This is a genomic window from Kineosphaera limosa NBRC 100340 (genome assembly GCF_000298215.1).
In the GTDB taxonomy this organism is placed as follows: Bacteria; Actinomycetota; Actinomycetes; order Actinomycetales; family Dermatophilaceae; genus Kineosphaera; species Kineosphaera limosa.
In genome coordinates this window covers 1-51,032 of sequence record NZ_BAHD01000053.1, presented here as the reverse complement: position 1 = coordinate 51,032, position 51,032 = coordinate 1, and the positions used below count along the sequence as shown (strand labels likewise).

Below are 51,032 nucleotides of genomic sequence, written 5' to 3'. Positions count from 1 at the left end.
AGGAGCCCTGATCGTCTTAACAGCGACGACCTGCTCTCACCTGCGGACCCGGAGGCCTCGACGATCGAGGGCTATGCGGTACCTCCTCCGGATTTCACCGAGGTCCAGGGCGTGATGCGGTCGGCACGACGCGAGCAGGTTGCTCGGCGCCGCCCGGCAGATCCGCAGCCTGCGTGATGCGAGCGGGCGGCCGCCGCTTCGTCTGGACGCCCGCCGCCGATCTGCCGACCCGACTCCAGTGACCCGACCGGGACACATAGGGAACTGGCACCTGATGGGATGGAACCGTCCCATCACCACACCTGGAGGTCGTCATGGAGCCGTTCGTCACCAAGTCCGAAGCCGCGCAGATCGTCAAGGTCGCGCGCACTCGCGCGGGCCTCACGTGGGCAGCGCTCGCCGAGGCGATCGACCGCCCCGCGCCGTGGACCGTCTCCGCGCTGCTGGGTCAGCATCCGGTGCCGAAGGCGGAGGCGGAGAAGGTCGGTGACCTGCTCGGTCTCGATGCCGAGGTGGTCGAGGCGCTGCAAGCCCAGCCGACCCGGGCCGGGATCGGCGACGACTTGGACGACCCGACGATCTACCGCTTCCACGAGGCGCTGGCGGTCTACGGGCCGGCGATCAAGGAACTGATCCACGAGGAGTTCGGCGACGGCATCATGAGCGCCATCAACTTCAAGCTCGACGTGCAGCGCCGCCCCGATCCCGACGGCGACCGGGTCGTCGTCACCTTCGACGGCAAGTTCCTCGACTACCGCTGGTAGGGGCCGCCATCCGCCGCCGTTCGCTGACGGACAACTTCTGCAGCTGGTCGGCGATCTGTGGTGGTCTGGGGTTCACCATCCACCGAACAGGAGCCACTCATGGGCATGCAGACGAGTTAACTCGGCGCCTTCACCATCACGCCGCCGCTGTGCCAGGAGGAGGTGATCTGGCTGCGCGCCCACGTGCAGACCGACCCTTCCCTGCACCCCGACGACCCCTATCCGGCGGCGATGAATCCGGTCGGCGAAAGGGCGCACGCCGCTGCGACAGGAGCGTCGAGGCGCGCCCCGCGCGTCGAGGGCGTGCGCCGGCCAGAATGGGTCGACTGGGCTCCGAGTGTCGACGGCACGCACCTGTGTTGGCAGGAGGCGGACAAGTCCAACAACCCGATCCCGCAGATCACTTACCTCATCGAGCACTTCCTCAAGCCCGGCGCCCACGCCTCCAGCGACGATCACGAGGACTTCGAGGCGTTCACGTTCGATCACGTCGTCAACGGCACGATGGCGGCCGAACGCAGCGACGGGCGCCTCTACCTCATCAAGATGGAAAACAACGACGTGCGTGAGGTGCTGCTCGTCCCCGGGGCGCACCCCGGCGAATTCTAAGCCGTCGCGCGGGTACGTCGCCGCGGTCGAGCCGAGCTTGGCCGTGCGACGCTGGAGCCATGGCTGATCACGCGCCGCCACCGGTCGACCTTGCGCCGCTGCGGGCTACGCCGGGAGCGCTGCCCGCCGATGGGGCGACGAGTGTCGCCGGGGTCGAGGTACCGGCCGGCCGGGCCCTTGTGGTTCCTGGGCCGTCGGGGCGATCCATCTGGGCGGCGCCCGAACACCTCACGGACCCGTGGCCGGTGGTCGGGCAACTGCAGCGGGCGTTCCCCGAGACCGGGTTGTGGCCGCTGCTCACTTTCGGAGCCGCCTGGGGTGACTGTGGCTATCCCTGGTCTCCCCACGCCCTTTTCGGAATGCCCGATGACGAAGTGGTACCCGATGACGGTGGCTCGATTCTGTACCGACGGTGGCGCGCGAACTACGGCGATTCGGAGTACCTCGACGAGTACGAACTGCCGATGCTGCCGTGGCCTGGCCTGGTGACGCCCACCCAACCCGGGACGGAACGAGTGGTCGATCCCGTCGGCGGTTCTCGTGCCTGGTCCGAGGACGGGCAGCTCATGCTGGTCCCGGCGGCGCGCCCGGCCGACGCCTTCCGAATCGTCGGTACCGATGGTTACAACGACTACCCACCACCGGCCGAGACGGTCGCGATCCTCCGGTCCTGGGAGGACCGCTATGGCGCGCTGCCGCTGCGCTTCTGCGGCGACCGGCTCGTCCTCGGCATCCGGCGCCCCCCGCGGACGGTTGAGGAGGCGCGGGCCGCGGTGATCGAGATGCAGTCCTTCTCGATGGACGCCTTCAACACCGATGACTGGCCCGAGGCGTTCGAGGCGATGCGCGGCAACCCCTACTGGGAATTCTGGTGGGACTGACGTCGCACCAGGTGAGACAGTGGGCGGCATGATGCCAAGCAGTCCGGCCGCGACGTCGGTCGGCGATCGAATCACTGCGACGGAGAACGAGATTCTGCGGGTCGAGGTGGGTTCGACTGCGCACGGCATCAGCGTCGGCAACGACGACCTCGACCTCATGGCGGTCTACGTCGAAACCCCGGAGCAGCTCTTGGGGATCGCCGAGCACGCCGAACACTATGTGTCACGCACCCAACCGGAGGGGGCGCGGTCGGGTCCGGGCGACGTCGACTATGTGGCGTACAGCCTGCGTAAGTTCCTGCGGCTGGCGACGGTCGGCAACCCAACGGTGCTCGTGCTCCTGTACGGCTCGACGGTGCACGCGACGAGCCCACTGGGTGAGGAGCTGCGCGCGCTCGCGCCGGCGATCGTGTCGCGTCGGGCGGGATATCGCTTCCTGGGTTACCTCGACGGCCAGCTGGAGCGCATGCGCGGCGGAGGCCGGCAGTCTCGGGTCCCGTCGCGCCCCGAGCTCGTCGAGCAGCACGGGTACGACACGAAATACGCAGCGCACGCCCTACGCCTCGGCCTGCAAGGCATCGAGCTCATCGACACCGGACACCTCACCCTCCCGTTGCCGGAGGCGGAGCGCGACCTTTGCCGCGCCATGCGCTCCGGCACCTACTCGCGCGAGGAGGCGGACCGACTCGTCACGAGCGTCCGCGCCGACCTCGCCGAAGCCGTCGACGACCCGACTCGCGGCCCTCTCCGGGACGGGCCCGACCTCGACACGGTCAACGCCTTCGCCATCCGCGCCCACCAGGAGCACTGGGCGAAGGGTTAGCCAACGCCCTCACGTCGTGCTGCGGACGACGAGTTCGGGGTGCAGGATGACGTGGATGTCACGCATTTGTGTGCCTTCGATGATGTCGATGGTCAGGTCGGCGGCGGTGGCGCCGAGTTGGTGCGACGGCTGCCGGATGGTCGTCAGGGGTAGCGCGATCTGGGCGGACATGGCGACGTCGTCGTAGCCGATGACCCGGATGTCGTCGGGGATGCGGACGCCGGCAGCGAGCAGGCCGTGCACGAGCCCGAAGGCGATCGAGTCGTTGGAGGCGAAGATCGCGTCGGGTCGTCGCTTCGGGGGTAGGGCGATGACCTCGGCGGCCGCGGCGGTGCCGGCGGCGACATCCATGGACTGGGTCTCGATGAGGGTCGGCGGACCGCCGACGCCGGCCTGCTCCAGGTACTGCGCGAAGCCCGCGTATCGGTCGGCGCTGTGGCCGACGCGGCGGGGGTTGCCGACGACGGCGAACCGGGTGCCGCCCCGCTCGATGAGATGCGCGGCGGCCAGGCGGCCTCCCTCCACGTGATCGACCACGACAGAAGGCAATTGCGGTGAGGTCGGGTGCTCGCGCGGAGGATCGAGAAGCAACGGGGTGATGCCGCGCGGGATGAGCGCCTCCAGCCGCTCGATGCGCGGCTGTTGCGGAACGATGATGAGCCCCGACACGCGCCAGGCCTCGAGGAAGCCGATGTGCCGCTCCTCCCGCTCCGGGTCGCGCCGCGAATTGAGGAAGTGCACGAACCACCCGCGTGCGTCAGCCGCGTCTTCGACCCCGGTGGACACCTCGGCGAAGTACGGCATCCAGGCGTCGAGTAAGACGAGCCCAATCGACGTGCTCGACGTGCCGCGCAGCTGACGTGCGGGCTCGTGGCGCACGTACTGCAGGGCCTCGATCGCCTCGGCGATCCGCTCGCGGTTCTCGGCCGAGACCAGTTCGGGGTGGTTGAAGTAGTTCGAGACATGCGATCGGGAGACGCCCGCGCGCTTCGCGACATCGCCTGAGCTCACCACGATTTGACTCCTCTTCCTGGCCGTCGTGAACATCGTACTTGACTCGTTGCAAGTCGTCCCGCTAGCGTTCACGCAGCATTTGCAACGAGTCAAGTAGCGAACCTCGCGGAGGATCGAACGTCACCGCAGACGAAGAGAGGGAAGAGTCATGATCGGTTGCCACGGACTTGTGTGGAGCGGCAGCTTCGGCCGGGAGGGGATGGCGCTGGCCGTCGAGCGCACGCAGGAGGCCGGGTTCGACATCCTCGAGATCCCGCTGCTCGACCCGTTCGGTTTCGATGTCGCCGCGGCCAAGGAGGCGCTGCGCGGCAGCAACCTGCAGCTCACGGCCTCCATGGGGCTCCCCGAGGGCGCCGACATCAGCACGGCGGACCCCGACCAGGTGCGGGCCGGTGAGGCGGTGCTCCTGCGGGCGCTGGAGGTGTTGCACGAGCTGGAGTCCCAACATTTCTGTGGGGTTCTGCACGCGATGCTCAAGAAGTACCCGGGTCCGGCGTCGGCGGAGGGTCGTCGCACGAGCCAGGAGGTGCTGCGTCGGGTGGCGGCGCGGGCGCGCGAGCTGGGCATCACGCTCTCGCTGGAGGTCGTCAACCGGTACGAGGCCAACCTGTTCAACACCGGTCTCGGCGCGCTGGACTACATCAAGGACATCGGTGACGACAGCATCAAGGTGCATCTCGACACCTACCACATGAATATCGAGGAGTCCGACATGATGCTGCCCGTGCTGGCGGCCGGCGACAAGCTGGGATACGTGCACATCGGCGAAAGTCACCGCGGATACCTAGGGACGGGATCGGTCGACTTCGACATGTTCTTCCGGGCTTTGCGCCAGGTGGGCTTCACCGGACCGATCGTTTTCGAGTCGTTCTCCACCGCGGTCGTCGACGAGAACCTCAGCCGCTCTCTGGCCATTTGGCGAAACCTTTGGGATGACGGTCTCGACCTGGGTAACCACGCGAGGGAGTTCATCACGAACAAGCTGCGCGCCAACGAGACGCTGCGCTTTCACTGAATTTCTGCGCACACGTATTCACTGAGGAATTTGAGGGACTGTTATGGTAGTGCGGTCTCGCCCCCGGTCGCGTAATCCCTGCCGTCAGCAATATCGACAGTGCTCCTCTTAGCCCTTATTGCCCACGGCGTCGGCCAACATGTTGGCGGGACTTCTTGTATCGATCGACTGCTTTGCGTGTGCTCTGCCACGTCCCGTCGGGGCTTCGGACCGCATCCAGCCTGCCTCGTGCGGCGGCCTGGCGCAGGGCGACTAGGGTGACGTCACGGTCGATGAGTGCGGGAAGGGGCAAGAGTCGGGCGGGCCCCGCGAGATTCGGAAGGATGAAGCGGTTGAGGTTGTCGATCATCGCGCGGGAGAGGATTTCGGCAAGTGGTCCGTGCTCGCCGCGATCGGCGCTTTGCATGGCCGCAAGGTAGGTCGTGCGCTGGGACTTGAGGATGATGACAGGGGGGTAGCCGAGTCGTACCAGTACCAGGTTGAGCGCCAGCCGGCCGGTCCGACCGTTACCGTCGAGAAACGGATGAATCTGCTCGAACCTTACGTGGGTCTCCGCTAATGCCTCAGGAAGTGGGCAGTCGAGACGTGACGTAGCGATCTGGGCGGCGAGTGCGTTCACGTCCGCCACCCACGTTGTGAGGTCAGCGTCCACCTGTGTCCACGGCGGTGGGGTCATGCCTCCCGAGAAGGCGGCGATGTCGTGGCGGCGGAAGTTGCCCGGCTCCTCTTCACGGGTGGCGTGAGGGTGGGGAGACACACTCCATACAGGTGCCAGAGCAAGGTGGTGGATGTTGCGCACCTCTTGCGTGGTGAGCAGCTCTCCATGTCCCATGTCGGCGCTGCCGTGCGCCTGTCCGTACACCCAGGTGGCGGCCTCGCCGTAGCCCTTCACCTCCATGTACTCGGCCAGCGGTTTGGATCCGACCGCGCGCCCCTGGTCCAGCAGCGCCTCTACCTCGCGTAATACCAGGGTGTTGCCTTCGAGGGCCGTCGAGTGATGGGCTTCGAGGTGCCAGATGTCGGACCAGATGTACTCCGACTCCTTCGGCGTGGGTAGTCCACCGAGCCTGGTGTTGAGCTCGTGCAGTTGCGACTCGAGTCGCGCGTACACGCTTGCGCGACTAGGGCGACCCCGCGGCATGAGACCTCCAACTTGATGAGGCGTGGCAAGACTCAAATGATCTCATCAAGTTGAGTCGTCAGCGCAACTTGATGAGGCGAGGGTTGACTCAATTGATCTCATCAAGTTGGCCTCGCCTCGGTGTCCTGACCAGGGGAGGTGCACGTCCAGGCTGCGCAGGCGGCTACCTCCACCACGTTCTTGGCGATGCGGCGCAGTTCCTGCTCGACCGCGATCGCCTGAGCGTCGCGGCCTCGACGAGATCGGGGTGGGACTGATGGCGATCAGCGCTCCGCTAGAACCTTGATTTGCCTCTGCTAGAACTGCGATTCATCACTGTTGGAACTGTGATCAAGTGCGGTGACCAGCTAGGATGCTCTAGGTGACCGTCTACGAGCGACATCTGGAGCCGCGTGTGCTGGAGGCTCTCGGCGACACGCCCGTGGTCACCCTTCAGGGCTCCCGGCAGACGGGCAAGAGCACTTTGGCGGCGAAGGTCGGCGAACAGCTGGGTGCTCGCATCTACACCATGGACGATGCTGCGACGAGGGGGGCTGCGCAGGCTGACCCCACGGGCTTCATCCAAGCCCTGGGCGGCGGGCCGGTCGTCCTCGACGAGGTGCAGCGGACCCCCGAAGTGATCCTGCCGATCAAGGCGAGTATCGATCGGGATCGCCGCCCTGGCCGCTTCCTGCTGACCGGATCGGCGGACCTCCTGCGGATGCCCGGCGCGCAAGATTCGCTGGCAGGCCGCGCGGAGACGCTGACGTTGAACCCGCTGTCCCAGGGCGAGCTGACGGGCCGACACGACGACCTGGTCAGTGCCCTGTGGGCACGCCTGACGTCGCTGACCGACCTCACGGACTTCACCACTGCCGTGACGCGGGCAGATCTCGTCCATCGAGCCTGCGCAGGCGGCCTGCCCGAGGCGACTGCCCGGACCGACCGGCGCCGCAGCTCCTGGTTTGAGGACTACGCCGAGCGACTCGTTCGACGCGATGCGCAGGACCTTGGCCAGACGCCCCCGGCTCGTCTGCGGGCCGCGCTCGACCTGGTGGCGGCGAACCAAGCCGGCGAGCTGGTCATGGCGCACATCGCCCGCCATGTCGGGATTGCCGAGACGACGGCACGCAGCTACGTCGACCGGCTGCGGTCGCTCTTCCTGATCCAGAGCATCGCGGCGTGGTCGCGCAGCCCGACGAGTCGGCAGATCAAGAAGCCCAAGGCGCTCGTCACCGACAGTGGGTTGGCGGCGCACCTGGCGGATCTGACGGAGGAGGAGCTGCTCAGCCCGCTGGGGGTGAACCAGTTCGGCCCGCTCCTGGAGGGCTTCGTCGCCGCCGAGCTCCTCCGACAGCAGACCTGGAGCGCATCCAGATTCCGCCTCTCCCACTATCGGGAGTCGGGCGGGCAGGAGGTCGACCTGCTCATCACCGGCCCCGGTGGCGCCGTCGTCGGCATCGAGGTCAAGGCGACCGTTACGGTGACCGCGCATCACTTCGCCGGTCTGCGCCGCTGTGCGGAGCGGATCGGCGACGACTTCAAGGCCGGCATCGTGATGTACGCCGGCGATCAAGCCTGGAGCTTCGGTGCCGGACTGCTGGCCCTGCCAGTGTCGGCCCTCTGGGAGCTCCAGGCCTGACGACGTGCGAGACGCCGCTCCCGGGCGCGAAGGCAAACCTGGCAGACGACCTCCTTGGCCTCGTGACCGTAGTCGGCCACCGGTTCAGGGTGCGCGGATTCGGCTGAGGGTGTCCGATGGCGGTGGTGCCGTTCGTAGCAGAGGTGAGCGTCGGCATCGGGCCGACCGAGGAGAGGAGAGGGCCGTGACCGAGTACCTCATTGCGTTCAACGACGAGTGGGTGGCGCCGCACACGCCGGAGCAGATCCAGGAGAAGGCCGTGGCCTCGATGGCCGTGGTCGAGGAGATGAAGGCCGCCGGTGTCTTCGTCTTCGGCAACGGTGGGATCGACGCCTCCACCGTGCTGTGCAGCGTGCAGGCGCGCGACGGCGAGCCGGTCTTCACCGACGGGCCCTACGTCGAGAGCAAGGAGCACCTCGGCGGGTTCTGTGTCGTGGACGTCGCCGACGACGAGGCGGCGCGCTACTGGGCCGGTCGGTTGGCGGTGGCCCTGGACTGGCCGCAGGAGGTGCACCGGTTTCCCGGGCGCCCCGACGTGGCTGCTGCCGCGAACAGGAGGTGATCGCGATGCCCAGGTATCTGCTGTCGGTCTACGGCCCGGCCGAGCGCGGTGAGTTCAGCGACTACCCCTCGAAGGAGGCGATGCTGACGGCCTTCGCCGACACCGGCGCGTTCAACGAGCGACTGGAGCGCGACGGCCACTTCGTCTTCGCCGACGGTCTGGAGGCGGCGACGACGGCCACGACCGTCGACGGGCAAGGCGACACCCCGGTGTTCACCGACGGCCCCTATCTGGAGGCCAAGGAGTACCTCGGCGGCTTCTGGGTCATCGAGGCGGCCGACCTCGACGAGGCGTTGCGGCTGGCCGCCGACGGGTCCAAGGCCTGCCGGGGGCGGGTCGAGGTGCGCCCGTTCCAGACCGAAGACTCCTTGCGGGACTTGCTCGACCCGTGACCGGCCGCGATGCCGGGCGAGGCGTCGACTCGACGGTCGAGGAGGCGATCACCCGCGCGCACCACGAGGAGTGGGCGCGGGTGGTCGCCGCGCTGGCCCGCCGGTTCGGCGACGTCGATCTGGCCGAGGACGCGGCGAGCGAAGCGTTCGCTGCGGCCCTCGAGCGCTGGCCCACCGACGGGGTGCCGGCGAACCCGGGCGGATGGCTGGCCACCACCGCCCGACGCAAGGCCATCGACCGGCTCCGGCGCGAATCCCACCGCGACCGCAAACACGAGGCGGCGCACCTGTTGATCGACGACACCCCGGCCGAGCCGAGCGGACCCATCGAGGACGACCGCCTGCGACTCGTGTTCACGTGCTGCCACCCCGCGCTCTCCCCGGAGGCGCGGGTGGCGCTGACGCTGCGCCTGCTCGGCGGGCTGACCGTCGCCGACATCGCGCGCGCCTTCCTGGTGCAGGAGGGCGCGATGGCGCGGCGACTCACCCGCGCGAAGACGAAGATCAAGGCGGCGCACATCCCCTACCGGGTTCCGTCTGCCTGTGACATCGCCGAGCGGCTCGCGGGGGTGCTCGCGGTCGTCTATCTCATCTTCAACGAGGGTTACTTGCCCGGAGGCGGCGGCGACCCGCTGCGTCCGGAGCTCACCGGGGAGGCGATCCGGCTGGGTCGGCTGCTGCGCGACCTGCTTCCGGAGGAGGGGGAGGTCGCCGGCCTGCTGGCGCTCATGCTGCTCACCGATGCGCGCCGGGCGGCGCGGGTGTCGGCGGGCGGGGAGCTGGTGACGCTGCCGGAGCAGGACCGCGGGGCCTGGGACCGAACGCTCGTGGCAGAGGGCACGCGCTGGTGCGTTCCTGCATCGCGGCCGTGGCGGACGGCGGGGCGCCGCCGGGTCGCTACCAGCTGCTCGCGGCGATCAACGCGGTGCACACCGACGCCGCGTCGGTGCGGGACACGGACTGGGGCCAGATCGTGGCCCTGTACGACCGGCTCCGGCGGCTCGATCCGTCTCCGATCGTGCGGCTGAACTGGGCGGTCGCGCTCGCGGAGGTCGAGGGGCCGGGCCGTGCGTTGACCGAACTCGACCTGTTGGCCGAGGCTCTTGCCGACTACCACGCGTTCCACGCGGCGCACGCCGACCTGCTGCGCCGCGTGGGCCGGACCGCCGAGGCCACGGCCGCCTACGACCGGGCGATCTCGCTCTCCGGAAACCCCGCGGAGCGGGCCCTGCTGAGTGGGCGCCGTGATCGACTCCTCGGCTGAGACGGGCGACGCTGTGGCCCGGATCCTGGCTGTTCGAGTTCCATGGAGGTATGGCCCGGACCGCCTCACTCTCCGGGGTCGAGGGCGGCCTCTTGCATCGCGTCGCGCAGGGCCTCCAGTGCTGGCAGCGACCTGCGCAGCGTCTCCCGCTGGTCTTCGTCGAGACGGCCGAGGGCGGTCGCGACGCGGTCGGCGCGGCCCTCCCAGCGTGCGGCCCGATCACGGGCTGCATCCGCGGTGAGGGTCAGCCGGGCTGCGCGCCGGTCGGATTCGTCGGGTGAGCGCTGCAGATAGCCCTGGCCCACGAGGTGGCTGACGACCCCGCTGACCGTGTTCGGCTTGAGGTGCAGTGCGCGGGCGATCTGGGAGGTGCCGATCCCCGGGGTCGCGGCGACGCAGCCCAGCACTTCCTTCTGCATCATCGTGAGGGGTGCGGGCTCGGCTGGCCCCTCGCCGGCCGGCCGTCGGGTGCGTTGGGCGCGCCGGAGCTCGACGATGACTCGGGAGAGTCGTTCGGCGTCCTGCTCGCTCATGGGCACCCCCGCATTGTCCCCTCCTCCTCTCGTCGACTCGACTCGACTAGGCCCCGGAGCCCCCGCCCTCCTGGTCGTTCGCCGCCCGGTTGCCACTAAGGTTAGGCTCACCTAATATCTCGGGGACCGAGGTTGTTTGAGGCGAGACGGAGGCGTGTTGTGACCCTCAGGGGAGCGTTGGCGGCGGTTGCCGCGATGGGGATGGCGTTGGTTGTCAGCGGGTGTAGCGCTGGGCCGCCCGAGGCGGGCGGCGTGGCGACCAGTGTCGCGAGCCGCGCGCCCATCAGCGCCCCCACGGCTGCGCCGGGGACGCCGAAGGTCCCGGTCACGGTCACCAGCGACGACAGTGCGCAGGTGGAGGTCGCCAGCCTTGAGCGGGTCCTGGTGCTCGACGACGCGACGATCGAGATCGCGCACGCGTTGGGCGTGGGCGACAAGATCGCCATTGCGCCGCAGGAGTCGCTCGTCCCGGAGCTGGCCGACCAGGCCGGCACGCGCATCGCGACCGCCGGGCAGGGCGCCCTGACGGTCGAGGGCATCGTGGCGTTCGAGCCGACGCTCGTCGTGGCGAGCAACATGCGTCGACACGCGGACCTGGTCACAGGCCTGCGCAAGGTCAGCGTGCCCGCGGTGCTCATCGACACGAGTCAGCCGGCGCCGGACAAGATCCGCAAGACCGCCGCCGTGTTCGGTGTCGCCGCCACCGGCGACCAGCTGGCGACCGAGGTTCAGGCGCAGATTCAGCAGGCCGCCGAGAAGGTGAACGACGTCCCGGAGGCGCAGCGGCCGCGGGTCATGATGCTCTCCTCCTCCGGCGCCGGCGACTCGGGTCAGACGACGGCGGCGGGCAAGTCCACGCCGGTGCACGAGATCATCACGATGGCCGGCGGCATCAACGCCGGCGCCGAAGCGGGGCTCGATCGGTTCCAGTCGATCACGGCCGAAGGGCTGATCGCGGCCCGACCCGAGGTGATCGTCGTGGCGCAGAGCGAGCTGGACGACCTTGGCGGCCACGACGGCATCTGGGCGAAGATCCCCGGCTTGTCGGGGACTCCCGCCGCGGAGAAGAAGTCGCTCATCGTGATGGAAGACGTCCAGGTCCGCATGTCAGGGGTCTCGACGGGCGTGTCCGCGCTCACCCTGCAGAGCGCCCTGTACCCGGGTCGATGACCGCCACGTCGCGCCCGTCGTCACCCCCGACGAGGTCACCAGCGGCGTCACCGCAGTCGATGTCTCCGCAGTCGTCTCCGCAGTCGTCGTCACGGGCGGCGGAGAAGTCGGGGACGGTCAATCGTCCGCGAGGCGCGCTGGTGCTCGGGGTGGTGGCGCTCTTGCTGCTGCTGTTGATGGTCGTGGGTGTGGGCGTGGGACCGCTCAGCCTGTCGCCGAGTCAGGTGTTGCGCTCGCTGGGTGTCGGGTTGGGGCTGAGCGACTCCGCCGCGGGCGTCTCGCCGGCTCAGGCTGCCGTGGTGTGGGAGACGCGTCTGCCCAGGGTGCTGCTCGCGGCGATGGTCGGGGCGTGCCTGGCCATCGCCGGGGCCGCCCTGCAGGGACTGTTCGGCAACTCGCTGGCCGATGCCGGGGTCATCGGCGTGACGAGCGGCGCCTCGCTCGGGGCGATCTGCGCGATCGTGCTGGGGCTGCACTTCTTCGGCGAGTGGACGGTGCCGGCGGCGGCCTTCCTCGCGGGCATGGCCACGACGTCGCTCATCTATGTGCTGGCGAAGCCGGGCCGCAAGGGCGGGACCGTGCAGATCCTGCTCGTCGGGATCGCCGTGACCGCGATGACGGGCTCGATCAACGGCTTCTTCACCTACATCTCCTCGACGACGGAGCTGGAGGCGATCACGTTCTGGTCGATGGGCTCGCTCAACCGTGCGAGCTGGGAGTCGCTGGCCGCCGGGGTGCCGTTCTTCGCGACGGGCGCGATCCTGCTCCTTTTGCTCGCCAAGCCGCTCGACGTGCTGGCGTTGGGTGAGCGCCAGGCGCAACATGTGGGGCTCAACGTCGCCCGCACGCGGATCCTGCTCGTTGTCGCGACCTCGCTCGTCGTCGGCGCGGCGGTCGCGCTCGCGGGCTCGATCGGCTTCGTCGGGCTCGTCGTGCCGCACATCGTTCGGCTCGCCGTCGGGCCGTTGCACCGCTGGCTGCTGCCGATCAGCGCGCTCGGCGGGGCGCTGATGATCGTGGCCGCCGACATCGGGGCCCGAACCCTCAACCCGCCGTCGGAGATCCCGATCGGCCTGTTCACCGGAGCGGTGGGCGGTCCGTTCTTCCTGTGGCTGCTGTCGCGCAAGCGGACGGAGATGCGCTCATGATCCGCGCCCACGACGTCAGCCTGAGTTTCAGCGGCAACCGGGTGCTGGACCGCGTCGACATCGAGCTCGACCAGGGCGTACTCACCGCCCTCATCGGGCCTAACGGCGCCGGGAAGTCGACCCTGTTCAGCGTGCTCGCCGGGGACCAGCGCCCCGATACCGGCACGGTGCTGCTCGGCGAGCGCCCGGTGGGGTCGTTCTCCGCGAAGGAGTTGGCGCGGCTGCGGGCCGTCCTGCCGCAGGACCACACGGTCCGGTTCTCCTACTCGGTGGAGGAGATCGTGTCGCTGGCGCGGCTTTCGTATGCGCCCGACCCGATCCTCGATGAGCAGATCGTCACGAGGTCGATCGAGGACGTGGAGATGGCGCACATGCGTCGCCGTGACGTCCAGACGCTCTCCGGAGGGGAGTCGGGCCGGGCCGCGTTCGCGCGCGTGCTGGCCCAGACGACGCCGATCATTCTGCTCGACGAGCCGACGAGCGCCCTCGATCTGCGGCACCAGGAGGCGGTGCTGCGGCGTGCCCGGCGGCTGGCGCGCAAGGGTGCGTGCGTCATCGTCGTGCTGCACGACCTCAACCTGGCGGCGGCCTACGCGGACCGGATCGTGCTCATGGATCAGGGGCGGATCGTCGCCGACGGGGCGCCGCGCGAGGTGCTCACCGTCGTGCACATCGAGGCCGTCTACGGGCAGCCCGTGCTCGTCACCGATCATCCGACGCGCGCCTGCCCGCTCATCGTGGCCACGGACGACGTCGGTGCGACGGAGGACGTCGGTGTCTCGGGCGACTGCGTCGTCGCGGACGACATCGGTGCGACGGACGACGTCGGCGCCGCCGTCTGAGCGCCCGCCACCGAGTCGCACCGCCGGGCGGGCCACGACCTGCGGTTACGGTGGACGAGTCAGCGGCGCCCTGCCCCGCAGTGCCCCGCGGGGCTGAGCAAGGAGTGGACATGACCGGCACGATCGCGGTGCTCAACGGCCCGAATCTCAACCTGCTCGGGGTGCGCAAGCCGGAGGTGTACGGCCGGGACACCCTCGCCGACGTGGAGGCGCTGTGTGCCCGCGAGGCGGAGCGTTTCGGGCTGGACGTCGACTGCCGGCAATCGAACCACGAGGGCGTGATCATCGACGCGGTGCACGAGCTGCGCTCCAGCGCAGTGGGTTTCGTGGTCAACGCCGGCGCGTGGACGCACTACTCGATCGGCCTGCGGGATGCCCTGGAGACGATCGAGGGGCCGCTCATCGAGGTGCACATCTCGAATGTGCACGCCCGCGAGGAGTTTCGGCACCACTCGTACCTCTCCCCGCTGGCTTCGGGGATCATCGTCGGCTGCGGCATCCAGGGGTACGCCTTCGCCGTTGCCCGGATCGCCACGCTGACGGCCCCGGCACGCTGATCGCTTAGCCTCGCGCTTCGGCTGCGGGCGAATATTCGGCGATCAGTTGGTCGGAGGCCTTTTCGCTGACCATGTAGACGGCGCTGGCGATGAAGTAGCCGGGGATGTCGGGAAACACGCTGGCGTCGACGACGCGCAGGCCCTCGACGCCGCGAACCCGCAGGTCGCCGTCGAGCACGGCGAGGGGGTCGTTGGCGGCGCCGATCTTGGCGGTGCCGCACACGTGATGGCCCCAGGCTTCGCGCTGGACCCAGTCGCGCAGTTGGTCGCGGGTGGCGACGTCCGGGCCGGGTACGAGTTCGCGGTTCACTGTCAGGCCCTTGATGTTGCCGATGAGGGTGCGGGCCATTTCGACGCCGTCGACGACGCCGTCGAGGTCGCTTTCCCACCCGGGTGAGCCTTCGTCGAAGTAGCGGAGCCGGATGTCGGGCACGTCGCGCGGGTCGGTCGAGCGCAGTCGCACCGATCCGGCCCTGTTCTTGGTCCATCCTTTGAGCACGAGCATGCTGAGTCGGTTGTGGTGCGGCTTGGCGTCGTAGGAGTAGTTCGGGTAGTAGCCCTGGAATTGCGCGGCGAGGGAAAAGAGGATGACGTCGGTGTCTTCGGTGTCGGCGGCGCTGGTGCGGGCAACCATGGCGGCCAGTGACCCGTTCGTCGAATAGGGGCCGCCTTTGTCTTCGCGCCATTCCGTCATCAAGTCGTCGTCCGGTTCGCCCGGGGCCGGGAGGTCGAGGGTGGAGCCCTCGAAAATGGGGAAGTTCTCGTCGAGCTCCATCACGACGGATACCTCGTAGCGGTCGTGCAGGTTGGCGCCGACGCCGGGAGCATCGACGAGAACGTCGATTCCCAGTCGGTCGAGCTCCTCGCGGGGGCCGATGCCGGAGAGTTGGAGGAGTTGCGGGGTGTTGAACGCGCCGGCCGCGACGATCACCTCGTGGCGGGCTCGCACTGTTGAGCGTGTTGGCGAGGGGGCGTCTGAACGTTGCGACTTCGGGGCGGCTCGGTAGAGCCCCGGACCCTCGAGGTATTCGATGCCGACGGCTCGGGTGCCGTCGAAGAGGATTCGACTGGCGAGGGCGTTCTCGATGATCGTGAGGCGTTCGGGCGCCTGCTGCTGGGCGCTGAGCAGCCGTTCTCGGCTGCCGTTGCGCGACCCGCCGCCGGCGGCGACCGGGATGAACGACATCCCCTGATAGTCGGAGGGCGTATCGGCGGCGTTGATGTCGCGAGGCAACGAAACGTCCTCGGGAATCCAGAAGAGTTGCCGGGAGGTGTCCTCGGTGGCGTTGATGACATCGAGGAAAGCGGGCTCGCGTCCCGCTAAGGCGGGGTTGGCGCGGGTGGTGCGCAACCAGCCGCTCCGGCCGTGGTGGGCCTTGGCATCGCGCTGCTCGAGGGAGTCGCCGGGCAGCGGTTGGGCATCGACGCCCTCCCAGTTCTCGATGCGTTCGAAGATCGTGCGCATGTTTGCACTGGACCAGCTCGTATCGCCGGTCACGTCGGCTAAAGCGTCCCAATCGCGGGCCTGAGCGCCGATGTGAACCATGGCGCTGATGGCCGTGCTGCCGCCCAGCGTGCTGCCCCGCGGATAGTAGATGCCGCCCTGGTCGGCGACCCACTTGGAATCCCGCGCGCCGCGCTGCGGATCGTCGTAGTGGGAGACGTAGAAATTCCACGCCATGTTGTCGTCCTCGCTGGCGTAGGCCTGCATGACGGGGATGTCGTAGTAGCCGCATTCGTGGTTCGATCCGGCCTCGAGCACGGCGACGGAGAATCCGGCGAGCGCCAGATTCGCGGCAAGCGGTCCGCCGCCGGCCCCCGACCCGACGATGACGAAGTCGTAACTCTGCTCGTCCTGGCTGGATGTCTCGGTCACGACTGCTCACCTGCGAATCGTCGACGGGCTGCGGAAGCCAGGAGTCTAGCGAGCCGTTTGCGCAGCCAGCGCGATCATGCTCCGGTGATCGCCGTTCACCGATCTGTTGAGGGGATGAGGGCATGATTCGCCGACTGCTCGCCAACGTGGCTGTCACGGACGTGGATCGCGCCGAGCGCTGGTACACCGGACTCTTCGGTGGCGGGCCCGACGCCCGCCCCATGCCCGGCCTCCTCGAATGGCACCTTGCGGAGGGCTTCGGTGTGCAGGTGTGGCTGGACCCGGCGCGCGCTGGTCATGCGTGCGTCGTCCTCGAGGTGAGCGACCTGGACACTGCGGCCGACGACGCCACCCGAGCCGGCATCGACCACGACGGCCCCGAACCCGGCGGCGGAGCCCGGATCCTGCAACTCGCCGACCCCGACGGTAACCGCGTCGTCTTGGCGGGGGCCTAGTCAGGTCAGAGTCGCATCGCTACAAGCACCCAGAGCGACGTTCCGCCGCGCCAGGTGGTGAGGGAACGGTTGCGCGCCGGTCACCCTGTTCGGCCTCAAGCGCGGTGGTCCCCGGCGGCGTAGATCGCGCACCGCCCGGGCGTGGGCGTTCTCCAGGGACCGCTGTGGCCGAGCGGGTCACGGTTCCGGGCCTGCTGGCCCCTAGTCTCGCCAGACCTGCTGTCGGCGCCAATCCACAGGAAACCCCATGTCGTGCTCCGGTGTGCGACCAGTAGTTTCGCGGAGGTCCTCCATGAGTTGCACCAACGCGTGGCCGACCGTCGTGCCCGGAGAGAACTGTCGAGTCAGGTACACGAGCCATACCAGGAACGGGTAGACCTTGTTGCGTTCGCCTCCGCGGGCGACATGGCGCAGAGGCTCGCTCACCCCAGCGGGCTGATAGTTCCGGAGTCCGTACACAAGCTGCCGATTCCAGAGTCGCCCGTGGTGAGCGCAGATGTTGCGGATGAGGTTGAGGGCGCGGGTGACATCTACCAGGACTCGTGCATGCTTGATTCCCAGGTCGCCGGCGATGTGGTTCAGGTCTTGCCCGCGCATCAGCCCGAGCAGCCTCACCAGTGCGCCGAAGTCGAATGTCTCGACGGCCACCCAGACAGGCAGTGGCTCTCCGTACTTGCTCAGCACATGCCGGATGAAGTCCTCATTCCGTGCATCGTGCTGCAGCCGCGTGCAGCGGTCGGTCCACAACTCGAACGCCGTCCGACCATGAGGCCCGGGCCTGTCGCACGCGCTCGGGTCCAGTGCGGATCGGTCGATATGCCCGAAAGCGTTCCGGTCGCCCAGGACATACGTGGCGCGTGTGCGCAGTCCGATCTCGACCTGCCCGAGCGCGTCGAGGCACAGAAGCCTGAGCCGACGATCGACTTCGTAGAGTGCGGTGACCTGGTCGAAGGTGGCCGCTGTCTGGAAGCGGTCGCCGCGGTAGTGGACGGGGCTCTGGCGACGTTGCTCCGCCTCGGGGAGCAATTGGCGGTATGGGTACATGAAGGCAGACAGATGGTAGTAGCCCACCGAAGCCAGCACCCGCTCCGCGTCGCCGTGCTCGCGCACCTCGAGACCACGCTGGGACAGCCGGTCCACCTGTTCGGCGTAGGTCAGGTGGGGCTTCTCGTAGGTAGACATCACTGAGCCTCGCGGGTAGTACAAGAAAACCGGCCCATGATGGCCCTTGGGGCCAACAGCGGAGCCGGTGTTAGTGGATCAATACTAGCCGTCTGACCGTGCGATGTCATCGCAGGCGCACCCGGCGCTCAGCTCGATCGACCAGTCGTCGGCCGCGCGCTGCTGGCGCAAGGCACCTACGCCCACCACGTCTTGGCGATGCGGCGCAGCTCTTGCTCGGCCTCGGAGCGCCTGCGCGCGTCGGCCTCGAAGAGGTCAGCTGTCTTACGCAGCACCAGCACGTAGGGGCTGCCCTGCCGCCGCGTCACATGGGTCACAGGGAGTTCGGCGCCGTCGAGGCGGTGGTGAAGGTGCTGTCGCCCTTGCTTGGCGATGGGCCACTCGAGCACGCGAGCGGCCGGGTTAGCGAGGAACCCCACGAGCTTCTCGCAGAGGTCGCAGGAGCACCCGGCCGGGAGGTGGATCGACCAGTCGTCGACCTCGCGCGGCGCGCTGTTGGCGCGCTGTTCGAGCAGGTCACTGGCGACACGGGCCAGGTCGCGCAGGCCGGACTTGTCGATCCGGGCGGCAGGCCACGCGCCGGCGGCGTTGAGCGCCGGGAGCAGAAGATCGAGCAGTGAGTCGCTCGCCTCATCACTGCACCACGCGATGACCTCGGCCCGCACTTCGTCGGCGGCGCCATCGGCCTCCGCGACGGCCCCCATCACACTGGCGAGGAGTTTGCCCAGGTCAGCGAGCCGACTCCGGACGGTGGTGGTGCTGGTTGCCGCCAGCTGCGACGGGAGCTGGGGGCGCAGCCACGCCCACGACTGCTGGAGCAGCAACGACGTCAGGTCGGGGCGTTGCCTCAACGCGCGGGTCAGTTCGGGGAGATCTTCGACCCAGTTTTCGCTTAGGCCGCCGTAACTGCGGCGCGCCTCCGGGGAGAACCAGCGCGAGATTCGCGCGCGGGTCCAGGCCGGCCCGCGCGTGTCCGCCAATCCCAAGAGGCTGTCGGCGCCCTCCGGGCTCAGGTCGTCGATGGCGAAGGGGTGGAGCAGCGCATCTCCCATCGTCTCGTCGTCGAGGTGGGAGGCGAGGGCCATGGCGTCGGCGAACAGGTGGCTGACGCCAGAAGGCTCACCTGACACGAGGTGTCGGTAGCCCAGTGAGCTGACGACGTCGGGCCAGATGGGCAGCAGCCCGGCGATATCGCGCGTCGCGCTGTCGTCGTGCTCGGCGAGACGCCGCAGGGCGGTGCGCAGTTCGGCCGCGGGGGCGGCGCGCACCCGGTTGGCGAACGCGAGGTGGGTCGGCCAAACGAGCAGGGCTCCGCGGTGATACCAGCGGTCGATGGTGTTGCCGTAGTTGCCCATGTAGCCCTGGTGTTCGCGGGCGTAGGCGCGCAGGGCCCGTGACGGGGTCGTGGCGGTCAGCTCGGCGTTCGTCAGCAAGATCCCGGGCTCTTCGACGGTGCCGTCGGCGGCGCGGGCGTGTGTGATCGTCACCTCGGAGTCGATGAGCGACTCGTCGCCGCCGTAACCGTCGTCGCGCGTCTCGTGCACGTCGGCCAGCGCCAGCACCACCTCGCAGCCGGCGCGGGCGGCGGCTTCACGCAGGATGGCAGCGCGTTCGGCGTCGACGCCCTTGAGGCGCCCCATGCCGCCGACGAGCGCGCGCGGCGTGTAAGAGTGGTCGAGCAGGTAGGCGACGCGGGTCGGAGTTGCGGCCTCCCCTCCGTAGCGGGGTTTCACCGCCGTGGTGAAGTGCCTGTTCAAGAGGGTCTCGGCCTCGGCGACGGCGTCGCCACCCACGGTCTGCCCGGCCGTGTCGCCGCGGAGCAGGAGGTTGTAGGTGAGCGCGACGCGGTGGCCGGTGCGCACGGGCAGCACCTCGTGGACGGCATCGGCGTAGAGCGCCACCATGGTCGTCGCGTCCCGCGATCCCGCGTACGTGCTGGGACCCTCGGGGCCGTGAACGACGAGTTCTCCTCCGCTGGAGGGGCTTTGGAGCACGACGACGAGCGTGGCGACCATCGCGTCGTCCTTCTCGGAGTCCTGATGCTGGGCGAAGAACTGGCCGCGTTCGTAGACGAGCAGGGAGTGGAACTCGGCCTCCAACCGACAGCCGACCGGCAGAGCGAGGGCTCTTCGCGCCTCGTCAAGGATGTCGTCCAGTTGGCCATGCCAGTCCACGTCGACTGCGGTCCGCGGAAAGTGCCACGTGTGCCGCACGCTTGTGTCGAGCAGCGTCTCCTCGCCCTTGCCGAACGGCGCCGCCTCGCCCTTCGCGACGAGCCTCCTCGCCGTCGCCGCCGTGAGCGGGAGGCGCAGCTCGCCGAATCCGGCGACCGTGACCGTGGGGCTCTGCTCCCGCTTCGGCAGCGCCGCACTCGAGCGCGCCGACATCCCACCACCCAGCAGCAGCGCCAGTTCGTCGAGATCCTTGGTCGTCATTCCGCCATCCTGGCCGAGGACGCGTTCGTCATGCCGACCTCGGTCTCTCTGGTGAACTCGGTGCCAGGGATTCTCACCAGACTGCGGCGGGGCTGACGGCCCGCCAAGGCAGGTGGCTGTCGAGGGTCGTGAAGTGGGGCAGACCGGCCCAGGCGTGGTGGTCGCCGATGACGTACAGGCGGGTCTTGGCCCGGCTCGCAGCGACGTTGACGAGATTGGGGGTCGAGGCTGCCCAGGTGCGGGCGCCGGGACGCGTCGGGTCGCCGCCGAGGACGAACACGACCACGTCGGCCTCTTGCCCCTGCGCCGTGTGGACTGTGCCGGCACCCACTGGATGCCCCAGAAGGTCGGGGAACCGAGCGACGGCGTTCGCCATGGCGCGAAAGGGAGAAATGACGAAGATCTCCTTCGCGGGCACCGGGGGTGCCCCCGTCGGGGTGGTGCCGTCCAAGAGGTCGCGGACGAGCCGTTTAGCCACCTCGATATCTGTGCGGAGCGCGTGACCGTCGCCGTTGCTCGCCTTTACGTGCAGCCAACAGCTCTCGGGCAAGTCTCTCTCGACCTCGTCGGGCGTGGTGCGGCTGGCAGGATCTGCGCCCAGTTCAGCGGCGGGCTTGCCGTGGATCATCAGGCCGCCGTAGGCGACGGTGTTGGAGATCGTGAACATCGGGTCGTCACAGCGGCGGTGCACCCGCAGCGGCGTGCCCACCCAGATGCGGGCGTCACCGGAGCCGAGCGAAGTGCCCCACGGGTTGATGCGGTCGGCGACCACTTGCACCGAGGTCCGCGAGGGCAAGGCCTCCTGCGATGCACCGTGCTCGGTGGCGATATTGGCCTCCGCCTTGGCGGGGAGCGTGACGATCGGGGTCAGTTGGAAGGGATCGCCGACCACCAGGGCGTGCTGGGCGCGCCACAACGCCCCGACCGCGGACTGGGGCGTCGCCTGACCGGCTTCGTCGACGAACACCCACCCCAGCGACTCCGCACCGAGATGGGAGAACATGCGCCCGAACGACGCGAAGGTCGTGGACACGAGCGGCACGACGAGAAAGAAGGTCTGCCACGCCGCGAGAACGGCGGCCGGATCGACGTCTTTGGGTACGCCGCCGCGGACGACGTCCATCGCCGCACGCATCGACTGAACGAGCGACGGTTGCCCGGGCTCGCCAGTGGCGCAGTGTTCGAACCACACGTGATGGATCCTCAGGCCGGCGAGGAAGGCCTCGGTGCGGGCCCGGTTCAGGGACTCGTCCGCCCAGGGGGCGTTGAGCTCGCGGGCTCGATCGCTCTCGAGCCAGTGCGCGTCGGGGTAGGCGGCGCCCCAGCGCTGCCGGTCGCTCTCACACACGGCTGCCAGTTCTCGCTGCTCCTTGAGGTGACTGGTTCGTTGCTCCTGCGCCTGGGCGATGTCGCGTCGTAGGCCGGTCACACGCTCGCGGGCTGCGGTCAGGGCGCTTTCCGTGCGCGTGTGGGCGGCAGCGGCTGCCTCGGCGGCGACCCGCAGCGGCGCACCGGCGTCGTCCCATTCGCGGTGAGCCGCACCGAGGGAGGTGAGCGCCGCCCACCATCCGGGCCGGGACCGCAGATGCTCAGCAACGCGGGCGTCAGCCTCGTCGTGCTTCGTTGTGGCGAAGAACAATTCGCGGGCGATCTCTTGCTGACGCTGAGCGGCCTCTGGCTCTTCCCGCGTCAGCCGCGCCAGGTGGCTCTCCATCTCCTGGAGCTCGCGATGAACGTCACTGTTGCGGACGAGGCGTTGTTCGGCCTGCGTGGCCTCGGCGGCCAGTTTGTCGACCCTGCCCAGGGCTCGTCGAAAGGCCCCCACGGCATCGGCCCAGGACGTGGACGGACCGGCTGCTGCTTCCTCGAGCAGATGCCGGAAGGTGCGGGGTTCGCCCTGCCACTCGCGTTTGTTGGTCCAGAACGCGTTGGCGAAGGCGCGGCGGTTGGTCCGGTTGCCCAGCCTGGCGGCCACCATCCCCCACGCCTGCGCTGACTCGTCCCCTTTCGTGGCGCGCCGGACGAGGGTTGCGATGTCGCGCAGGTAGTCGGCCTCCGCCCACGGCTCTTTGACGGCGTCGGAGCCGGGGAGTTCGTCGGAGACGTTCTCGACAGCCCTGTTGTTCGACGAGGCGACGACCATCTCGAATCCCGTCAACTCGGGCCTCAGGACGTGGACGACTTTGATGAACTCGCCGACCTTCCATCTCCGCTTCTCTCCCGTGAATGCCGCTCTCGGGTGTTCGAGGTCGGCAAGGCGGCGTGCGCGCTCGACGACGAGCCCGGCGAAGACATCGCGCAGCAGCGTGGTCTTGCCGGTGCCGGGTGGACCGTTGACCGAGCGCAGTGCGGGTCCGCCGTCGAGGTCGCCCAAGGAGAGGTCCACGGCCAACTGTTGGCTCGTGGCCAGGGAGTGGGCCGGCTTGGAGGGCCACCGGCCGTAGGGCAGCACGGCGGGCCTGACCTCGGGGTACGTGAGGCCAGGGCGGGCGACGGTGTCGGTGCGTTGGGCGGCCTCGCAGCCGACGGCGCCGGCCAGGTAGTCCATCAGGGCGGGCGAGGCGTTCCCGGCCTCGACCGCGTCGGCGGCGCGCCCGAGGTCGTCGAGGATGAAGCTGTTGAGGAAGTCGCTGCTGTCGTCGTCCTTGTCGGGGTCGACGGCGCGACTCTGGATGCGGGCGATGGTGGCGACGGGGAGGGGGTCGCGCTCGCCGGGCCCGTCGATCTCACCGGGGATCGGGCGGAAGGTGTGCTTGCGCGGCAGGCCGGTTGCGGCGCGAGTCAGGCCGCCGATCTTCATGAGCAGCTCGGGCGTGAGGGCGCGTCCGCGCTCGCTGGGGTCGGTCGCCTCCAGGCCGACGAGTTCGCTGATGGTCTGCGCGTAGTCCGCCGTCGCCTGCGTGAACTCGTCGAACCAACGATCGGAGCGGCGATCGGCGCGTAGTGCCCGCCCAAGACCCCACGCGGCGCTGGAGAGGACGGCGGACTCGGGGTCGAGGTGCCCGTGCTCGTCGACGGCGAAGCAGGCAGCGGCGGACTGACCAAGCGGTCGCTCGTCGTACACCGCATCCGCGGCGGCGTAGATGTGGTCGAGGCAGTCGTACATGGTGGTGAGGTCATAGATCCACACGTACACGGTGTGCCGCCACACATGCCTGGGCGGGAGCGGGCGCCGTTGCAGGTAGGTGCCCTCTTCCCACGGCAGCGGCATCCCGGGCCGCCAGTCGACGGACGGGGCCGTGCCATCGCCGGGGTTGGCCTTCTTGACCGTCTGCGGCGAGAACAGCTCCATGTCCCGCCAGGCCCTGATCACTCGTGCCTGACTCTGCCCCTGCGACATTCAGTGCCCCCTGGCTCGACTGCGGCTCACCCTAGCGACGGGGTACGACAGGTCGCGGGCCGGTGATCAGGTCACCGCCGCGAGCCACGTCCGGTCGGATTCGGCCGCGAGCTTGACAGCCTCACTCCCCGCGGCTCCAGTAGGTCGCCACCGCGGTGATGGCCTCGTCTCGGGTCATGGCGCTGACCTCGCGCTCGGACAGCCCGGCCTTGCCGATCAGCAACCGATACAGGTCCACGGGGATGCTCTCCCGCTCAGGGGTCGGCATGCCGCGCGGGGGCGGCACGTTGTCGCGCACGCACGCCCAGAACGCGGCCTCATCGACGTCGAGTTGGTCGCGCAGTATGCGTTTCCAGAGGCCTGCGCCGTAGGTGTCCTTGTTCGGTGGGTCAGAGATGCGAGTGCGCAGGACGCGCCCGTCCGGCAAGGGGAGCTGGAAGGTGAGGTAGTGGTTGACGCGCCCACCGGTGGCGCGACCAACCTCCTGCCAGCCCTCGTTCTCACAGAAGCGCAGGTGGTCTTTGCGGCTGGCGGCGGGCCACGTCACGCAGCCGACTCCCCGGTGAGCCAGTCCATCAGTTGTTGGTCACTGGAGACGTCGACGAGAGCCACCAGGTGCTGCAGGCGATTGTGGTTCGGAACGTTTCGGAGCCCTGCCCAGTCCTCGGCGTATTCACGCAGTGCCTCGACGAGATCGGCGGCGGCCTCTTGGAGGTTCTCCCCTTCGGCAGCGAACGGGGCACCGGGTAGCGCGATACCGACGCCGCCATCCTCGAAGAACACCTCGGGCGTGACCCCGACCGCCGCAAGCAGCGCAGGATGCAGCAACTCGGTCGAGACGAGCGCGAACGTGCGCCCATCACGGTGGACGAGCCCGGTTCCGCCGTCCTGGGCGACATCGAGCATGGACTTGAAACCCTTGCGGGCCTCCGTGACGGTGTCGTATTCGGCGACTGGCATCGTACGCTCCTCTATGTACAGCATGTACATGCAACTATCGGCCTCTCAGGCTGCTGATGCAAGTTCCCTGGGGGTGCGTCCGGGCGGCCCTAGTTTTGGCATGCCTGCCCGTTGCTTGTCACGGGGGAGGCATGTCTCGAAGAAGCCTGTCGATCCGTAGGTGTTCGGTTGGTGGGTGCCGGAATTCCGGCTCCTACGCGCGCATCAGCGAACGCAGGAAGTCTCTGGTCAGTGGGTCGGTGGAGTAGATGCGGACGCTGCGCATGCCGCGGGTGAGCAGCACCTTGTAGACGTTGCGGATGAGGCGATCCACCTGCCGGTCGTCGACGGCGGCGCGATTGCGGAAGTCGGGGTCACGGTTGGCGGCGCGCACGACGACCCAGCGCCCGTCGCGCCAAACGAGGTCGGGGCCGATGATGACGCCGGCGTGGTCGTACTCGAAGCCCTGAGCGGTGTAGATGCAGCCGACCTGCCCGAAGCCCGCCGGGTCGGTGGCCCACAGCGCCGAGGGTGGGGCGCCGCCGATGCCGCGGTCGCCGCGCAGGTTCCACGGACGGGCCCAGCCGTCGATGACGACGTCGGGCACGAGCGTGCCGTCCGGGCGCGGGTCGCTCCACGGCCAGCAGTAGCCGGCCGCCATCCGGGCCGTCGCGCCGTCGCCGTTGAGCCGCGCGAGCTGCGCCTCCATCGCACCAGGCGAGTCCACGACCGACACCTCGAACCCGTCGTCACCCCTCCAGGCGACCGGCCCACCGGGGGCAAGCCCGAGCAAGCGCAGCACCTACTCGACATACAGGCGACTGCCGCCGCACCGGAACTGCTGGTCCAGCGCGATGCGCTCCACCCGCAGGCCCAACGCCTCGGCGTGCGCGGCGATGTCGTCGGCGGTCCCGCGCTCCCCCGGGCGCACAACCTGGTGCTCGTCGAGGAGGAAGACCGGAACCCGTGCCGCGGAGAGGAGTTCGTCGACCTGGGGGCGCCCGGCGGCGCGAAGCTCCTTGCGCGTGTAGCGGTTGACGGAGGTCTCGCAGGCGGTGGCCTCGTCGAGGATGAGGCAATCGAGGCTGTTCGGCTCGGCCGTCATGAACGAGTTGAAGTAGCCGAAGAGCTTCTGCACGCGCGGTGCGCGCCGACCGGCGACCTTGCGCAGGGTCTGGGTGAAGGAGCGAGAACCGGTGGCGTGCATGACGGTTCGACCCTCGCGGGAGAGCTGGCCCATGAGGGAGAGGGCGATGACGGACTTGCCGCTGCCGGGGCCGCCGGTGACGATGACGGCCGTCTTCTGGTTGGCGTGGCGGGCGCGGTGGACGGCGTGGAGGACGTGCTCGTAGGCGGCGCGCTGCTCGTCGAGGAGCACGAACTGTTCGCGGTGCTGGACCTCGTCCGCGGCGACGGCGAGCAGCTTGCGCGACGGGGCGGTGGCGCTGCGCACGAGCAGGTCGGCCGCGTCGGCGCCGCTGCCGGTCGCGAGGTGTTCTCGCAGGTAGTCGACGAAGTCGCTGCGTCGCTGGCCGGTGAACAACCGCCCGTGTTCCGTCGCCGGGCGGGCAAGGAGGTCTTCGACAGCGAGGTCGGTCGCATTGTGCAGGTAGGCGGCGCCGACGAGGCTGTGCGGCTGATCCGCCAGCGCCGAAGTGAAGTCGGCGAGATGCTCGACATACCCCTCGACCTGGACCGCGGGGTGGAGCACGCCGCGGTCGCCGTACTGGTCCACGCGCACGAGGGTGTCGTTGTCCTCGAAGCTGCTCGCGCCGCTCCACTGCTTGAGCTCGAGGACGACGTAGGAGGGGTCGCCGGTGCGCGGGTGCGTCCCCGCGAGGACGACGTCGGCGCGCTTGCTCGTCAGCGGCAGCTGGTATTCCAGGAGCATCTCGACGCCGCCCAGGCCGGCGTCGATGAGGTCGGCCCGAAGCTGCGGGATGCTGCGCGACCACGACCGCTGCTCACCCGGCGACGGCCGGGCACCCGTCTGGATCGACATCTGCTCGGCCAACCGCTCGGCAAGGTGGGCCTCCAGGGCAGACAGGCCCTGCGCGGACGAGCGAAGCAGATACACGGACGGAACCCCAGGCAGCACGAAGTAGCTCGTGCGGGTGGGGGCGTGTCCCTGGTGGAAGCCCGTCGGGCCGCAATGACGTTGTCAGGGTAGTCCGAGGCGATCCGGGGGTGGACGATACCGCTCGGTGGCGCGGAGCCGAGGCCCTGGGGCGAGGTGGCCGGCCCTGAGCCTCGGTGACCTTGCGAAGGGCGATGAGGGGAAAGGGATCAGCGACCGACCTCGAGTTGCTGCCCAGATCAGGGACAACGTGGCGATGCAGAGGGTCGGCGAGGCTCGCCAGGTTCAGAGTGGCCGACGATAGGCTACAAGACATGATCGTGGCGACCGAGGGAGGCGGGCTATGGCGCGCGCAGACCTGCTCCTAGATCTGGTTGAGGCCGAGCGCCGTGGCGATCGGGACCGTTTCCGCGTGCTCGTCGAGGCGGTCATCGCTGAGGAGCGAGCCAACCAGCACCACCTGGTCGCAGACCGCCTGTCCGAGCTGATCACGACGACCGGACAGAGTGTCGCGCGTGATGATCGCGCCGCAGCGATGCGTGACCTGGTGCAAGATATCGTCCCTCATCGCCGCTTGGACGAGTTGGAGCTTGCTCCGGTCCCGCACCGAGTGGTCACGGAGTTGATCGAGGAGCAGAGGCGCGCCGAATTGCTGCGCAGCTACGGGATCGAGCCCCGCAATCGGCTGCTGCTGTCCGGCCCGCCGGGCAACGGCAAGACCAGCGTCGCTGAGGCCATCGCCTCGGAGCTGATGCTGCCGTTCTACGTCATCCGCTACGAAGGGGTCGTGTCCAGCTTCCTGGGCGAGACCGCCGCACGGCTCGACAACGCCTTCGAGTTCGCCCGCACCCGCCGCTGTGTGCTGTTCTTCGACGAACTCGACACCATCGCCAAAGAACGATCAGACGAGCACGAGACCGGTGAGATTAAGCGGGTTGTCTCGACTCTGCTGCTCCAGATCGACCAGCTTCCTCCGCATGTGCTGCTGGTGGGAGCGACTAACCACAGCGAACTTCTCGACCGGGCGGCATGGCGACGCTTCCAGATCCGCGCTGAACTCGAAGCGCCCAGCCGTGCACAGGCGACCCGTTTCCTGGAACGCCTCGCCGCCCGCTTGGGTGGCGACCTCGGATTCGCCCCCCGCACCCTGGCGGACAAGCTCGCGGGAGCAAGCTTCTCCGAACTGGAAGAGTTCGCCTTGGATGTGCGCCGCAGAGCCGTGCTGGAACTCCCCGATAGCAACCTTCGGCGCATCGTCCAGGAACGGCTTGAGCACAGACGAGATCAGGCTGCGGGGTGACAGCGGAACCTCGGCCACTCCTGGCGTTCGGGTCGCCAACGGTGGTAGATCGGCCGAAAAAACCGTCCCCGAACCTGCCGCGCTTGTCCAAACCCAGCGCACGTCGGCAGGGGGAGCGGCTTACTCCGCAGTTCGGCGAGCTAAGGGCAGCGTTCGACGCAAAGCGGGCACGTCTTTCCCCTGATGCACCCGACGAGGTCGACCCGGCTCTGGTGGTCGTCTTCGACCTCGCCGGCAGCGTCAAGGACTTCCGCAACGCGACTGACGGGATCGAGGGACTGGAGTTCCTATCCGAGCTGATCGGGGACCCATGCGACCCTGACGACGACTTCCACATGATCGACTCCGAGAGTGGCCGCACAGACAAGCCCGTTCAGCACTCCCTGTATTTGACGATGTCTAACGCCAAAGCGCTTGACGAACTCCTTCGTCTTTTCAAAGACTGGCAAGCAGACCCGTCAGCGTCGTTCGCCTACGGCTTGGGAAAGTTCAAGACTGCGTTCGAGCAGCTCTCCGCGATCCGACGCTGGGGGCCCGAGGACCGCATCCGAGAGACTGGCCTGCGCGATCTGTGGCAGGAGAGGCTCGACATAATCGGCCAGTCCGTCAGTACCGTGATGGTCGAAGTTGAGCTGTGGTTCCGCCGCGACTCCAAGCAGCGCACAACCGCACAGGCGCACGTCGAGCAGGTCATTTCCAGCAGTGGCGGGCGTGTGCTCGACCGCTCCCAGATCAGCGACATTAGCTACCACGCCCTACTCGCGGAGCTGCCGATACAGCAGGTTCACTCGCTATTGGCCGACGGGGCTGAGTCGATCCGACTGCTGACCACGGACGAAGTCATGTTCGTCAGCCCGTTCACTCCTATGAGCGTGGCACCTCCGACCTCAGAACCGGTCAGCGAGGCCTGCCTGCCACCCGGAGAACGCACCGCGGGCCTGCCCAGGGTCGCCTTACTGGACGGACTGCCCTTTTCCAACCACGACGCTCTTGCCGGCCGGCTGGTAGTCGATGACCCCGATGAGCTTGGCGATAACTACCCGCTCGCAGCGCGCCATCACGGCACTGCGATGGCTTCGCTAATCATCCACGGCGACCTCTCCGCAGACAGCGAACCGCTTGAACGGCCACTGTACGTGCGGCCTATCATGCGACCCCACGAATTCGTGGCAGGACACGAGCAGATGATCCCGGACCGGCTGCTCACCGATCTACTCCACCGCGCAGTCAAGCGAATCATCGAGGGAGAGGCCGGTCGGGATCCCGTTGCGCCGAGCGTGCGCATCATCAATCTCTCAATCGGCGCGCAAGCGCGAGCGCTCGTGCGCAGGATGAGCCCTGTTGGGCGGCTACTCGACTGGCTGGCCCATTCCTACAACCTGCTGTTCATAGTCAGCGCAGGCAACCACCTCGGCCCGGTCACCATCCCGGCCGAGGCCATGAGCAGCGACGAGTCCGCACGATCCGCCGTGATCCGGTCCGTCTACGACGCCGTGCTAGTGCGTGGCATCCTCCCTCCAGGGGACGCCCTCAACGCACTCACCATTGGCGCTACCCATAGCGACAACTTCGGCGACATCGACGTACCAGACACAGCCTGGGACATCACCCACCAGGACGGCCCAGCTCACTACGGCGCGACCGGACCCGGCGTCGACCGCTCGGTCAAGCCCGACCTGCACCACATCGGAGGCAGGGCGCTCTATGCCCGCCCTGTGACGCCGCCCCATGGGCAGGAAGCCGTCGAAGTGGAACTGGCTCAGACCGCGACGAGCGGGCCGGGTCTGCGAGTAGCCGCCCCTGGGCGAGCGGGCGCAACGAACAGCACCCTCTTCACTGTCGGCACGAGCAACGCAACCGCTTTGGTGACCCGCGAAGCCAGCCGCCTGCTAGACATCCTCGAAGCCGGCTCCGACGACGCCGACGACGCGCAGCTGCCGGACCCGCTGTACCATCCGCTGCTCGCGAGAGCTCTTCTCGTCCACGCCAGCAGTTGGGGCGAATGGGAAGCACGACTCCGCCGTGAACTCGGCCTCACCAACCAGCTGGCCCGCCGCCACCTGACCGCGCTCCTGGGCTACGGCCGGCTCGACACCGGCCGACTCGGGATCGCAGCCACGAACAGAGCGGTGCTGGTCAGTGGGGGACTGATTGCGCGCGACCAACGCCACACCTACGAGCTGCCACTGCCGCCCTCGCTTCGCGCACGCGCGGAGTGGCACCGCTTCACTATCACCCTCGCCTACATGGCCCCCACCGTCGGCCAGCTCAACCGGTACCGTGGCGCCAAGGTGTACTTTGCTACGCCGGACACACAGCTCGCGGGCGGGGCCCGGATCGACGCCGAGCACAACTCGGTCAGACGAGGGAGCCTTCAGCACGAGATCGTCCAGGGCACCCGCGCGATGGTATTTGGTGCTGACAGCACCTTTCCGATCCACATTGAGTGCATGGACGACGCTCAACGCCTCCGCGCTGGCGACACGGTCCGCTATGCACTCGTCGCGTCCGTGGAGACGGCCGAGCAGACGTCGACCACCGTCCACGATGAGGTGCGGACTGGACTGCGTCAGCAGGCCCGCGATCGCGCCCGCGGCAGAGTACGGAGTTAAGGGGACCCCCTGGCTGGTCGATTCCACTTGTCGACAACTGCCAAGGAGCGCCCCTAGGTGCGAGATGTCGCGGACGTTGTTGAGATCAGGACATTGACGAGTTGGATGAGATGACGGCATTCCGCCGCGGTAGGCGAGAGCTCGTAGGCATGTTGGTGCGAGGCGCGGGAGAGGAGCGCCCAGGCGTACTCCGCCTGGGCTGCCAGGTCGGGACGGGCGGTGAAGTAGGCGGCCTCCAAGCAGGAGAGCTTTGTGCGCATCGAGGCCGAGCCTGGGTCGTTGCCATTAGCGAGCAAGAGGTCGCCAACGGCCTCTTCGAACGCTGCACGGGCTAGCCAGCACGCGGCACGACCGCGGTGCTGGGCTGGGATCGATGGGTTCCCGAGCAGCCACTCCGCCTGCTCTAGAAGCGGTGTCAACGGCGTCCCGCTTTCACGTCTTCGAGGACACGGGCAGTCGCGTGGCAGGCATCGAGGAGATTGCCTCGAAGGCTGCCGTGAGCACCCGACGTGCAGATACCGAGGACACGGCGGCGTTCGTGATCCTTGTCGAGCCAGGTGTCGAGCGAGCGCTCTTGCTCATAGAGGGCCAGGGCGATGCGAGGCCCAGTTCGATGCACCGAGTTCCACGTGGTCTCCACATCGGCGTGCGGGTCGCCGCGACTCAGCCGGGCGGTGAAGTACCGATCGCGCGCTGCCGCCTCGAGAGAGAGGCGGAGCATGGTGGGCAGGAGTCTTCTCAGGGTGTTCTCGGGAAGTTGCTGATCCTTGGCCATGGCCAGGGCATCATGGAGGTACCGGGTGGCAGGATCCCTGGTGGTCTCGAAGGTGACTCGAGAGCCCTCGTCCCTGGTCGCGGAGACGATGGTGGCCTCGAGCGCACCGCGGCGTACGGCCGATGCCAGCCGGTCGTCATGAGAGAAGACGACGACCTGGCGGGTCTTGGCCAGGTCTGTTAGCACAGTGACGAGGCCGTCGACCTTCGAAGGATCCATTGCCTGCACGGGGTCGTCGAGGACGACGAACCGGAAAGGACTCTGTGGCAGGGCCGCTCGCGGAAGGAACAGCGCGAGCGCCAGGGCATGCAGCTCCCCCTGGCTGAGCACCGTGAGCCCACTCGGCTGACCGTCGACGCGGGACTGAATCTCGACCCTGCGCCTGGTTGTCGTTCCCGCAAGTGCCAGCCCTTCGAACGTCACATTGCTGCGTTGGCTCAGGAAGTCCCACACCTGTGCCGCTTTGGCCGAGATGGGGGCGATGCGTTCGTTCTTCAGAGCGGTGTCGTGGTCCTTCAGCCACTTCACTGCGGCTCTGGCGGCATAGGCATGGTCCTTCTGTTGCTCCCACTCCGTGCTCCGATCCGCGAAGGTCGCGAGGCGAATCGCCATAGCGGACCATGCGGTGTCGAGGCGCTCATGCTCAGCGGCGGCGGCCTGCTTCAGCTCGAGCAAGGCAGCTCGCGCTGGTGGCAGACAGGCGAGGAGGTGCTCCGCCAGCGGCAGGTCGCCCTCGGGGTGCGCAGCCCACTGGCGCCAGCACTCCCTTGTTCGCGTGTGCGCGACGTCGAGGGCGCTCGGCAGAGGTCCAATGAGGGCGGGTGGGAGCGGCTTGACGAGGTCGCGCGCGGCTGTCCTGGCACGCGCCAGATCGCTTGTGCACGTGTTCAGCTCGCGCAAGCGAGCGCGGGAGACCTCGCGCTCGCGATGGATGCGCTGGGTGGCGGGGCCGTCTAACTGTCCCACCTCACACACCGGGCAGAGCGTGTCTCCGCCGTCCTCGTGCAGCGCGAGGGCTGCGTCCCAGACAGCGACCTGACGACTAAGCACTTCGAGGTGGCTTTCGCTGACCGCCGCGAGCGCTTCGACAGCCCGGCGCAGGCGATCTGCCTCCTGGTCGGCACTCTCCGGCAGCGTGAGGGCAAGGACACCACGAAGCGCGGCTGAGGTGGCATCCGCGGATTCGTCGGTCCCCGTGGCGAGAACGGCGAGTTCGGCCAGACGGGACGTGTTCGGTCTGAGAAGCTCGATGGCTTGCGTCGCCCTGGCGTCATCGATGGCTTCCAGGTCGGCGAGGAGCTGCTTCTTCATTTGCGCCAACTCGGTTCCGGCGGAGTTGAGGGCCTTGCTGTGTGACTCGAGTCTGGCGATTGCCTCCGAGATCTCATCGAGGCCGAGCACCCGTGACAGCGCGTCATAGAGCCGACTCGGCCCGGCCGCCAAGACCGAGCCCAGTTCGTCGTAGCTGAGCATCGGCCGGTACGTCTCCAACGCCGCTGACCAGCCCAGGGACTCCAGTCCCTCCTCCTGCTTCTGCCCATGGCGCTGCAGGCGAACGTTCGCGGCGGAGACGTCCGCGCCGTTCGGCCAGTCGACTTTGATGTGTGTCGCACCCTGCCCTTCCTCAGCGAGGGCGACCTTGATGCTGGGCGCGGCCTCGGAGTGCAGATTTCGCCATCCCTCGGCCCACCGCACGCTCGACTTGCCGGTCCACCGGTAGGTCGTGCGGGTCAGGGCGACTTCAAGCGCTTCAGCAACGCTCGACTTTCCCGAGCCATTGCGGCCCGCGACGACCGTTAGGCCCGGCCCGGGCTTCAAGTGCAGGGTCGCGCTCGGGCCGATGCCTCGAAAGGCCTCGACCGTGATGCTGCGCAGGAAGGCCCCTGCAGGCTCGTGCTCCATGGCCCGCGGGGGCGCTGGCGTCTGCGGAGTGAAACCGTCAAGGTCGGTGAGGGCGGCATCGCCTTTGAGTGCGGCGAGAATCAGGAGCTTCGCATCGTCCGAGAGGCCTGAGGTGCCCTCAACCCGTTGGGCTATCAGGTCTGTCACGTCACTCACGTTCGGCTCCATCTCGCTGGTTGCTCTCCCGCGGACGGCAAAGGGCGACGAAGTCGCAGCTCTCGCACGCCCCGCACCACGAGACGTGGCGCGGCAAATCGTTCTCGCGAAGGGCAGTGCCTGCGGCCTGAATCCGGTCGCGGATCGAAGTGAGCAGCGCGTCGTCGACCTGCTCGCGGGTGCTCTTGGCGCCGGGGTCGAGGTTGAGCACCTCGATGAGGTCGGCGCGCTCGCCCTTCAGCTCCTGATATCCGACGGCGTAGATGTGGAGTTGGTCGCGGGTGACCTCCTCTTGCTGCGCGCGGTCGGTCGACTTGAAGTCCACGATCGACACCTCGTCGGTGTCGAGGCGGCGGATCAGGTCGACCCGGCCGTCAACCACCACTCCGTCACCAAGATGCACTTGGATCGGTTGCTCGGAGTGCAGGGTGAGAGCCAACTCGTCACCGTGAGTGGTCAGGTAGCGCGCCACAGCGTCAATGGCGGAGCGCTCCAACTGCTTGCGTAGCTCCGGGTAGGCGTATGGCGTGTGCAGGTGCCTGTCGACGAGATCCTTCGCCGAGGACACCGTGACGAGATCGCCGTGGATGGCCCTCTTGTGCACCTCGGACAGGGCATCGTGCAGACCTTTGCCGTACCCCAACGCTTCGTGCAACGGTGCGTTAAAGCCGTAGAGAAAGCGCATCTTGAACTGGTATGGGCACTCGAAGTAGTACTTCAGCTCCGAGAACGACAACGTGATCTGGGCGGCCTCGACCTTGGGCTGTGGAGTGAGTCGTCCGCCGGCAGGGAGCCCAGGGTCGCGAGTGCTGACCAAGGAGTGGCGAGTGCAGTGGTCGAAGAACTCCGACCGCTTGCCGTAGAACTTTCCAGCCCCCGGCGAGTAGGTGATGTGGAGGTATTTCTGCGCTCTGGTAATCGCCACGTAGAAGAGTCGAGCCTCGTCGTCGCGAGTTCCCTTGTAGCGATCCGCTCCCGGTATCGCGGATTCGGGAATGACGTGGAATACGTTGAGCCCGCCCTGCCGTTTGGACGGAAACCGATTGCGGCGCAAGCAGGGGACGAAAACCGCGGGCCACTGCATGCCCTTGGCCTGGTGGACCGTCGAGATCGTCACCGCGTCGGGCGTCGCGTACCCCACATCGTCATCGACGTCCGCGTAATAGTCCGGCGCCTGGTACTGCAGCCACTTGGCGAAGGCTTGATACTTCTCGGCCGGCGTGGACGAAAAGTGGATTTCCTCGAAATCAGAGATGACCTGGCTGAACTTGCCGAGTTGGTAGAACGCCAATTCGCGGCGCTCGCGCTGGCCGGGCAAGTTGTCTTCGCGAATGCCGAGTGCTTCGAGGAAGTCGAGGTAGACGCGTTGGATGTTGTAGATTCCCCACCGCTGCCCGCGCTCGAAGTCGCGGCCGGTGTCGAGGACGGCAACGGCTGCATCCCAGGAGCCGCTGGTCGGGATGAGCTCGGCTGTTTCCCAGGCCGTGCGCAAGCCTGCTGCGGAGATCGTCTCCACCATGTAATCGAAGATGTTGACGACGGCCGCGACCTCCGGGGAGTCGAAGAGCCTATTGAGACCCTTGATGACGAATGGGATGTCGCGTCGCCGGAGTTCATCCACGAGCGGACCAGCGTCCGCGGACACAGATCGATAGAGCACGGCGCAGTCCGACCAGGACAGTCCTCGTGGCGTCGCCGACGGCGAGTCACAGAACGAGACTCCTCGCAGGCCTTCGATCCGGTCACAGATCCAGCGAACCTCATCGTTCTCGGTGCCGAAGTCCAGTGCGAGCAGGTCGCCGCGCTCCCACTCCTGATGCCCTGAAGCAACCATCCGCTTGGCTAACCGATCCCCAACCGGGATGGTCTCGGCGATGGAGCGGCCCAGCTCGACGACACCCCGGCTGGAGCGGAAGTTATCGTCGAGCGTGACCTGGCGCACGCTGGCATGACGACGGGCGAAGGTGATGATGTTGCTGACCTCGCTGCCACGCCACTGGTAGATCGTCTGGTCGTCGTCGCCGACGACGCACAGGTTGGCGCCGAACTGGGTCAGTGCGCGGATCAGCCGTTCCTGCAGGGGATTGACGTCCTGATACTCGTCGACGACAAGGAACTTGACTCCGTCCCGGACGTAGCCGTGGAGGGCCTGAGCCATGCTGTCGTCATCTTCGGGGTCGAGGTTCTCGAGCATCTCGACGGCAAGTTGAATCATCGCCGTGTAGTCGAGGTAGCCCTTGGTTCGCAGCAGGTGGGTGTAGGCCTCGAATGCCATCTTGAAACTCGACGGCACACGGTTCTGATCCACGTCGTCTTCGCGGAAGATGCCGAGGGCGCTGAGGTAGAGGCGCGAGTTCACGAACCGGCGAAGCTTCTTCGGGGTGCCGTTGACGACCGCCTCGCAGGTCGTCAGGCCCGACTGGCGCGAGTTGCGATCAACGAGCAGCCGGGCTGTGATGTCGGTCAGCACGTTGTATTTGAAGGTCTCGGGGACATTGCGCTGCAAGAGATCCAGGCAATATCCGTGCATTGTGCCGATGAACATCTCTGCCAGGCCGACGGTCGATGTTCCGGCCTCCTCAACGAGATGGACGATGCGGTCTTTAAGCTCCGCTGCGGCCCTCTCGGTGAACGTGAACGCCACGATATTGCGCGGCTCCGCGCGACCACTGGCAAGAAGGTCGGCAATCCGCTGGGAGATGACCTGCGTCTTGCCAGATCCGGCGCACGCGATGATCTGCAGGGGCTCCTCGACGCAGGCGATCGCCTCGCTCTGACTGGGCGTGTAGGTGGGCATGTCAACGCTTCGGTGTGAAGTCGAACTCGGCAAGCCGGCGTTGGGCGGTCTCTCGTTCCTCGTCGGAGAACAGTGACTCGAACTCCGGTTGCAGCACAACGTTCTCGACCGTCAGGTCCAATCGGCCCACTTCGTAGAGGGCCGTATACCCGTCGGAGATGTGCGGCGCCGCGAGCAGGCGACGTGCGGTTTCCAAGGCGCCATGCCTCTGCAACATCCCCAGGAAGCCGCTCGCGGTGTAGCCGGCCTCCTTCTTGGACCGTACGTAGACGTCCCGCATGGCGTTGCCGAACTGTGCCCGGATCGCCTTTTCGTCGGGCATGTCGTCCGCCGTAGGCCCCGCCTCTGCGGGGCGGTCTTCGGAGGGCGTCACGGGGTCGTCGACACCCTCGCCCGACGCCTCCTGGCCGCGCCGTTGGGCAAAGTTACGCAGGGCGTCGACCGACGTGAAGACGTTGAACCCGAGTTCTTCCATTCGCGTCATCCCGACGGGGTCGGGGTCCAGCTCTAGAACCACCGGTTGACCTTGGCCCACCTGCAGGCCCTGCTCCCAGAACGCCTCGGCGACAGCGACGGCCTGTCCCGTCGTCGGGTCGACGATCTCGACGTCCATGTTGGGCGTCGCCATCCCCCTCGCGACGAGCTCGTCGCAGAGCGCCCGGACGGCCGTCAGCTCGTCATCGTCCGATGCGGTGTCGGCCACGGTGATCCGCGGCAGCGTCTCGTGGGTACCAGTGGTCGACGCGGCACGCAGACCATCGAGAAACTCGTTCGCGGCGTCGGCCAAAAGTCGCTGTCGCTCCTTCAGAAAGTCCGAGTAGCGATCCAGTCTCCAAAGTTGCGGATCCTGCGGGATCCATTGGCTGGCCAGCGCGCCGGGGTGGTCCCGCTCGATCTCGGGCAGATACTCCTGTGGTCTGCGGCTGCTGATCGCCAGGTTCGACGCGGTGGTCAGAAAGCAGAAGTTCGACACGGAGTTGACCTCGCCGCGGCTGTAACCCCGCTCGTACAACTGGGCCTTGGGGAAGATGTGGTGGACCTGCAAGGCTGAGAGATGGCCGAGCATCTGCTTCTTCAGCTCGATGCCGTTGCCCAGGTCACGCGCTCTGAGCACCCTGGTCATGAGGTACAGCAGGGGGTAGAAGCGCGAGCCCATCCCGAAAGCGTTGAAGTCGTGTGGCCCGACACGCAGGTTGCCGCCGCGCCAGCGCTCCAACTCGTCGATGAGGCCGTCGATACCGTGCGTCTGCCCGATCTCGTAGTCGCGCGCGAGCACGGTCTCGGTGGAGCCGGTGAAGCGGCCCCAGAGTCCGGCGTGTATGTACCAGTACAGGATCCGGTTCTGTGTGGCTGCGTCGCCCAGACCCCCAAAGAGGTGTTGCATGCGCGAGATAACGGAGATGGCGTAGCGGCCCATGAGCACTCGATCGTGGTCGAGTCCGAGCCGTCCGGCCGCGAGGTCAAGGAATCCGCCGACGTACTCCGTCGCCTGATCCAATGCCTTCGCGAAGTCCGCGCTGGCAACCGAGTCGAGTTGGTCGAATTGCGCACGACCCGTCGCGACGGCATTGACGTTGCGCAGCAGCCAATCGAGGGTGAAGTTGTACCCGGCATCCTGCCAGGTGGTGAGACGCTGTCGGAGTTGTGTCCGGGCCTGGGGCCAGTCGGCGCAGATCTTGGCGAGCGCCAGATCACCTTTAGACAGCTTGGTACCACCGGAGTTGACCTTGTTGAAGATGTCTACGACGTGGTCGATCGTCATCTCCGCACCGGTAATCTTCTCCGCGTGGAAGTCGCGGTCGCGGATCGACTGCAGCCGGTTGATGCGGTCCACGTAGGTTGCGAAGTTGGCCGTAGTAGCCGGGTCAGCGTTCAGTCGCGCGATGTGCGGAGCGAGTCCTTTGTCAAAAACACCAGTGACGTCAATCCACAGTGGATCGTCTTTCATCTTCGACGGGGCGTAGAACTCGAAGACCTCGGTGTCGAGGTTAAAGCGGAGGCCCGTGAAGGCGTTGGCGTCTCCTTCGAAGAAGGCTGGCGGCTTGCCGCGCGCTACTCCGTACAGCGTCGTGATGCGCTGCTGCCCGTCGAGAAGTAGCTGTTTAACGCCGCCGTGCGGTGCGGCAGGCCCGCGAACATCGAACGCGCTCGGCTCCGTCTCCCAGATCAGCAGGGCACCGACGGGATAACCGCGATAGAGCGACCGCATGAGCCCGCGGACCTGATCGCGGTTCCAGACGTAGCCTCGCTGGAACTCCGGCAGCAACATGGTGCCCGAGTCCACCTGATCCAACAGGGACGACAGCTTGGTCACGACAATCCCATCGACTCGTTACGAACTGACCTCAAGGACCTTGACCACTTCGTCGCCGTAATCATTGATGACCTTGACCGCGATCGCACCCGTCGCTGGCAGGTCGAAGGGTCGAGAGATGGTGTCATAGAGCGACGACCAGGCGTCGGGGTCTATCTCGGCTTTGAGAGCAGTCTTGAGGCGCTTGTAGGGGTCGCCGCCGCCGGTGAAGTAGCAGTGGCGAACGAAGAAGGAGTCGCCGTTGTAGTTCGTGTCGATCATCCAGAGGGCGATCTTGTCGGTGTCGTTCGATCGCACCTCACCCGTGGTCGGGTCGTAGACGTCGACGCCACGCAGTTCCACGACGAGCTTGCCGTCGTCGGTGTGGCGCAGGTCGATGTCGGGCTCGCCGAAGACGGTGAAAAGGTTGCCGGCGCCAGTCTTCTTGAGGTCCTCGCCCATAAGCAGGTCAACGTTCATGCGCACGAGCAGCAGCTTGATGCGGCCGAACGACCGCTCGTCCTCCACCTGCGCGAAGCCGACGCTGGAGGTGTCGACGGTGACGCCATCGGCTTCGGTCACTTCGTGCGTCGAGGCGTCGAACGCGAACCCCAACACACAGAGCAGGTCGATGTCCTTAGCCGCGATGGCCTCCTTGACCGCGTCGCGGGCGAACTTCTGGCTCACCGTGCCGTACTGCGGGCCAACCGCGATGCCGACCCGCACCGCGTGGTCGGCGCCGGAGTCCTTGCGGACGCCGACAGCCTGAATGTATTGACCCGCATAGGGATCCACCGACTCGAATTCGATGCGCTCCTGGCGCTTGCCGTTCTGGATGCCGGCGCGCTTGAGGTTGTCGAGAATCGACTGCTCAAAGTTCTGCGCGTTCGGCTGCTCGGCTGCGTCCTGCTCGCTGATGGTCCCGCGGGGCGCGTCGTCGGGGTTTCCAGCGAACGCGAGCGAGCGGTGGGGGCTCAGGCTCTCGACGGTGAACGGGCCGCTGACCCGCACGACATTCTTGTCCTCGTAGGGCCTGTCGTAGAGCGTCTCGAAGTCGGCATGCCTCTTGATTGCCGCGTCGATCTGCTCGCGGGACATCCCCTCGACGATGTCGGGGTTATTCGCGATCGACTTGAGCGTGATGTGCTGCATACGTTCGTAAACAAATCCGCGCCTGATGTCATTAGTCGCGCCGCCCGTCGGCTCGGTGCCAAATTCCTTCTTGGCCTTCTGCTTGCCCTTGTCGCTATCGGCGAGCAGGTACATCGGGTACTTAGCGCCCATGAGTCGCTGCCGCGCCAGGGCAAGCGCCACCCGTGAGGTGTCTATGGTGATCCAGCGTCGCCCCCACTGCTCGGCGACGTACGCGGTAGTTCCCGAGCCGCACGTGGGGTCCAGGATTAGATCGCCAGGATCGCTAGACATCAGGATGCATCGCTGGGCGACTTTCTGTGCAGTCTGAACAACATAAATTTGATCTTCAGTAAAGGAGCCCGTGCCCGTATCTAGCCAAACATTATCAAGATCACTCATGGGGTTGTCATCAAACAAAAGGACGGACGCCAGAGACTTCCCCGAGGGTCGGATTCTCCCAAGCTTAGCTAGCCTGTCCATTTCTGCCCCGGGGGCCGGATTGTAGCTCCAGTGACGATTGGCTGGGCATGGGTATGAGACTCCCTGGAAGATATACGATCCACTGCGGGCTGGCTGGGCACCCATTGAAGTCAATGGACCAAGACGACAGATTTGCCAACCTGTCGGGATCGGCTCGGTGCCATTGATCTGGTCATTTGACATATTGACGATCGTTTGCATGTGTGAGTCGACGATCTTAGTATACTGTTTCGCCCCTCGGCCACCTGGCGTCTTCGCAACTCGCATGGGACGGAATTTAAGCTGATCCCGTCTCTTTGCATAAAGAAGTAACGTGTCGACGACGCCAGGTAGGGCGGCAGTGCTCTCGGAACTGGTCTTGTAGAAGAGAATCTGACCTGCGAAATTCTCGGCGCCGAAAACGTCGTCCATTACTGAACGCACGAGGTGTACATTTTCATCGCCGATCTGAACGAAGCAACTTCCCGACTCGGTCAGTAACTCTCGGGCGACTAGCAACCGGTCGCGCAGATACGACAGGTAGGAGTGAATGCCCAGCTCCCAGGTGTCGCGGAATGCCTTGATCTGCTCGGCCTCGCGGGCTGTGTCTTCCACCTTTCCATCCTTGACGTCGCGCTTGCGGGCAGACGCCTGCCAGTTCGATCCGAACTTGATACCGTAGGGAGGGTCGATGTAGATCATCTGGACCTTGCCACGCAGGTCTTCGCGCTCGGCGAGTGAGCCCATGACCTGCAGCGAGTCGCCGAGGATCATTCGGTTTGACCAGTTGGCGTCGTGCCGGTAAAAGTCGACGAGGTCCAACTCGTCGAGGCCGTCGAAGGTATCGAAGAGAGCCAGCTCCGGCTCGGCCTCATCGGCCGTGGCCGTCTTCCGCAGGTTCTCGATGAGCACGCGCGGGTCGATCTTCTCCTGGATGTAGATCGGGGGAGCATCGGCGACGAGTGTTGCCGATTCGGCGACGGCACTCTCGGACTCGTCGCCGTACTTCCCCTTCCACACCAGTTGCGGGTCGAGCGAGCCATCACGCTCGCGCAGTCGGCGGGCCACCTCGACGTACTTGGCCGCCTCCACCTCAGGTGTCACGAACTCCTGCGCGTCGACGGTGGGCAGGTTGGCGCGCGTGTCGTCGTGCCGGATGGCCGTGACAGGCTTGGGGCCGTTCGGCTTTCTACTGCGCGGCGGCATGGCGCTTCACCTCGTTGAAGTCGAGCAGGTCAGGGTCGCCGATGATCGGGCCGTCGGCGTACAGGGCGTTGATGGCGGCCTCGAGGACGGGCTTCATCGAGGTGGGGTCCTTCACCTCGACATACCCCCAGCGTCCGAAGCCACCGTGGTTGTTGACGGCCGGGCACCAGGAGTTGCGGGCGGTGTGCGCCTTGGTTTCCACCGAGCCCGGCGAGTGCGCGGACTTCCGGCCGCCCGACACCTCGACGATCAGCGTCCGGTCCGTCTCGTCGTCCGGCCGGCTGCGCAGTCGCACGAGGAAGTCGGGGACGTAGGCGTGGGTGCGGCCCTCGTGGACGTAGGGGATCGAGAAGCCGAGATGATCGTTCTTGACGTACGCCGCGACATGCGGTGATCCTTCGCAGTACTCCATCATGAGCTGCTCCCAGGTGTTGCCCGCCGGGCCGTCGAGCACGACATGGCTGACCTCGCTGCGTTCTTCGTCGGTCGGCAACGCCACCTTGCGTGTGGGGAAGCTGATGCGCTCAGTCGAGCCGACGGGGTTGTAGCGCCGCAGTATGGGCCGCATGCGAGCCCGACGGTTGCCCTGTTGCTCGGTGATGGCCTGATACACGGCCTGCGCCGCGGCCTCCTCCCATAGGGCGTACTTGACGAGGTGGCCGAGAGTGAAGCCCTCGTCGACTCGCACGGCGTGTTCGATCCACTGGGTCGTCAGACGGGTCAGGGTGGGGAATAGCCACGGTCGCCGCTCAGACTTGACGACGCCGGACTCGCGGTCGATCTCGTCGCCGAGGGCGAGGTGGTTCTCGACGAGTCGTTTGGCGATGCGGAAGGCCACCTGCTGGGGACGCACCGTCGAGGGGTCGTCCTCGATGCGCTCCTCGGCGCCCACTGGAGGCGCGACCTCGGTCCACGTGGGCACTGCGCTGCCCTTGCCGATGACGAACGGCTCCAGTTCGTCGGGAAGGTAGGGCGTCGCGTCTGGGATCTCGAGTCGGTAGCCGTCGACGATGGGGAAGGTGATGCGTAGGCGCTCTCGGTCGGAGACCGACTCCACGAGCGTGACGGGCCTCGGCGGCTTGGGGTCGCCGGCGGGCTTGTCCGTGGGGATGAACGCGAACGGGACGCCGTAGACGTTGGCGTAGTCGGCCTCGAACTTGCCGTCCTCGTTGACCGTGTAGTCGCGACGCCGCAGCCCACGGCCGATGACCTGTTCGCACAGCAGTTGGGAGCGGAAGGCTCGGATGCCAAGGATGTGAGTGACGGTGTTGGCGTCCCAGCCCTCGGTGAGCATGGCGACCGAGACGACGCACCGCACCTCGGCACCGAGCTGACCCTTCTTGCCGACGGTGTTCATCACCTCGCGGAGCAGGTCATCGTCGGTCAGGGCGTCTGCATCCGATCCAGGGTTACGCCGCCGGTACTCGCGTTTGAAGAGCGCGATCTCCTCGGCGGCGGCCGTCTTGAAGTCGTTCTTCATTCCCTCGCCGGACTCCAGTTGGGCCGAGTCGACGAGAATGGTGCGCGGCCGGTCGATCGACGTGCCGCCAACGATGTTGGAGAAGAGCTCCAGCTCTCCGGGGCGGACACGACGGTATCCCTGTTCGTCCTCCCACTCCTGACCCGCGATCCAGTCGTAGACGAGCTTGGACACGGCGGTGTTGGGGCACACGACGATGTACACCGGCGGCGGGTTGCCCTTGGGTTCGTCGGCCCGCCGCCAATGTTCGAAGGACGCGCCGTAGGAGCGGTAGAGGCTGTGCAGCGCCGCCTCCAGCTCGGCCGGCAGGATGGGAAGCTCACCGGGTCGGGCATCCTTGCGGGTGCGTTTGGGCAGTCCCTTTTCGATGAGTGGCCACAGGTTGCGGAAGGTGACCTCGTCGGTGCCCGCATCGTCGTCGACTGGGATCCGAGGCACCTTGACGATCCCGGACTCGATGGCGTCCATGAGGGAGAAGTCGCTCACAGTCCACGGGAAGATGAAGCCGTCCTTGTAACCGGAACCGGAGAGATAGAACGGGGTCGCGGACAGGTCGTAGATCGTCTTGATGCCGATCTTCGCGGCGATGGCACGAAGGCCCTTGAACCAAACTCGCGCTTCCTCGTTGCGGCTCGCATCGTCCTTGTCGCCTGCCTCTACGCCCTCGGCCGTGGCATCCAGGGTCAGCGGCTTGTCCATGTAGCAGTGGTGCGCCTCGTCGTTGAGCACGACGATCTCGCTCTGCCGGTTGCTACCGACACCCCAGCCGCGCAGCACGCGGGAGACCATGTCGGCCTCGCTCTCCTTGAACGGGTCTTCGTTCTTGCCCGCCAGCAGGATTTGGCGCGTCGTCTTGGCCACACCCTTGATCTCCTTGCGATCCCGCAGCAGGAAGGCGTGGTAGTTGGTGATCAGGATGTCGGCCTTGCCGAGTAGCGCGCGCAGATCGGGCGGCACGAGCTCACGCTGGTCGTAGTAGTTCTCGGGATCGCCCGGCTGCAGGACCCGCAGTCGGTCGCGGATGGTGATGCCGGGAGCGACAACGAGGAAGCGCTTGGCGTAGCGCTTGTCTCTAGGGGACGCGATCTTGTTGAGGGTCTGCCAGGCGATCAGCATGGCCATGACGACGGTCTTGCCCGAACCGGTGGCCATCTTGAGTGCGACCCGGGGCAGGCTCTCGTTGTGCTGGTCGTTCTGCTCGTCGAGGAGCGGCCGGTAGTTCCGGAACCCCTGCCGGCCGCTGACCTCGGCGAGGAAGATCGCGGTTTCCGCGGCCTCCCGCTGCGCGAACAGGACGCGGTTCTCGCGGTGCGGGTCGGCCCAATGGCGTAGCAGCTTGGTCGAGGTGGCCGACCCACCCTTGTAATCGCTGGCCCGCCAGATTTCTAGGTCATGGCGCAGACCGTTGATGAGGGTGTTCTTCTGGACAGTCTCATCAACCAGAGACAGGGAGAGCTGGTTCTGATCGACGGCCCGCTGGCCCACCACAGAGCTGCCCCCGCGGCCTCTGCCCTTCCGCACGGGGGCGACGGGAATGAACGACTCGCTCGGGCGGCGCCCCTCCAGGATGCTGCCAGTCGGGCCGGTGGGGCCGATCTCGAAGTGCCTCTGAGGCGGATCGTAGGGCCCGTTGAGTACCGGGTCACTGAGACGAGACGGAGCTCCCGAGGCAGTCACGCTCGGCACTCCCTGACGTCCCTCATGAAAGAACCCTTCCCTACGCCCGATCGCGATGCGACGCGCTCGATGTCTCCATCGCGGCCCCCACCTGCATATCTGCCATCGTAACCAGGAATAGGTCGAATCGGGCGGGCGCGGTCGCGAGCGCTTGACCGAGGCAGGCGTCCAACTTGGTACAGCACGTGGCGATCTCGTCGGCGTGCCAGCGAACTACTCGACGGCGCGGAATGGAACGCCCGGCTCTCCGGACAGGATCTCGACCGCGCCTACGATCCTTCTACTCAGGCGTCCGTTCGGGGCGTCGTCGCCCTGTCAGGCTCCGGAGCCTGCCCCACGAGGACTGGCTCGCGCCTTCACCTCCCATCTACGCGGTGCACGTCGGGGGCCGCGGGAACCTCGTGCCCGGCCGATGGGTGATGCCGCGGGGATCCGCCGGTGCATCCTCGCCGTTGACTCGGGCTGGGGCGGGCGGCGACAGTAGAGCGTGTGACCAGCGACGATAAGCTCTCGGCAGGTCTGCAGGAGTCCGTCGTGACGACCGCGTTGCTCCGGCGCCTCACGCGACGCCCCGATCTGCAGGCGACTATCGCCGGAGTGGACTCGGCCGACCAGGCGGACGTCCTCGCCGCTCACCTGGGCACATCGATCCTGCGCGGTCTGCGTGTCCCCAGCGACACCGACGAGGCAGGACGGCTCGCTCTCGTCCGGCTAGTTCTCGAGCTCCTCGACGCGGCCGAGGACACCCCAGTCGACGGCGTCCGCCGCCTGCTCGCCCTCACCAAGCCGGCACGCCCGGGCGCACCGCCGACCTACCCCGAAGGCGTCCGCCCCAGCACCCCACTCTCCGACGTTGCACTTCTCACCAACGCCCACGGCGACCCAAGCCTCGGCAGCGAATCAAGGCCGAACTCGACACGTCCGACCAGGTCGACCTCATCTGCGCCTTCGTGAAGTGGCACGGCATGCGCACCCTCGAGGCCCAACTCGAGCGCCTCAAAGATCGCAACGCGCGGTTCCGAGTCATCACGACGACCTACCTCGGCAGCACCGACATCAAGGCCCTCGACCGCCTCGCCCGCGACTTCGGCGCCGACATCCGGGTCCAGTACGACCCGCGACGGACCCGCCTGCACGCCAAGGGCTGGCTCTTCCGCCGCAACACGGGCTTCGACACCGCCTATGTCGGCTCCTCGAACCTCACCGTCAGTGCGCTGCTCGACGGTGCGGAGTGGAACGTCCGCCTCTCCGCGATCGCCACCCCGAGCCTCCTCGACAAGTTCGCCGCAACGTTCGAGACCTACTGGCACTCCGACGAATACGCCCGCTATGACCCCGACGACGACGCCGACCGCGAACGCCTCGAACGCGCCCTGCACATCGCGAAGGGCGGCAGCACCCCGACGAGCCTCCTCGTCTCCGGCCTCGACGTCCGGCCCTACCCGCATCAGCAGCAGATACTCGAGGCCCTCGACGCCGAGCGCACCCTCCACGACCGCCACCGCAATCTCGTCGTCGCCGCGACCGGCACTGGCAAGACCGTCATCGCTGCTCTCGACTATCGCCGCCTTTGCGCCGGGCGCGACCGGCCGAGTCTGCTGTTCGTCGCCCACCGCAAGGAGATCCTCGAGCAGTCGCTGCGCACCTACCGCGAGGTCCTCGGCGACGGCACCTTTGGAGAGCTGTACGTCGGCGGGCACGTTCCCAGCCAGTGGCAGCACGTTTTCGCCAGCGTCCAATCGTTGACCGGCCGCATTACCGAGATCCCGGCGGACGCCTTCCACGTCGTCGTCATCGACGAGTTCCACCACGCCGAGGCGCCCACCTACCGAAGGCTCCTCGAGCACCTCCACCCCCGGGAACTCCTCGGCCTCACCGCCACCCCCGAGCGCACCGACGGCACCGACGTCCGCGCCTTCTTCGACGGCCGCACCGCCGCTGAGCTGCGCGTGTGGGATGCGATCGCCGCCGATCTGCTCAGCCCGTTCCACTACTTCGGCATCGCCGACGGCACCGACCTCACCGCGATCGACTGGCGCGCCGGTCGATACGCCGACGCCGACCTCGACCGCCTCTACACCGGCAACGACGCCCGCGCCCGGCTGGTCCTCAAGCAGCTCGAGGACAAGATCACCGACCCCACGCGGATGCGGGCACTCGGCTTCTGCGTCGGCGTCGCCCACGCCGAATACATGGCCCGCGTCACCAACGACGCCGGCATCTCGGCCAAGGCCGTCACCGGGCAGACCCCGACCGCCGAGCGCGAGCGCGCCATCGCCGACCTGCGCGCCGGCCGCCTCGCCGCGATCTTCACCGCCGACCTCTTCAACGAGGGCGTCGACATCCCCGAGGTCGACACCGTCCTCTTCCTGCGCCCCACCGAGAGCCCGACCCTGTTCCTCCAGCAGCTCGGCCGCGGACTCCGCCTCGCCGAAGGCAAGGCGGTGCTGACCGCGCTCGACTTCGTCGGACATCACCGCAGCGAATTCCGCGCCGATCTGCGTTTCCGTGCCCTCACCGGCGCCACCCGCAAAGACCTCCAGCGTGACATCGAAAAGGGCTTCCCGTTCCTGCCGTCCGGCTGCCAAATCGTTCTCGACCGCAAAGTTCAAGCCGAGGTTTTGCGCAACGTCCGCGTTCGCCTTAGTCAGCGTTGGCCGGCACTCGTGGCGAAACTGCGCGCCAAGCCGACGGGTAGCTTGCGGACCTTTCTGGACGAAGCAGGCTTAGACCTCTCTCACGTAGTGCGTGACAAGAAGGGCAGAACGGGTTGGACAGCACTACAACGAGACGCCGGGCTGCTCGAAGGAGGCGCCAGCGAACTCGGGGGCAAACTCGCAGGTCGGGTGCGAGCGGTCGCGCACGTTGACGATCTGCCCCGGGCGCAGGCCTACGCGCGGCTGCTCGGCCCCGACACGACCTACTCCGATCTATCGCCCGGGGAGCAGCGCTCGGCACGCATGCTTTTCTTCAGCCTCTGGCCCGACGGCGGCGGATTTGCCTCTTACGACGAGGGATTCAAGCGTCTCCGCAACGAGGCCGAGATAAGGTCGGAGATGCGTCAGGTCATCGACATCGCCTTCGATGGGAGCCGTCACCCGACGACCGAGCTGTCTGACCTGCCGGGGGTTCTGCTCCAAGTGCACGCCCGGTACTCGCGCGAAGAGATCCTCGCTGGCCTCGACTGGGGTTCCCTCAGAAGGAAGCCGCGTTACTTCGTGCAAGGAGTACTGCGCACCACCATTGATGGACGCCCGATCGACGCCTTCCTCGCGACCCTTCGCAAATCGTCAGCCGACTATTCCCCGACGACGATGTACCGCGACTACCCGATAAGCCCGACGCTCTTCCACTGGGAGTCGCAGTCCAAGACGTCGGTCAACTCAGCGGACGGGCGGCGCTATCGCGACGGCACCAGCACCATCCTGCTCTTCGTCCGACGCGAGAAGACCGGCGAATTCGGCACCGAGCCCTACACCTTCCTCGGGCCGGCGGAGTACGTGAGTCACACCGGCGACCGGCCCATCGCCATCACCTGGCGCCTCGAGTGCCCCATGCCCGCCGACCTCTACGCCGACGTAGCGGTTGCGCTCTAAACGCGGTGGCCAGCTCCGCAACCTTTACCTGCAGACATTCTCGGCCGCAGCCACCAGCCGATCGGCCCAGTTCACAGCCTTGCGAGCATCCTGTGCCGAAACGCTCTCGTGGTGGTACTGCGCCTTGGTCTTGAGACGAACCAGTCGGTCGAGGTCTGCGGCCACGGCAGCACCGGCCGGCCCAGCGGACCGCAATTCCGGGACAGCCGATGCGTGATCTTGCCCCTTGCCGGTTCGACCGGTGAGCGCGAGGCACATCGCGTCCTTGGCGTTGACCCCTGCCGTGACTGCGCTCGCGGTCGCGGCGCTGAACAGTTCCACGTCCAGGTTCAGTTCGGCAGCGTCTAGGAACTCTCTCGCCTTCGTGAGGTGCTGCCGAGCCCTGCTCAAACTCATGAGGCAGCTCTCGGTCGGAGCACTTCACGCGGGCTGGGGCCGACGAGGGGTCTTGCATCTTGACGCAACTCGTCGATGAGGCGATCCCCGCGCTCGTCCGAGTCTTCCAACTCGTTCTCCGTGAGGACGAGCGTCTCCATCGCGTTCCCGGTGCGGCGCAGGACGGCCTCGCTCAAAATGGCAATCGGCTCGTCCCAGAAGGTCACGTCGAACCCGGCGGGACCCACGAACACGACGTCGATGTCGCTCTGGGCCGTCGCTTCGCCGCGGGCCGCGGATCCGAAGAGCCAGGCTGCTACCGGCGGCTGCGGCCAGTCCTGGATGGCGGAGGCCAGCCACTCCTCGAGTGTCGAGGGAGCCCCCACCAGGGAGAGCAGCGCCTCGGCGAGCACGTGCTCACGGTTGAAGGTGTGGAGCTGAGCTCGGCCAGCCGGTTGCGTGTCGACCAGGCCGAGAGACTCGAGTGATGCGAGCGCTTGTTGAGTGGCGCCGAGACTGACATCCCCGCGGATGAGCCGATGGACCTCACGACCGGTGAGCGGCGTGTGCGTTGCCGTGAGCACCTCGATAACCCCTGCCATCGCGGGGGTGAGGAGGCCTCTGAGCGGGTGGCTGACGTCCATGCGCTATGACCTCTCTTCTGTTCATATGATCGACAGGATGATCATAGCGCTTCCGATGTCGCAAGGGAGGCTTCGGGCTGTGACGATGCTTGGAGTTGCAGTCGACGACGTCGGTCGATTCGTCGACCGGGCGGCGGTGCCGCGACGGGAGCAGCACGATCCTCCTCTTCGTCCTCTGAGAGAAGGCCGGAGAGGGCCCGAGCGCTGGAGGCCAGGGGGCCCTACTCTGCACCGCGCGTTCACGAATGGTAGATGTTCATATAGTATGAACTGAATGCTGAGTGGGACGGCGACCGCGCAAGCGCTTCCAGGCGATGCTCTGGAAACCCTCGCGGAGCATGGGGTCACCGCACTTCGCCACGGAAGTGACCTCGTCACGCTCCAGGCGGAGGGTGTCCGTCACGACTTCGTATTGGCGCACTACACGGGGGCAGGTATGCCTCCAGCCGCGCTGCTGGACCATGCCCGAAGCGCCGGCTTGCCCGTCCTCCTCGCCCTTGCTTCCACATCGAGTCGCTTGGCCAAGACTCTTGCCGAAGAGAATCTCCACTGGGTTGACCTCGCCGGCAACGCCTCGATTCGGGTGCCGGGGCTACGGGTCGCGATTCAGGGGAGGCCCCCTGTTACGGTGCCATCTCGCTACGTGGTGTCTGCGGCCTTCCGACCGGCCGGGCTGCAGGTGCTGCTCGCCGTGCTGGTCATGTCGCAAGACCGGATACCGAAGTTGCGGAGCCTGGCAGATGCAGCCGGGGTGTCACTCGGTGCAGCCCAGGCTGCAGTGGCAGACCTTCGGCGGCATGGGTACGTGGATGGCGATCAGCTCACCCGGACGGGGGAACTCCTCGATCGCTGGGTGGCGGCGTACGGAACGCATGACTCAGACCGCTGGATCGTTGGCACCTACGAGGGGGAGCCAGAGTGGTGGACCGACGCCGAGGCCTTCCGCACCGATGCCGCCTGTCTCGGCGGCGAGGCGGCCGCCGACGCGATGGGTCTGCCGCTCCGCTCGCTCACGGGAATTGTGTACTCCGACGACTTGCCGACCCGCGTCATCCGGTTCGGTCGGCTACGCCGGGCGAACAGTGGCAACGTGCAGCTCCGACACAAGTTCTGGAGCCTGCCCGACGAAGGCTGGCTCGCGCCGTCGCCCTTGATCTATGCGGAGCTGCTCAAGTCAGGCGACGGTCGTCGGGCGGAGATCGCCCAGGAGATGAGGGAGAGCGATGCGATCCTACGAAGCCTCCGGGATTGAGGACCTTCTTTCCGGTCGTGCCGCCGCGGATGCTCAGTCTTCGGTGGGCGAGGTCGATCGAGCAAGGTGTGACCCAGGCGATCAACGAGCAAGCGCGAGCAGTAGATGCGGTTCGACGGGCCGTGGCCCGAATCGATGCGGCCGATTTTTCCGCCTACAGCGGCGGGTGGGTCGAGGAGATTGGCACCTCGCTACTCGACGCCGTCTTCTCGATTCAGGCTCGCTACCACTCGCGGGTGCCCGGGGCTGGGGTCTACAACCGCCTGGAGGCCTTCCGCAAGGCCTACCAGGAGGCGGTCAACGATGTTCGAGCGCTATCAGCCATTGGTTCAATCAATCTGCGGCGCATCATGGGCGATTCGAAGACGTCGCGGCGGTACAAGGCCGACTGTGTCGTCGACGCCGCCAACGCTCTCCTGCAGCTTGACCCGCCCGTCATCACCGCGGCTGACGCTCGCGGCCGCGACTCCAAGGAGCTGGACAAGGCCTACATGAGCGTGCAGGGGCTCGGATGGGTCACGGCTGAGTATTTCCGGATGCTGCTCGGCGTGCCCGGGGTCAAGGCGGACGTGATGGTCGTGCGATTCGTCAACGCCGCGCTTGCTGCCGACGGCTTGGGATCCGTCGAAGCGCGAGCTGCCCGGGATCTCGTCATTCGCGCACATGGGGAGGAGGGCCACGGCGTAGACCTCATCACATATGAGCACGCCATCTGGCGGACGAAGGGCGTCCTC

At 67.1% G+C, this 51,032-nt stretch carries 38 protein-coding genes and 1 pseudogene; 21 read left to right on the top strand and 18 right to left on the bottom strand.

The window, feature by feature from the left end:
• Positions 1-314: 314 nt before the first annotated feature.
• The 4 genes from cynS to KILIM_RS14750 all read left to right on the top strand — a co-directional run bounded on the left by cynS (position 315) and on the right by KILIM_RS14750 (position 3,077).
• The gene (cynS, locus tag KILIM_RS14765) at positions 315-764 is read left to right on the top strand and encodes a cyanase (protein WP_006593522.1); all 450 of its coding nucleotides are present in this window, start codon (positions 315-317) and stop codon (positions 762-764) included.
• A gap of 162 nt (positions 765-926) precedes the next feature.
• Positions 927-1,373, top strand: a complete 447-nt coding sequence (locus KILIM_RS22515) for a hypothetical protein (protein ID WP_006593521.1) — start codon at positions 927-929, stop codon at positions 1,371-1,373.
• 59 nt (positions 1,374-1,432) lie between these two features.
• A complete protein-coding gene (locus KILIM_RS14755) occupies positions 1,433-2,254 on the top strand; it encodes a DUF4253 domain-containing protein (protein ID WP_006593520.1) in 822 nt (273 codons plus the stop codon).
• A 28-nt stretch (positions 2,255-2,282) separates the two neighbouring features.
• The gene (locus tag KILIM_RS14750) at positions 2,283-3,077 is read left to right on the top strand and encodes a nucleotidyltransferase domain-containing protein (protein WP_040563520.1); all 795 of its coding nucleotides are present in this window, start codon (positions 2,283-2,285) and stop codon (positions 3,075-3,077) included.
• Positions 3,078-3,086: 9 nt separating this feature from the next.
• Here the strand turns inward: KILIM_RS14750 and KILIM_RS14745 are convergent, their stop codons facing one another.
• Positions 3,087-4,091 (bottom strand): LacI family DNA-binding transcriptional regulator, encoded by a 1,005-nt coding sequence (locus tag KILIM_RS14745; RefSeq protein WP_006593518.1) that lies wholly within the window; start codon positions 4,089-4,091, stop codon positions 3,087-3,089.
• A gap of 148 nt (positions 4,092-4,239) precedes the next feature.
• Here KILIM_RS14745 and KILIM_RS14740 point away from each other — a divergent pair, with 148 nt between their 5' ends.
• On the top strand, positions 4,240-5,106 hold the full coding sequence (locus KILIM_RS14740) for a sugar phosphate isomerase/epimerase family protein (protein ID WP_006593517.1): 867 nt from the start codon (positions 4,240-4,242) through the stop codon (positions 5,104-5,106).
• Between the two features lie 115 nt (positions 5,107-5,221).
• On the opposite strand, the gene KILIM_RS14735 is transcribed toward KILIM_RS14740, so the two are convergent.
• The gene (locus KILIM_RS14735; RefSeq protein ID WP_217997114.1) at positions 5,222-6,217 is read right to left on the bottom strand and encodes a Fic family protein; all 996 of its coding nucleotides are present in this window, start codon (positions 6,215-6,217) and stop codon (positions 5,222-5,224) included.
• A 391-nt stretch (positions 6,218-6,608) separates the two neighbouring features.
• Between KILIM_RS14735 and KILIM_RS14730 the strand changes: the two genes are divergently transcribed.
• From KILIM_RS14730 to KILIM_RS25560, 5 genes are all read left to right on the top strand, one after another.
• Complete coding sequence (locus KILIM_RS14730; protein WP_006593515.1) at positions 6,609-7,868, top strand: ATP-binding protein; 1,260 nt, start codon at positions 6,609-6,611, stop codon at positions 7,866-7,868.
• Positions 7,869-8,052: 184 nt separating this feature from the next.
• Positions 8,053-8,430 (top strand): YciI family protein, encoded by a 378-nt coding sequence (locus KILIM_RS14725; RefSeq protein ID WP_006593514.1) that lies wholly within the window; start codon positions 8,053-8,055, stop codon positions 8,428-8,430.
• Between the two features lie 5 nt (positions 8,431-8,435).
• On the top strand, positions 8,436-8,822 hold the full coding sequence (locus KILIM_RS14720) for a YciI family protein (RefSeq protein WP_040563519.1): 387 nt from the start codon (positions 8,436-8,438) through the stop codon (positions 8,820-8,822).
• Positions 8,819-9,850, top strand: a complete 1,032-nt coding sequence (locus KILIM_RS14715) for an RNA polymerase sigma factor (protein ID WP_006593512.1) — start codon at positions 8,819-8,821, stop codon at positions 9,848-9,850. The genes KILIM_RS14720 and KILIM_RS14715 overlap by 4 nt, the downstream gene beginning before the upstream one ends.
• Positions 9,841-10,086: a hypothetical protein gene (locus tag KILIM_RS25560; RefSeq protein WP_306302360.1), complete on the top strand. Its 246-nt coding sequence runs from the start codon at positions 9,841-9,843 to the stop codon at positions 10,084-10,086. The genes KILIM_RS14715 and KILIM_RS25560 overlap by 10 nt, the downstream gene beginning before the upstream one ends.
• A 65-nt stretch (positions 10,087-10,151) precedes the next feature.
• Here the strand turns inward: KILIM_RS25560 and KILIM_RS14710 are convergent, their stop codons facing one another.
• Positions 10,152-10,619, bottom strand: coding sequence for a MarR family winged helix-turn-helix transcriptional regulator (locus tag KILIM_RS14710; RefSeq protein WP_040563511.1), 468 nt, complete (start codon positions 10,617-10,619; stop codon positions 10,152-10,154).
• Positions 10,620-10,871: 252 nt separating this feature from the next.
• On the opposite strand from KILIM_RS14710, the gene KILIM_RS14705 reads away from it, so the two are divergent.
• The 4 genes from KILIM_RS14705 to aroQ all read left to right on the top strand — a co-directional run bounded on the left by KILIM_RS14705 (position 10,872) and on the right by aroQ (position 14,336).
• Entirely contained in the window at positions 10,872-11,789 is a 918-nt protein-coding gene (locus tag KILIM_RS14705) for a heme/hemin ABC transporter substrate-binding protein (protein WP_006593509.1), read from the top strand.
• 140 nt (positions 11,790-11,929) lie between these two features.
• On the top strand, positions 11,930-12,937 hold the full coding sequence (locus KILIM_RS14700) for a FecCD family ABC transporter permease (RefSeq protein ID WP_006593508.1): 1,008 nt from the start codon (positions 11,930-11,932) through the stop codon (positions 12,935-12,937).
• Entirely contained in the window at positions 12,934-13,779 is an 846-nt protein-coding gene (locus KILIM_RS14695) for a heme ABC transporter ATP-binding protein (protein WP_006593507.1), read from the top strand. Before KILIM_RS14700 ends, KILIM_RS14695 begins: the two co-directional genes overlap by 4 nt.
• 110 nt (positions 13,780-13,889) lie before the next feature.
• The gene (aroQ, locus tag KILIM_RS14690; RefSeq protein WP_006593506.1) at positions 13,890-14,336 is read left to right on the top strand and encodes a type II 3-dehydroquinate dehydratase; all 447 of its coding nucleotides are present in this window, start codon (positions 13,890-13,892) and stop codon (positions 14,334-14,336) included.
• Positions 14,337-14,340: 4 nt separating this feature from the next.
• Here the strand turns inward: aroQ and KILIM_RS14685 are convergent, their stop codons facing one another.
• The gene (locus KILIM_RS14685; protein ID WP_006593505.1) at positions 14,341-16,212 is read right to left on the bottom strand and encodes a GMC family oxidoreductase; all 1,872 of its coding nucleotides are present in this window, start codon (positions 16,210-16,212) and stop codon (positions 14,341-14,343) included.
• A 122-nt stretch (positions 16,213-16,334) separates the two neighbouring features.
• Here KILIM_RS14685 and KILIM_RS14680 point away from each other — a divergent pair, with 122 nt between their 5' ends.
• The gene (locus KILIM_RS14680) at positions 16,335-16,667 is read left to right on the top strand and encodes a VOC family protein (RefSeq protein ID WP_006593504.1); all 333 of its coding nucleotides are present in this window, start codon (positions 16,335-16,337) and stop codon (positions 16,665-16,667) included.
• A 201-nt stretch (positions 16,668-16,868) separates the two neighbouring features.
• On the opposite strand, the gene KILIM_RS14675 is transcribed toward KILIM_RS14680, so the two are convergent.
• The 6 genes and pseudogenes from KILIM_RS14675 to KILIM_RS25075 all read right to left on the bottom strand — a co-directional run bounded on the left by KILIM_RS14675 (position 16,869) and on the right by KILIM_RS25075 (position 26,454).
• Complete coding sequence (locus KILIM_RS14675) at positions 16,869-17,849, bottom strand: Abi family protein (RefSeq protein WP_006593503.1); 981 nt, start codon at positions 17,847-17,849, stop codon at positions 16,869-16,871.
• 176 nt (positions 17,850-18,025) lie between these two features.
• Positions 18,026-20,284 carry a 2OG-Fe(II) oxygenase gene (locus KILIM_RS14670; protein ID WP_006593502.1) on the bottom strand — a complete coding sequence of 753 codons (2,259 nt, stop codon included), beginning with the start codon at positions 20,282-20,284 and terminating at the stop codon, positions 18,026-18,028.
• Between the two features lie 73 nt (positions 20,285-20,357).
• Positions 20,358-23,624 carry a DEAD/DEAH box helicase gene (locus tag KILIM_RS14665; protein WP_006593501.1) on the bottom strand — a complete coding sequence of 1,089 codons (3,267 nt, stop codon included), beginning with the start codon at positions 23,622-23,624 and terminating at the stop codon, positions 20,358-20,360.
• A 121-nt stretch (positions 23,625-23,745) separates the two neighbouring features.
• Entirely contained in the window at positions 23,746-24,171 is a 426-nt protein-coding gene (locus KILIM_RS14660; protein ID WP_006593500.1) for a hypothetical protein, read from the bottom strand.
• On the bottom strand, positions 24,168-24,584 hold the full coding sequence (locus KILIM_RS14655) for a RelB antitoxin-like protein (RefSeq protein WP_040563510.1): 417 nt from the start codon (positions 24,582-24,584) through the stop codon (positions 24,168-24,170). Before KILIM_RS14655 ends, KILIM_RS14660 begins: the two co-directional genes overlap by 4 nt.
• Positions 24,585-24,777: 193 nt before the next feature.
• A pseudogene (locus tag KILIM_RS25075) lies at positions 24,778-26,454 on the bottom strand (DNA/RNA helicase domain-containing protein).
• 529 nt (positions 26,455-26,983) lie between these two features.
• Between KILIM_RS25075 and KILIM_RS14645 the strand changes: the two are divergent.
• Positions 26,984-27,940, top strand: a complete 957-nt coding sequence (locus tag KILIM_RS14645; RefSeq protein ID WP_006593496.1) for an AAA family ATPase — start codon at positions 26,984-26,986, stop codon at positions 27,938-27,940.
• An 83-nt stretch (positions 27,941-28,023) separates the two neighbouring features.
• A complete protein-coding gene (locus KILIM_RS14640) occupies positions 28,024-30,552 on the top strand; it encodes a S8 family peptidase (protein WP_246308480.1) in 2,529 nt (842 codons plus the stop codon).
• A 53-nt stretch (positions 30,553-30,605) separates the two neighbouring features.
• On the opposite strand, the gene KILIM_RS24650 is transcribed toward KILIM_RS14640, so the two are convergent.
• The 6 genes from KILIM_RS24650 to KILIM_RS14610 all read right to left on the bottom strand — a co-directional run bounded on the left by KILIM_RS24650 (position 30,606) and on the right by KILIM_RS14610 (position 44,431).
• Positions 30,606-30,812, bottom strand: a complete 207-nt coding sequence (locus KILIM_RS24650; protein WP_217997111.1) for a hypothetical protein — start codon at positions 30,810-30,812, stop codon at positions 30,606-30,608.
• 155 nt (positions 30,813-30,967) lie between these two features.
• Positions 30,968-33,385, bottom strand: coding sequence for an AAA family ATPase (locus KILIM_RS14630; protein ID WP_006593493.1), 2,418 nt, complete (start codon positions 33,383-33,385; stop codon positions 30,968-30,970).
• Entirely contained in the window at positions 33,378-36,182 is a 2,805-nt protein-coding gene (locus KILIM_RS14625) for an ATP-dependent helicase (protein WP_006593492.1), read from the bottom strand. Before KILIM_RS14625 ends, KILIM_RS14630 begins: the two co-directional genes overlap by 8 nt.
• Position 36,183: 1 nt before the next feature.
• Positions 36,184-38,496, bottom strand: a complete 2,313-nt coding sequence (locus tag KILIM_RS14620) for a GmrSD restriction endonuclease domain-containing protein (RefSeq protein ID WP_006593491.1) — start codon at positions 38,494-38,496, stop codon at positions 36,184-36,186.
• Positions 38,497-38,514: 18 nt separating this feature from the next.
• Positions 38,515-41,274, bottom strand: a complete 2,760-nt coding sequence (locus tag KILIM_RS14615) for a site-specific DNA-methyltransferase (RefSeq protein ID WP_006593490.1) — start codon at positions 41,272-41,274, stop codon at positions 38,515-38,517.
• Positions 41,258-44,431, bottom strand: coding sequence for a BPTD_3080 family restriction endonuclease (locus KILIM_RS14610; RefSeq protein WP_006593489.1), 3,174 nt, complete (start codon positions 44,429-44,431; stop codon positions 41,258-41,260). Before KILIM_RS14610 ends, KILIM_RS14615 begins: the two co-directional genes overlap by 17 nt.
• Before the next feature lie 489 nt (positions 44,432-44,920).
• On the opposite strand from KILIM_RS14610, the gene KILIM_RS25070 reads away from it, so the two are divergent.
• Both KILIM_RS25070 and KILIM_RS14605 read left to right on the top strand, forming a co-directional pair.
• Positions 44,921-45,385: a hypothetical protein gene (locus tag KILIM_RS25070; protein WP_006593488.1), complete on the top strand. Its 465-nt coding sequence runs from the start codon at positions 44,921-44,923 to the stop codon at positions 45,383-45,385.
• 11 nt (positions 45,386-45,396) lie between these two features.
• The gene (locus KILIM_RS14605; RefSeq protein WP_006593487.1) at positions 45,397-48,027 is read left to right on the top strand and encodes a DUF3427 domain-containing protein; all 2,631 of its coding nucleotides are present in this window, start codon (positions 45,397-45,399) and stop codon (positions 48,025-48,027) included.
• A 24-nt stretch (positions 48,028-48,051) separates the two neighbouring features.
• On the opposite strand, the gene KILIM_RS14600 is transcribed toward KILIM_RS14605, so the two are convergent.
• Together KILIM_RS14600 and KILIM_RS14595 are read right to left on the bottom strand one after the other, a co-directional pair.
• Entirely contained in the window at positions 48,052-48,423 is a 372-nt protein-coding gene (locus tag KILIM_RS14600; RefSeq protein WP_006593486.1) for a HEPN domain-containing protein, read from the bottom strand.
• The gene (locus tag KILIM_RS14595; RefSeq protein ID WP_006593485.1) at positions 48,420-49,046 is read right to left on the bottom strand and encodes a nucleotidyltransferase domain-containing protein; all 627 of its coding nucleotides are present in this window, start codon (positions 49,044-49,046) and stop codon (positions 48,420-48,422) included. Before KILIM_RS14595 ends, KILIM_RS14600 begins: the two co-directional genes overlap by 4 nt.
• Positions 49,047-49,320: 274 nt before the next feature.
• On the opposite strand from KILIM_RS14595, the gene KILIM_RS14590 reads away from it, so the two are divergent.
• Positions 49,321-50,298, top strand: a complete 978-nt coding sequence (locus KILIM_RS14590; protein WP_040563509.1) for a type IV toxin-antitoxin system AbiEi family antitoxin — start codon at positions 49,321-49,323, stop codon at positions 50,296-50,298.
• Between the two features lie 68 nt (positions 50,299-50,366).
• Positions 50,367-51,032, top strand: a 666-nt coding sequence (locus KILIM_RS14585) for a DUF8548 family protein (RefSeq protein ID WP_006593482.1), incomplete at its 3' end; no start/stop codon positions are given.

What these genes read in the sequence shown, in the direction of transcription:
- cynS (WP_006593522.1), top strand. Translation starts at nt 315, where the DNA reads ATGGAGCCGTTCGTCACCAAGTCCGAAGCCGCGCAGATCGTCAAGGTC.
- KILIM_RS14755 (WP_006593520.1), top strand. Translation starts at nt 1,433, where the DNA reads ATGGCTGATCACGCGCCGCCACCGGTCGACCTTGCGCCGCTGCGGGCT.
- KILIM_RS14750 (WP_040563520.1), top strand. Translation starts at nt 2,283, where the DNA reads ATGATGCCAAGCAGTCCGGCCGCGACGTCGGTCGGCGATCGAATCACT.
- KILIM_RS14740 (WP_006593517.1), top strand. Translation starts at nt 4,240, where the DNA reads ATGATCGGTTGCCACGGACTTGTGTGGAGCGGCAGCTTCGGCCGGGAG.
- KILIM_RS14720 (WP_040563519.1), top strand. Translation starts at nt 8,436, where the DNA reads ATGCCCAGGTATCTGCTGTCGGTCTACGGCCCGGCCGAGCGCGGTGAG.
- KILIM_RS14710 (WP_040563511.1), bottom strand. Translation starts at nt 10,619, where the DNA reads ATGAGCGAGCAGGACGCCGAACGACTCTCCCGAGTCATCGTCGAGCTC.
- KILIM_RS14695 (WP_006593507.1), top strand. Translation starts at nt 12,934, where the DNA reads ATGATCCGCGCCCACGACGTCAGCCTGAGTTTCAGCGGCAACCGGGTG.
- aroQ (WP_006593506.1), top strand. Translation starts at nt 13,890, where the DNA reads ATGACCGGCACGATCGCGGTGCTCAACGGCCCGAATCTCAACCTGCTC.
- KILIM_RS14680 (WP_006593504.1), top strand. Translation starts at nt 16,335, where the DNA reads ATGATTCGCCGACTGCTCGCCAACGTGGCTGTCACGGACGTGGATCGC.
- KILIM_RS14675 (WP_006593503.1), bottom strand. Translation starts at nt 17,849, where the DNA reads ATGTCTACCTACGAGAAGCCCCACCTGACCTACGCCGAACAGGTGGAC.
- KILIM_RS14670 (WP_006593502.1), bottom strand. Translation starts at nt 20,284, where the DNA reads ATGACGACCAAGGATCTCGACGAACTGGCGCTGCTGCTGGGTGGTGGG.
- KILIM_RS14665 (WP_006593501.1), bottom strand. Translation starts at nt 23,624, where the DNA reads ATGTCGCAGGGGCAGAGTCAGGCACGAGTGATCAGGGCCTGGCGGGAC.
- KILIM_RS14655 (WP_040563510.1), bottom strand. Translation starts at nt 24,584, where the DNA reads ATGCCAGTCGCCGAATACGACACCGTCACGGAGGCCCGCAAGGGTTTC.
- KILIM_RS14645 (WP_006593496.1), top strand. Translation starts at nt 26,984, where the DNA reads ATGGCGCGCGCAGACCTGCTCCTAGATCTGGTTGAGGCCGAGCGCCGT.
- KILIM_RS24650 (WP_217997111.1), bottom strand. Translation starts at nt 30,812, where the DNA reads ATGCGCACAAAGCTCTCCTGCTTGGAGGCCGCCTACTTCACCGCCCGT.
- KILIM_RS14625 (WP_006593492.1), bottom strand. Translation starts at nt 36,182, where the DNA reads ATGCCCACCTACACGCCCAGTCAGAGCGAGGCGATCGCCTGCGTCGAG.
- KILIM_RS14615 (WP_006593490.1), bottom strand. Translation starts at nt 41,274, where the DNA reads ATGCCGCCGCGCAGTAGAAAGCCGAACGGCCCCAAGCCTGTCACGGCC.
- KILIM_RS14605 (WP_006593487.1), top strand. Translation starts at nt 45,397, where the DNA reads ATGCGCACCCTCGAGGCCCAACTCGAGCGCCTCAAAGATCGCAACGCG.
- KILIM_RS14600 (WP_006593486.1), bottom strand. Translation starts at nt 48,423, where the DNA reads ATGAGTTTGAGCAGGGCTCGGCAGCACCTCACGAAGGCGAGAGAGTTC.
- KILIM_RS14595 (WP_006593485.1), bottom strand. Translation starts at nt 49,046, where the DNA reads ATGGACGTCAGCCACCCGCTCAGAGGCCTCCTCACCCCCGCGATGGCA.
- KILIM_RS14590 (WP_040563509.1), top strand. Translation starts at nt 49,321, where the DNA reads ATGCTGAGTGGGACGGCGACCGCGCAAGCGCTTCCAGGCGATGCTCTG.